The organism is Jatrophihabitans sp. (assembly GCA_036399055.1).
Lineage (GTDB): Bacteria > Actinomycetota > Actinomycetes > Mycobacteriales > Jatrophihabitantaceae > Jatrophihabitans_A.
On record DASWNX010000008.1, the window covers coordinates 1 to 57,671 of the forward strand.

47 protein-coding genes and 2 tRNA genes (1 of these 49 running past the window's edge) are annotated in these 57,671 nt (G+C 70.2%); 40 read left to right on the forward strand and 9 right to left on the reverse strand.

Going from position 1 to position 57,671, the window contains the following annotated elements; translation table 11 throughout:
- Nucleotides 1-137: 137 nt before the first annotated feature.
- Complete coding sequence (locus VGB75_02410) at nt 138-1,016, reverse strand: phosphatase PAP2 family protein (protein ID HEY0165872.1); 879 nt, start codon at nt 1,014-1,016, stop codon at nt 138-140.
- A 193-nt stretch (nt 1,017-1,209) separates the two neighbouring features.
- Here VGB75_02410 and VGB75_02415 point away from each other — a divergent pair, with 193 nt between their 5' ends.
- From VGB75_02415 to VGB75_02430, 4 genes are all read left to right on the forward strand, one after another.
- Entirely contained in the window at nt 1,210-2,118 is a 909-nt protein-coding gene (locus VGB75_02415; protein HEY0165873.1) for a PhzF family phenazine biosynthesis isomerase, read from the forward strand.
- Nucleotides 2,119-2,243: 125 nt separating this feature from the next.
- Nucleotides 2,244-3,008: a GAF and ANTAR domain-containing protein gene (locus VGB75_02420; protein HEY0165874.1), complete on the forward strand. Its 765-nt coding sequence runs from the start codon at nt 2,244-2,246 to the stop codon at nt 3,006-3,008.
- 94 nt (nt 3,009-3,102) lie between these two features.
- Nucleotides 3,103-3,819 carry a GAF domain-containing protein gene (locus VGB75_02425; protein ID HEY0165875.1) on the forward strand — a complete coding sequence of 239 codons (717 nt, stop codon included), beginning with the start codon at nt 3,103-3,105 and terminating at the stop codon, nt 3,817-3,819.
- Nucleotides 3,816-4,070 carry a hypothetical protein gene (locus tag VGB75_02430; GenBank protein HEY0165876.1) on the forward strand — a complete coding sequence of 85 codons (255 nt, stop codon included), beginning with the start codon at nt 3,816-3,818 and terminating at the stop codon, nt 4,068-4,070. Before VGB75_02425 ends, VGB75_02430 begins: the two co-directional genes overlap by 4 nt.
- A 67-nt stretch (nt 4,071-4,137) precedes the next feature.
- On the opposite strand, the gene VGB75_02435 is transcribed toward VGB75_02430, so the two are convergent.
- Nucleotides 4,138-4,208 (reverse strand) — tRNA-Gly (locus VGB75_02435).
- Between the two features lie 177 nt (nt 4,209-4,385).
- Between VGB75_02435 and VGB75_02440 the strand changes: the two genes are divergently transcribed.
- The 17 genes from VGB75_02440 to VGB75_02520 all read left to right on the forward strand — a co-directional run bounded on the left by VGB75_02440 (nt 4,386) and on the right by VGB75_02520 (nt 24,505).
- Nucleotides 4,386-4,459, forward strand: a tRNA-Pro gene (locus VGB75_02440).
- A gap of 80 nt (nt 4,460-4,539) precedes the next feature.
- Nucleotides 4,540-6,021 (forward strand): trigger factor, encoded by a 1,482-nt coding sequence (gene tig, locus VGB75_02445; GenBank protein ID HEY0165877.1) that lies wholly within the window; start codon nt 4,540-4,542, stop codon nt 6,019-6,021.
- A 265-nt stretch (nt 6,022-6,286) separates the two neighbouring features.
- Nucleotides 6,287-6,865 carry an ATP-dependent Clp protease proteolytic subunit gene (locus VGB75_02450; protein ID HEY0165878.1) on the forward strand — a complete coding sequence of 193 codons (579 nt, stop codon included), beginning with the start codon at nt 6,287-6,289 and terminating at the stop codon, nt 6,863-6,865.
- 13 nt (nt 6,866-6,878) lie between these two features.
- Nucleotides 6,879-7,559 (forward strand): ATP-dependent Clp protease proteolytic subunit, encoded by a 681-nt coding sequence (locus tag VGB75_02455; GenBank protein ID HEY0165879.1) that lies wholly within the window; start codon nt 6,879-6,881, stop codon nt 7,557-7,559.
- A 220-nt stretch (nt 7,560-7,779) separates the two neighbouring features.
- On the forward strand, nt 7,780-9,063 hold the full coding sequence (gene clpX / locus VGB75_02460; protein HEY0165880.1) for an ATP-dependent Clp protease ATP-binding subunit ClpX: 1,284 nt from the start codon (nt 7,780-7,782) through the stop codon (nt 9,061-9,063).
- Between the two features lie 257 nt (nt 9,064-9,320).
- Nucleotides 9,321-10,223: an RIO1 family regulatory kinase/ATPase gene (locus VGB75_02465; GenBank protein HEY0165881.1), complete on the forward strand. Its 903-nt coding sequence runs from the start codon at nt 9,321-9,323 to the stop codon at nt 10,221-10,223.
- A 79-nt stretch (nt 10,224-10,302) separates the two neighbouring features.
- Nucleotides 10,303-12,951 (forward strand): valine--tRNA ligase, encoded by a 2,649-nt coding sequence (locus tag VGB75_02470; GenBank protein HEY0165882.1) that lies wholly within the window; start codon nt 10,303-10,305, stop codon nt 12,949-12,951.
- The gene (locus VGB75_02475; protein HEY0165883.1) at nt 12,948-14,324 is read left to right on the forward strand and encodes a folylpolyglutamate synthase/dihydrofolate synthase family protein; all 1,377 of its coding nucleotides are present in this window, start codon (nt 12,948-12,950) and stop codon (nt 14,322-14,324) included. The genes VGB75_02470 and VGB75_02475 overlap by 4 nt, the downstream gene beginning before the upstream one ends.
- The gene (locus VGB75_02480) at nt 14,321-14,779 is read left to right on the forward strand and encodes a DUF4233 domain-containing protein (protein HEY0165884.1); all 459 of its coding nucleotides are present in this window, start codon (nt 14,321-14,323) and stop codon (nt 14,777-14,779) included. Before VGB75_02475 ends, VGB75_02480 begins: the two co-directional genes overlap by 4 nt.
- Before the next feature lie 56 nt (nt 14,780-14,835).
- The gene (gene ndk, locus VGB75_02485; GenBank protein HEY0165885.1) at nt 14,836-15,273 is read left to right on the forward strand and encodes a nucleoside-diphosphate kinase; all 438 of its coding nucleotides are present in this window, start codon (nt 14,836-14,838) and stop codon (nt 15,271-15,273) included.
- A gap of 239 nt (nt 15,274-15,512) precedes the next feature.
- On the forward strand, nt 15,513-16,562 hold the full coding sequence (locus VGB75_02490) for a rod shape-determining protein (protein HEY0165886.1): 1,050 nt from the start codon (nt 15,513-15,515) through the stop codon (nt 16,560-16,562).
- Nucleotides 16,563-16,646: 84 nt separating this feature from the next.
- Entirely contained in the window at nt 16,647-17,501 is an 855-nt protein-coding gene (mreC, locus tag VGB75_02495; protein ID HEY0165887.1) for a rod shape-determining protein MreC, read from the forward strand.
- Entirely contained in the window at nt 17,498-18,046 is a 549-nt protein-coding gene (locus VGB75_02500; protein HEY0165888.1) for a hypothetical protein, read from the forward strand. Before mreC ends, VGB75_02500 begins: the two co-directional genes overlap by 4 nt.
- A complete protein-coding gene (locus tag VGB75_02505) occupies nt 18,033-20,378 on the forward strand; it encodes a penicillin-binding transpeptidase domain-containing protein (protein HEY0165889.1) in 2,346 nt (781 codons plus the stop codon). Before VGB75_02500 ends, VGB75_02505 begins: the two co-directional genes overlap by 14 nt.
- Nucleotides 20,375-21,541, forward strand: coding sequence for an FtsW/RodA/SpoVE family cell cycle protein (locus tag VGB75_02510; protein HEY0165890.1), 1,167 nt, complete (start codon nt 20,375-20,377; stop codon nt 21,539-21,541). Before VGB75_02505 ends, VGB75_02510 begins: the two co-directional genes overlap by 4 nt.
- An 85-nt stretch (nt 21,542-21,626) precedes the next feature.
- Nucleotides 21,627-23,111, forward strand: coding sequence for a DUF1800 domain-containing protein (locus VGB75_02515; GenBank protein HEY0165891.1), 1,485 nt, complete (start codon nt 21,627-21,629; stop codon nt 23,109-23,111).
- The gene (locus tag VGB75_02520; protein HEY0165892.1) at nt 23,108-24,505 is read left to right on the forward strand and encodes a DUF1501 domain-containing protein; all 1,398 of its coding nucleotides are present in this window, start codon (nt 23,108-23,110) and stop codon (nt 24,503-24,505) included. Before VGB75_02515 ends, VGB75_02520 begins: the two co-directional genes overlap by 4 nt.
- Here the strand turns inward: VGB75_02520 and VGB75_02525 are convergent.
- Nucleotides 24,502-25,569 carry an EamA family transporter gene (locus VGB75_02525; protein HEY0165893.1) on the reverse strand — a complete coding sequence of 356 codons (1,068 nt, stop codon included), beginning with the start codon at nt 25,567-25,569 and terminating at the stop codon, nt 24,502-24,504. The two genes, VGB75_02520 and VGB75_02525, sit on opposite strands and share 4 nt — an antisense overlap.
- A gap of 140 nt (nt 25,570-25,709) precedes the next feature.
- Between VGB75_02525 and VGB75_02530 the strand changes: the two genes are divergently transcribed.
- From VGB75_02530 to nadD, 11 genes are all read left to right on the forward strand, one after another.
- The gene (locus VGB75_02530) at nt 25,710-26,243 is read left to right on the forward strand and encodes a CGNR zinc finger domain-containing protein (GenBank protein HEY0165894.1); all 534 of its coding nucleotides are present in this window, start codon (nt 25,710-25,712) and stop codon (nt 26,241-26,243) included.
- 143 nt (nt 26,244-26,386) lie between these two features.
- Nucleotides 26,387-28,411 carry a TIGR03960 family B12-binding radical SAM protein gene (locus VGB75_02535; GenBank protein HEY0165895.1) on the forward strand — a complete coding sequence of 675 codons (2,025 nt, stop codon included), beginning with the start codon at nt 26,387-26,389 and terminating at the stop codon, nt 28,409-28,411.
- A gap of 7 nt (nt 28,412-28,418) precedes the next feature.
- A complete protein-coding gene (locus VGB75_02540) occupies nt 28,419-29,189 on the forward strand; it encodes a TIGR03936 family radical SAM-associated protein (protein HEY0165896.1) in 771 nt (256 codons plus the stop codon).
- Between the two features lie 213 nt (nt 29,190-29,402).
- A complete protein-coding gene (locus VGB75_02545; protein ID HEY0165897.1) occupies nt 29,403-32,582 on the forward strand; it encodes an Rne/Rng family ribonuclease in 3,180 nt (1,059 codons plus the stop codon).
- A 181-nt stretch (nt 32,583-32,763) separates the two neighbouring features.
- On the forward strand, nt 32,764-33,081 hold the full coding sequence (gene rplU / locus VGB75_02550) for a 50S ribosomal protein L21 (GenBank protein HEY0165898.1): 318 nt from the start codon (nt 32,764-32,766) through the stop codon (nt 33,079-33,081).
- 4 nt (nt 33,082-33,085) lie between these two features.
- A complete protein-coding gene (gene rpmA / locus VGB75_02555; protein HEY0165899.1) occupies nt 33,086-33,343 on the forward strand; it encodes a 50S ribosomal protein L27 in 258 nt (85 codons plus the stop codon).
- 176 nt (nt 33,344-33,519) lie between these two features.
- The gene (obgE, locus tag VGB75_02560) at nt 33,520-34,983 is read left to right on the forward strand and encodes a GTPase ObgE (GenBank protein ID HEY0165900.1); all 1,464 of its coding nucleotides are present in this window, start codon (nt 33,520-33,522) and stop codon (nt 34,981-34,983) included.
- Nucleotides 34,984-35,017: 34 nt separating this feature from the next.
- Nucleotides 35,018-36,124, forward strand: coding sequence for a glutamate 5-kinase (proB, locus tag VGB75_02565; GenBank protein ID HEY0165901.1), 1,107 nt, complete (start codon nt 35,018-35,020; stop codon nt 36,122-36,124).
- 294 nt (nt 36,125-36,418) lie between these two features.
- A complete protein-coding gene (locus VGB75_02570) occupies nt 36,419-37,219 on the forward strand; it encodes a trypsin-like serine protease (GenBank protein HEY0165902.1) in 801 nt (266 codons plus the stop codon).
- A 160-nt stretch (nt 37,220-37,379) separates the two neighbouring features.
- Nucleotides 37,380-38,831, forward strand: coding sequence for a glutamate synthase subunit beta (locus tag VGB75_02575; protein HEY0165903.1), 1,452 nt, complete (start codon nt 37,380-37,382; stop codon nt 38,829-38,831).
- 119 nt (nt 38,832-38,950) lie between these two features.
- The gene (gene nadD, locus VGB75_02580) at nt 38,951-39,589 is read left to right on the forward strand and encodes a nicotinate-nucleotide adenylyltransferase (GenBank protein ID HEY0165904.1); all 639 of its coding nucleotides are present in this window, start codon (nt 38,951-38,953) and stop codon (nt 39,587-39,589) included.
- A 64-nt stretch (nt 39,590-39,653) separates the two neighbouring features.
- Here the strand turns inward: nadD and VGB75_02585 are convergent, their stop codons facing one another.
- Nucleotides 39,654-40,784: a GNAT family N-acetyltransferase gene (locus tag VGB75_02585; protein HEY0165905.1), complete on the reverse strand. Its 1,131-nt coding sequence runs from the start codon at nt 40,782-40,784 to the stop codon at nt 39,654-39,656.
- Nucleotides 40,785-40,849: 65 nt separating this feature from the next.
- Between VGB75_02585 and secA the strand changes: the two genes are divergently transcribed.
- On the forward strand, nt 40,850-43,657 hold the full coding sequence (gene secA, locus VGB75_02590; GenBank protein ID HEY0165906.1) for a preprotein translocase subunit SecA: 2,808 nt from the start codon (nt 40,850-40,852) through the stop codon (nt 43,655-43,657).
- 56 nt (nt 43,658-43,713) lie between these two features.
- On the opposite strand, the gene VGB75_02595 is transcribed toward secA, so the two are convergent.
- The 3 genes from VGB75_02595 to VGB75_02605 all read right to left on the reverse strand — a co-directional run bounded on the left by VGB75_02595 (nt 43,714) and on the right by VGB75_02605 (nt 46,793).
- Nucleotides 43,714-44,289, reverse strand: a complete 576-nt coding sequence (locus tag VGB75_02595; protein ID HEY0165907.1) for an Rv3235 family protein — start codon at nt 44,287-44,289, stop codon at nt 43,714-43,716.
- Entirely contained in the window at nt 44,286-45,035 is a 750-nt protein-coding gene (locus tag VGB75_02600; GenBank protein ID HEY0165908.1) for a hypothetical protein, read from the reverse strand. The genes VGB75_02595 and VGB75_02600 overlap by 4 nt, the downstream gene beginning before the upstream one ends.
- A 483-nt stretch (nt 45,036-45,518) precedes the next feature.
- The gene (locus VGB75_02605; GenBank protein HEY0165909.1) at nt 45,519-46,793 is read right to left on the reverse strand and encodes a glycosyl hydrolase family 28-related protein; all 1,275 of its coding nucleotides are present in this window, start codon (nt 46,791-46,793) and stop codon (nt 45,519-45,521) included.
- A 500-nt stretch (nt 46,794-47,293) separates the two neighbouring features.
- Between VGB75_02605 and VGB75_02610 the strand changes: the two genes are divergently transcribed.
- The gene (locus VGB75_02610; protein HEY0165910.1) at nt 47,294-47,824 is read left to right on the forward strand and encodes a DUF4396 domain-containing protein; all 531 of its coding nucleotides are present in this window, start codon (nt 47,294-47,296) and stop codon (nt 47,822-47,824) included.
- A gap of 143 nt (nt 47,825-47,967) precedes the next feature.
- Nucleotides 47,968-48,519, forward strand: a complete 552-nt coding sequence (locus VGB75_02615; GenBank protein ID HEY0165911.1) for a hypothetical protein — start codon at nt 47,968-47,970, stop codon at nt 48,517-48,519.
- An 82-nt stretch (nt 48,520-48,601) separates the two neighbouring features.
- Here VGB75_02615 and VGB75_02620 read toward each other — a convergent pair whose 3' ends face one another.
- Nucleotides 48,602-48,832 (reverse strand): helix-turn-helix domain-containing protein, encoded by a 231-nt coding sequence (locus tag VGB75_02620; protein ID HEY0165912.1) that lies wholly within the window; start codon nt 48,830-48,832, stop codon nt 48,602-48,604.
- 167 nt (nt 48,833-48,999) lie between these two features.
- Between VGB75_02620 and VGB75_02625 the strand changes: the two genes are divergently transcribed.
- The 5 genes from VGB75_02625 to VGB75_02645 all read left to right on the forward strand — a co-directional run bounded on the left by VGB75_02625 (nt 49,000) and on the right by VGB75_02645 (nt 54,183).
- Nucleotides 49,000-49,692: an SAF domain-containing protein gene (locus VGB75_02625; GenBank protein HEY0165913.1), complete on the forward strand. Its 693-nt coding sequence runs from the start codon at nt 49,000-49,002 to the stop codon at nt 49,690-49,692.
- Nucleotides 49,689-51,071, forward strand: coding sequence for a hypothetical protein (locus VGB75_02630; GenBank protein HEY0165914.1), 1,383 nt, complete (start codon nt 49,689-49,691; stop codon nt 51,069-51,071). The genes VGB75_02625 and VGB75_02630 overlap by 4 nt, the downstream gene beginning before the upstream one ends.
- Nucleotides 51,072-51,156: 85 nt before the next feature.
- A complete protein-coding gene (locus VGB75_02635) occupies nt 51,157-52,563 on the forward strand; it encodes a wax ester/triacylglycerol synthase family O-acyltransferase (protein HEY0165915.1) in 1,407 nt (468 codons plus the stop codon).
- A 124-nt stretch (nt 52,564-52,687) separates the two neighbouring features.
- A complete protein-coding gene (locus VGB75_02640; GenBank protein HEY0165916.1) occupies nt 52,688-53,686 on the forward strand; it encodes a patatin-like phospholipase family protein in 999 nt (332 codons plus the stop codon).
- Complete coding sequence (locus VGB75_02645; protein HEY0165917.1) at nt 53,683-54,183, forward strand: hypothetical protein; 501 nt, start codon at nt 53,683-53,685, stop codon at nt 54,181-54,183. The genes VGB75_02640 and VGB75_02645 overlap by 4 nt, the downstream gene beginning before the upstream one ends.
- Nucleotides 54,184-54,249: 66 nt before the next feature.
- On the opposite strand, the gene VGB75_02650 is transcribed toward VGB75_02645, so the two are convergent.
- Nucleotides 54,250-57,671: the 3' portion of an FtsK/SpoIIIE domain-containing protein gene (locus tag VGB75_02650; protein HEY0165918.1), read on the reverse strand. The gene runs 835 nt beyond the window's last position; the window shows 3,422 of its 4,257 coding nt (coding positions 836-4,257); its start codon lies off the right edge, out of view; the stop codon is at nt 54,250-54,252.

Sequence of the window (57,671 nt, forward strand, 5' to 3'; positions counted from 1 at the left end):
GCGTTAGCGTGGGACACGAAGGCCTCCGGTCAGTGAAGCGGTTCCTAGACAGCTCCACTTCACAACCGGAGGCCTTCCCTCGTCTCAACGACAGGCCGACGTCAGCTCAGACGGGACAACGTCCCTGGGCATCACACCTAGTGCTCGCGCCGGGCTGGGGCGAGTTCGCTGTCGCTGGATGAGAAAAAGGTCTTGAGCCGGACGAGGTTGGCCCGGCAGGGCTGGCCCGGGGGCCACTGGCCGGAGGAGTCATCGCCGCGACGGCGGGGGACGCGGTGCGCGATGGCCAGCGTCGCCAGCGCTATCAGCGCACCGGCCAACACGTCGACCAGGTAGTGGTTGCCGGTGAGCACGACCACCACCGCGGTGATCGCGGGATAGCACAGCCACAGCCGGCGCAGCGTCGTGTGAGAGACCAGCCGATAGGCCACCACCGCGCTCCAGACGGCCCAGGCCAGGTGCAGGGAGGGGAAGGCGCCGAACTGGTCGGCGGTCACCGGCCCACCGTGGGTGGGGCCGAAGCCGGCCTCGGCCACCGAGTCGACAAAGCCGAAGCCGGGCAGGAACCGCGGCGGCGCGACCGGGTAGAGCAGGAAGAAGATCAGGCCGAAGACGTTGGTCAGCACCAGCGCGTTGCGCGCTCGCCGGTAGCTGCCGGCTCGGCGCCACCAGCACCACACCAGCACTGCGAGGGTCACCGACAGGTGGGTGAACTGATACCAGTAGCTGGCTGCCAGTGACAACGCAGCCTGCTCGGTGGCCCACAGGTTCGCCGCCAGCTCGATGTCGATGCCCAGCCAGCGCTCGAGGTCGAGCAGCTGCCGGCCATGGCGCAGCGCGGCCACCTCACGGACCGCGGCATGACCGCGGACCATGTCATAGGCCCACAGCAGCAACAGCAGGACCAGCAGCTCACCGATGATCCGGGGCCGCCTGACCGATGCGACGCCGCCCTGGCCGGCCGGCGACGGGGAAGGGCTCGCAGTTGCCTGGATTAGGCCGCGGTGGGAGCTCATAGGCTATTCGAGCACGCGTGAGTCAGGTCCCGGGCCACCGACGCCTCCCTCGCTGTCTGGCGGCCGGTGTCAGGGCCGCCGCTCGCGCGGACGCGCCGGCGCCGCTGTGCAGCCCCGTTCGCCCGCCCGAGGATTCTCGCAGAGGCAGAGCTGAGAACGACAATCGCCGAGACCGCCCGGATAGGGTGCGGGGATGGGCGTGGCGGCTGAGGTGGCGGTGCTGCGGCTGAGCGCCTTCGCCCTGCGCGGCGAGGGTGGCAACCCGGCCGGTGTGGTGCTCGACGCCCGGGCGCTGAGCGAGCGCGACATGCTGGCCGTGGCCGCGGACGTCGGCTACTCCGAGACGGTGTTCGTGATGGACGGACCGCCGGTGGCTCAGCGGCGTCGCTACACCGTGCGGTACTTCTCCCCGCTGGCCGAGGTGCCGTTCTGCGGCCATGCCACGATCGCGCTGGGCGCGGCCCTGGGCAGTGAGCTGGGGGCCGGGGACCTGATGCTGGACACCGCTGCCGGCCCGGTGGCGTTGAGCACCGGACAACACTCCTCGGGGCAGTGGTGGACCCGGTTGACCAGCGTCGCAGCACGGCAACGGCCGCCTGCGCCGGCAGCGCTGCGCCAGGCCCTGGACTGCTTCGGCTGGTCGGCAGACGTGCTGGACCCAGGGCTGCCGCCGATGCTGTCCTACGCCGGGGCCTGGCACCTGATCCTGGGTCTGGCCGAGCGGGGCGCCCTGGACACCATGAGCTATGACTTCGCCGCCCTGCAGAGCCTGTGCGCCGAACAGGGCTGGACCACGGTCAACCTGGTGTTCCAGGTGAGCCCCTTCGAGCACCTGTCCCGCAACCCCTTCCCGGCCGGCGGCGTGGTCGAGGACCCGGCGACGGGCGCGGCGGCCGCGGCGTACGGCTCCTACCTGGCGGCGCTCGGCGTGGTCAGACCGCCGGTCCGCCTGCGCATCGAGCAGGGCGCGCAGATCGGGCGGCCCAGCGAGCTGATCGTCGACCTGCACGCCGGCCGGGCCTCGGTGGAGGTGACCGGGGCGGTCATCTCGATCGGCGAGCAGCGTCCAGCTCCTGGCGCTAGGCGCGCAGTGTCGCCCTGATATGGACGGCGGAGACACGCATGGCAGGCCTGAGGTGCGGTAGTTTCTTAAGCAAAGATCTGACAACGGTTCCCGCTGCGACTCCCGCGCCGGCCCAGTCGACGTGACCCGAGAGTGAGTTCGCAATGGTCCCTGAGAGCTCATCCTGGACGGCGCAGTCCACGGCCGAACTGGCTCAGCTGTTTTCTGACCTGGGTCAGGAACTGGCGTCCGAGCGGGGCCTGGAAGGCACCCTCAGGCTGATCACCGCTCGCAGCGTGAAGCTGCTGCCGGCAGCGCAGCACGCGGCGATCAGCCGTGGCCGGCACGGCCGGTTCGAGACCGTCGCGAGCACCGGTGAGCTGCCGCTGCTGGTCGATCAAATCCAGTACGACCTGAACAGCGGCCCGTGCGTCGACGCGGCCGTCCAGCAGAAGGTCTATCGCAGCGGCCAGCTGGCCACAGACCAGCGGTGGCCGGAGTTCGGTCGGCGGGCCGCGGCCGAGCACGGCGTCCACAGCATGCTCTCGGTGCGGTTGTTCCTGGAGGGTGACGATCTGGTGGCCGCGCTGAATCACTACTCGGCGCAGCCCGATGCCTTCGACTCCTCCGACGAGACGGTGGCCCTCATGCTGGCCACCCACGCCTCGACGGCGATGGCCAGCGCCCGGCTGCATGAGCAGGTGCACCACCTGGAGCGCGCCCTGCAGAGCAATCGCGGCATAGGCGTGGCCATCGGGGTGCTGATGAACCAGTACAAGCTCACCCAGAGCCAGGCCTTCGACCTGCTGCGGATGGCCAGCCAGCACGGGCACCGCAAGCTGGTCGACGTCGCGCTTGACGTCACCGAGACGGGTACACTTGAGCTACCGCCGTTGCCTGCCCGAGCAAATGCCCGGTCCTCAGGCTAACGGAGGAATGCCGGGCTAGCTTCGGTCGTGGCAGGGGCATCCGCAGCGTGGAGGTTGTTGCGATCAAGTACCGTTTTGGCTGTTTGGGGCCGCAGTGAACACTCAGGAGAAGTGGGTTCACCTGCTGCGTGCCGTGTCGCAGCCCGAGGTCTCCGACTCAGATGTCCTTCTCCGGCACGCGGTCGAGCTCGGCGCCGACGTCGCACCCGAGGCAGTCAGCTGCAGCATCACCGAAATCGCAGAAGGCGACAGCTACCGCACGCCGGTCTACTCCGATCAGCTCGCCTTGGACCTGGACCGGGCGCAATACGAGTCCGGGGACGGTCCGTGCATGGCCGCCGCCCGCGAGCACAGGCGCCAATACTTCGACGCGGCTCTGCATGGCCAACGGTTCCCCGGATTCGCCGAGGCGGCTGCCGAGCGGGGCGTGCTCAGCTCGATCTCGCTGCCGTTGAACTCGGTGGACCGATCCGCGGCCCTCAACCTCTACGCCACCTCGCGCTACGCCTTCGACGCCGAGCGGCCGCAGGCGGTCTCGGACCTGCTGGCACGGTGCGTGTCGGCTTTGTTGGCTCGTGGGGGCGCCGCCGGCCGGCCAGGCGAAGGACCCGTGCAGGACGACCGACTCCAGGCCGCGCAGGCCAGGGCCCGACTGATCGCCGACGCCGAGTCGGCTCTGATGACCAGCCGCTCGCTGAGCCGCGCCGATGCCCTGACCATGCTGATCCAGCGCTCACGGGCAGAGAGCCGCAGCATCTTCCAGATCGCTCGTGATGTGATCCGGCCGGGCACTTCGGAGCCGGCGCCGTGACGTCCACCGATTCCGGCATGAGCCTGCAGGACGGCATGCGGCTGTCGGGCATGAGCTACCGCGATCTGTGGCTGCGGCACATCTCGGTCAGCGGGACCCTCGGTGAGCTGGAACTCGAGGCCTACGTGCTGGGGCTGCTCGTGCCCGACGACTACCAGCACAACCTGATCGCCCAGGCGCTGAACGAGTTCTTCATAGACCTGGGCGAGGACTACCCGGTCGGCTACCGCGACATCGCCAGCGCCGAGTGACGAGCTGAGCGGACAGCTCGACGATCTCCAGAACCCGGCATAGCCACGTTGACGCCGGTGGCAGGGGAGCGGGTGACGGGAATCGAACCCGCACAATCAGTTTGGAAGACTGAGACTCTACCATTGAGCTACACCCGCAAGCTCGCAAGTCCTGGCCGGACTGGACCGTTCAGCGCGATCAGTCACAGCTCAGCTGACTCACGAGGTGCCTCGACAGCCTAGCGTGTGGCCGGACCCTGATTGAACACCCGTACACTGGCCGATCGGTACGTGTGTCATGCCAGGCGGCTCGGATTGCGGCTTGGTCACAAGTGCCGGGGTGTAGCGCAGCTTGGTAGCGCACTCGCTTTGGGAGCGAGGGGCCGCAGGTTCAAATCCTGTCACCCCGACGAGCTTGATCCGCACGTTGACGACCGGGCACCACCGCCCGGCACCGCTGAGTTATCTGCCGAGGAGCGAAGAGCACACCGTGAAGAGCAGCGTCGAAACCCTGAGCCCGACCCGCGTGAAGCTCGCGGTCGAAGTGCCTTTTGACGAGCTGAAGTCCAGCCTGGACGAGGCTTACAAGGCCATCGGCGCGCAGGTCCGGGTGCCTGGCTTCCGCCCTGGCAAGGTCCCGGCCCGGATCATCGACCAGCGAGTCGGGCGGGCGGCCGTGCTGGAGGAGGCCATCAACAAGGCGTTGCCCAAGGCTTACTCCGACGCGGTCCGCGAGACCGGCGTCAAGGCGCTGGGACAGCCCGAGATCGAGGTCACCACTCTGGAGGACAACGACCACCTGGCCTTCACCGCCGAGGTCGATGTGCGCCCTGAGATCTCCGTCGGCGCCTATGACGGCCTCGCGGTCACCGTGGCTGACGCCGCCGTCACCGATGAGGAGATCACCGAGCAGTTCGACGAGCTGCGGGCCCGGTTCGGCACCCTCAAGGGCGTCGAGCGCGAGGTGCGCGCCGGTGACTTCGTCTCCCTCGACCTGACCGCGACGGTTGACGGCGTCGAGGTCGAGGGCGGCTCAGCCCAGGGACTGTCCTACGAAGTCGGCTCGGGCAATCTGATCGATGGCCTGGACGAGGCGGTCATCGGCAAGTCCGCCGGCGACTCGGCGACCTTCTCCTCCACCCTGGCCTTCGGCGGGCATGCCGGTTCGGCCGCCGAGATCGCGGTCGTGGTCAACTCGGTCAAGGAGCGCGAGCTGCCCGAGGCTGATGACGACTTCGCCCAGCTGGCCTCGGAGTTCGACACCCTCGATGAGCTCAAGGCTGATCTGAGGTCCCGGCTGGACCGGGTGAAGGTGCTCAGCCAGGGGGCCGAGGCCCGTGACAAGGTGCTGGAACTGCTGGTGTCGCGAACCGAGGTCCCGCTGCCCGAGTCGGCAGTGCAGGCCGAGATCGACTGGCGCGAGCACGATGTGGTGCATCAACTCGGCCACGACGACGCGGCCTTCGAGCGCTACCTGGAGACCGAGGGCAAGACCAAGGAGGAGTTCACCGCCGAACTGCGCGACGTCGCCGAGAAGGCGGTGAAGACCCAGTTCATCCTTGACTCGATCGCTGACTCAGAGGCGGTGTCGGTCTCCGACGCGGAGCTGACCGAGTACATCGTGCGGCAGGCCCAGCGCTACAACATGGCGCCGCAGGAGTTCGCCGACCAGATCGTGCAGGCCGGCAACATCGCCGCGCTGGTGGCTGACGTGCGTCGCAACAAGGCGCTGGCCACCGTCCTGGAGTCGGCGAATGTGACCGACGCCTCCGGCAACCCCGTCGACCTGTCCATTCTGGCGACCCCGGAGGGCCAGGCCGACATCGACGAGCTTGAGGACGCCGCCGAGCAGATGGCCGCTGCCCAGGCAGCCGCCGGAGCCGCCGGTGAGGAGTCGGGGGCTGACGCGGACGCCACGGCCGGTGAGCAGCCGGGGGACGACGAGCCCGCCGGCCGGTCGGCGGGCCAGTAGCCCCACCACCGTCGCCGCGAGCGCGGCGCTGAGGCGCTCCGGCACGCCTGAGCGGCGTTTGATGCCCTGAGCGAACGCCGCCGCCCGTCGGCCCTGACTGTCGGTCCGGGCCATTAGGGTCGAGGCAGATTCACTTTTGACGGAAGGAACGCCAGTGAGCCCATTTGACGCCCAGCGCGGGCCGCGCGCCGGGTTCGACCGTTCCGGCGCCAGCGCTCGTCCGGAGCCGATCCGGATCATCGAGGCACGCAATGCCGGCGCTGGTATGAGTCTCAACGACTCGGTCTATGACCGTCTGCTGCGCGACCGGATCATCTTCCTCGGCCAGCAGGTGGACGACACCATCGCCAACCAGCTCTGCGCGCAGCTGCTGCTGCTCGCGGCCGAGGACTCCACCCGTGACATCAACCTCTACATCAACTCTCCGGGCGGCTCGGTCACAGCCGGCATGGCGATCTTCGACACCATGCAGTTCGTCGAGTGCGACGTGGCCACCTACGCGCTGGGCATGACCGCCTCGATGGGGCAGTTCCTGCTCTCGGCCGGCCAGCCCGGTAAGCGTTACGCGCTGCCGCACGCGCGGATCATGATGCACCAGCCCTCGGCAGGCATCGGGGGCACCGCCTCCGACATCGCCATCCAGGCCGAGCAGTACAGGCTCACCAAGGCCGAGATGGCCGGTCTGATCGCCGAGCACACCGGTCAGACCGTCGAGCAGATTCAGACCGACTCCGAGCGCGACCGCTGGTTCACCGCCCAGCAGGCTTTGGAGTACGGATTTGTAGACCACGTGGTCAGCCGGGTCGCTCAGATGAGCAACGGCTCCGCCCCCGCGCCGGCTTAGAAGGAGACCGATTATGAGCGAGCTTTTCACCCCCGGCAGCGCAGGCTGGGCCAGCCCGGCAGGGCAGAGCGCCGGTAACGGCCGGCTGCCCTCCAGCCGGTATGTGCTGCCGTCCTTCGTCGAGCGCACCAACTACGGGATGAAAGAGTCCAACCCGTACAACAAGCTGTTCGAGGAGCGCATCATCTTCCTCGGCGCGCCGATCGACGACGTGGTGGCCAATGACGTCATCGCCCAGCTGATCTGCCTGGAGTCCACCGACCCCGACCGCGACATCCTGATCTACATCAACTCTCCGGGCGGCTCGTTCACCGCGCTGACCGCCATCTACGACACGATGAGCTACGTCCGGCCCGAGATCCAGACCTACTGCATGGGTCAGGCAGCCTCGGCCGCCGCGGTCCTGCTCGCGGCCGGCACCAAGGGCAAGCGCTTCGCCCTCGAGCACTCCCGGGTGCTGATCCACCAGCCCTCAGGCGAGGGTCAGGGCCAGGTCACCGACCTCGAGATCCAGGCGAACGAGATCCTGCGGATGCGTGACCTGCTCGAGGTGATCCTGGCCAACCACACCGGCCAGACCGTCGAGCAGATCAAGCTCGACATCGAGCGCGACCGGATCCTGACAGCTCCGCAGGCCAAGGACTACGGCATCGTCGACGCCGTGATCACGACCCGCAAGCTCAGCAACGACTGAGCTCCTGGCCGGCCTGCGCCTGCCGATGTGGTTAGGCAGTCCCCGAAGCGGGGTCACGGCCGTAAACCGGCGCCGTGACCGTGGTGGCGCAGACGGGACACGCAGCTAAACCAGCGACTTCTAGGCCCGCACGGGGTAGCGTTTTACCAGGCGCTGCTCCGTGTGGACCAGCCGTTGGCCGTAAGTCCATAGGTAGCACCGGGCGTAAGGAGTACATCGGGTGGCGCGTGTAGGTGACGGTGGCGACCTGCTGAAGTGCTCTTTCTGCGGAAAGAGCCAGAAGCAGGTCAAGAAGCTGATCGCTGGACCCGGTGTGTACATCTGCGACGAGTGCATCGACCTCTGCAACGAGATCATCGAAGAGGAGCTGTCGGACAACACCGAGTTCAGCTTCGACGAGCTCCCCAAGCCCAGCGAGATCTGCGAGTTCCTCAACTCCTACGTGGTCGGCCAGGACCAGGCCAAGCGCACCTTGGCGGTGGCTGTCTACAACCACTACAAGCGCGTCCAGGCCGGCGGTGAGACCACCGGCAAGCGCTCGGAGTCCAACGTCGAGCTGGCCAAGTCCAACATCCTGCTGCTCGGCCCGACCGGCTCGGGCAAGACGCTGCTGGCCCAGACCCTGGCGCGGATGCTCAACGTCCCGTTCGCGATCGCCGACGCGACCGCGCTGACCGAGGCCGGCTACGTCGGCGAAGACGTCGAGAACATCCTGCTCAAGCTGATCCAAGCCGCCGACTACGACGTCAAGCGGGCCGAGACCGGGATCATCTACATCGACGAGGTCGACAAGATCGCCCGCAAGTCGGAGAACCCGTCGATCACCCGTGACGTCTCGGGCGAGGGCGTGCAGCAGGCGCTGCTCAAGATCCTGGAGGGCACCTCGGCCGCGGTCCCGCCGCAGGGCGGGCGCAAGCACCCCCACCAGGAGTTCATCCAGATCGACACCACCAACGTGCTGTTCATCGTGGGTGGCGCCTTCGCCGGTCTGGACAAGATCATCGAAGGCCGGGTGGGCAAGAAGGGCCTGGGCTTCGGCGCCGAGCTCAAGACCAAGTTCGAGATCGACACCCGGGACGGCTTCGCCGAGGTGATGCCCGAGGACCTGATGAAGTTCGGGCTGATCCCCGAGTTCATCGGACGGCTTCCGGTGATCACCACCGTCCGCCCCCTGGACCGGGCCGCCCTGATCGAGATCCTCACCGAGCCCAAGAACGCCCTGGTCAAGCAGTACGCCCGACTGTTCGAGCTGGACGGCGTCGAGCTTGAGTTCGCCGAGGACGCTCTGGAGGCCATCGCCGACCAAGCGGTCAAGCGGGGGACCGGCGCCCGGGGCCTGCGCGCGATCATGGAAGAGGTGCTGCTGTCGGTGATGTACGAGGTGCCCTCTCGCGAGGACGTCGCCAAGGTCGTCATCACCGCCGAGACCGTGCTTGAGCACGTCTACCCGACCCTGGTTCCCCGGGCCGAGATGCCGGCTCCGCCGCAGGAGAAGTCCGCCTGAGGCTGGCGTTGCCCGCCTTGCCGTCCGGCTCGTTCGGTTCCTCTGCGCGAGTCCGGCTAAAAATCAGTTGCTCGCCGCGCCCGGCTGCGTCATAGTCATGGCGTCATGCGGACGTCAGATCCGCTCGTTCTCGAATGAAGGAGGCGTCGAAATGTCTATCCCGGTCCTGGGGCTTTCCGCGTCCCCTGTCGTCTTCGAGGCATCCCGCTAGGCCACTGGCCTGCTCCGGCTGCCTCGCCTTTCGAGGAGCCACTTCGTTGTCGTCTGACCCCGCTCGTCTTCCAGTCATCGCCGCTGCGTCCACTCTCGCGCAGCCGGCCCCGCCCACCGCCAGCGCCGCCGCCCCACCCTTCGACTTCCAGCCCGTCGATGAGCCGGGTGAGGACCAGCGCTGGTCCACCTGGTCCTCGGTCGTCAAGGGCGCCCGCGGACCGCATCCCAGGCCGTCCTGGGTGATCACCTCCGATGCCGCCATCGACACCGAGCTCGGCGTGCTGAAAACCGGCAAAGAAGCCGATGTGTTCCTGATCGAGCGTGCCGTGCCGGGCAACGCCGATCAGGTCTCGTTGCTCGCGGCCAAGCGCTACCGCGACCGCGAGCACCGCACCTTCCATCGTGACGGGGGGTACCTGGAGGGCCGCACCGTGCGCCGCAGCCGCGACCAGCGAGCCATGCAGGCACGCAGCCGGTACGGGGTGCAGGTGCTTGCCGGGCAGTGGGCCCTGGCCGAGTTCCAGGCGCTGTGCCAGCTCTGGTCGCTCGGAGTGCCGGTGCCTTATCCGGTGCAGGTGGACGGCACCGAGATCCTGATGGAGTTCATCGGCAGTGGCCGGGTGGCCGCCCCTCGGCTGGCTCAGGTCAGGGCCACTCCCGCGGAGCTGGCCGGCTACTTCGCTCAGATCGCCGACGCGATGCGGGGGCTGGCGGCCAACGGGCAGGCGCACGGCGACCTGTCGGCCTACAACCTGCTCGTCGACGACGGCCGGGTGGTGCTGATCGACCTGCCGCAGGTGGTCGACGTGGTGTCCAATCCCAACGGGATGCAGTACCTGCAGCGGGACTGCCGCAACGTCTGCGCGTGGTTTGGCTCCCACGGTCTGCGCTGTGACCCGGAGGAGTTGTTCGGCGAGCTGGTCGGGCTGGCGTTCGCCCAGTTCTGAGGGGCGCCCGACCCCCTGGTCTGAGCAGAGGGCTGCCCGCAACGGCACTGGTCTTTCCCGGCATCCGTAGGATTCAAGGGTGACCGACACCGTGCCGCCGCCCGCCGGCCAGCAGATCCAGCCGTCCGGCGCCGAGCTGCCGAGCCAGTACGTCCCGGCCTCGGTGGAGGCGCCGCTGTACGAGCGCTGGGTGCAGCGCGGCTACTTCACCGCTGACGCCGGGTCCGACAAGCCGCCGTTCACCATCGTCATCCCGCCGCCGAACGTCACCGGCAGCCTGCATGTCGGGCATGCCTTCGAGCACACCCTGATGGACGCCCTCACCCGCCGAGCCCGGATGCAGGGCATGGAGACGCTGTGGTTGCCGGGCATGGACCACGCCAGCATCGCGGTGCACGCCCTGGTCGAACGGGCCCTGGCCGAGGAGGGGACCAGCCGCCGGGAACTGGGCCGCGACGCCTTCATCGAGCGGGTCTGGCGCTGGAAGGAGCAGCACGGCGGCGCGATCCTGGCCCAGATGCGACGGCTCGGCGACAGCGTCGACTGGTCCCGTGAGCGGTTCACCATGGACGAGGGCCTGTGCCGGGCCGTGACCACCATGTTCAAGCGGCTCTATGACGACGGCCTGATCTACCGCGCCGAGCGGCTGGTGAACTGGTCGCCGGTGCTGGGCTCGGTGCTGTCGGACGCCGAGGTGGACCACCGCGAGGTCCAGGGCGAGCTCGTGTCGATGACCTACGGCTCACTCGACGGCTCCGGGCCCTCGATCGTGGTGGCGACCACGCGGGTCGAGACCATGCTGGGCGACACCGCGGTGGCCGTGCACCCGGCCGACGAGCGCTACCGCCACTTGATCGGCGCCCTGATCGAGCTGCCGCTGACCGGCCGCATGATCCCGGTCATCGCCGACGAGCACGTCGATCCCGAGTTCGGCACCGGAGCGGTGAAGGTGACCCCGGCGCACGACCCGAATGACTTCGAGATCGGCCGGCGGCACGGGCTGGCGATGATCTCGGTCCTGGACGAGCAGGGCCGGATCGAGGCCACCGGCACCGAGTTCGACGGGATGGACCGCTTCGCCGCGCGGGTGGCGGTGCGGGAACGGCTGCGCGAGCAGGGCCGGATCGCCGCCGAGCGGCGGCCTTACCTGCACTCGGTGGGCCACTCCGAGCGCTCTGGTGAGCCGATCGAGCCGCGGCTGTCACTGCAGTGGTTCGTCAAGGTGGAGCCGCTGGCCAAGGCCGCCGGGGACGCGGTGCGCGACGGCCGGGTCCAGATCAGCCCGCCGGAGATGGCCGCCCGCTACTTCGGCTGGACCGACAACCTGCACGACTGGTGCATCAGCCGCCAGCTCTGGTGGGGGCATCGGATACCGGTCTGGTACGGCCCCGACGGCGAGGTGCGCTGCCTCGGCCCGGACGAGGCGCCACCGACCGGCCCGGGCTGGCGGCAGGACCCCGACGTGCTCGACACCTGGTTCTCCTCGGGCCTGTGGCCGTTCTCCACTCTGGGCTGGCCCGAGCGCACCGCCGATCTGGCCAAGTTCTATCCGACCACCGTGCTGGTCACCGGCTACGACATCTTGTTCTTCTGGGTGGTCCGGATGATGATGTTCGGCCTGTACGCCATGGAGGAGCACGGTCCGGAAGCAGCAGTCCCCTTCAAGACGATCATGCTGCACGGCATGGTCCGCGACCAGTTCGGCAAGAAGATGTCGAAGTCCAAGGGCAACTCGGTGGACCCGCTGGCCTGGATGGACGCCTACGGCACCGACGCGCTCCGGTTCACCTTCGCCTGGGGCGCCAACCCAGGGGCGGACGTGCCGGTGTCGGAGGACAACATCTCCGGCGCCCGCAACTTCTGCAACAAGCTGTGGAACGCCACCCGCTTCGCGCTGCTCAACGGCGCCACCACCGAGGGCGAGCTGCCGACCGGGCTCACCGGCGCCGACGCGTGGATCATCTCCCGGTTGAACCGGGTGATCGCCGAAGTGGACGGCTACTACGCCGACTACGAGTTCGCCAAGATCGCCGACCTGCTCTACCACTTCGCCTGGGACGAGGTGTGTGACTGGTACCTGGAACTGGCCAAGGTGTCCCTGGCCGACGAGGCCGGCGCCCCGGTGACCCGGCGGGTGCTCGGGGAGGTGCTCGACGGCCTGCTGCGGCTGCTGCACCCGCTGACGCCCTTCGTCACCGAGTCGCTGTGGACGGCGCTGACCGGCGGCGAGTCGCTCGTCATCGCCGCCTGGCCGCGCTGCCAGGACTCGAGGTTGGACAAGGCCGCCGAGGACGACGTCCTGCAGTTACAGGCCAGGGTGGTGCTGATCCGGCAGTTCCTGAGCGCGCAGGGCGTCAAGCCCTCGCTTCGGGTTCCGGCCCGGTTCTCCGGTGTCAGCCGGTACGAGCCGCAGATCCGCAGGCTGCTGCGGCTGGCCGAGCCGGCCGAGGGCTTCACGGCCACCGCGACGCTCGGGCTCTCCGACGGCGCCGTGGTCGAACTGGACCTGTCCACCGCGGTGGACGTCGTGGCCGAGCGGGCCAGGCTGAGCCGGGACCGGGGCGTGGCCAGCAAGGAGCTGGAGCAGACCGGCAAGAAGCTCGGCAACGACGCCTTCCTGGCCAACGCCAAACCCGCGGTGGTGGAGTCGGTCCGAGCTCGCAACGCCGCCGCGGCGGCTGACCTGGCACGCATCGACGAGGCGCTGACCCGGTTGCCGCAGTCATGACCGCTGCCGACTCGACCAGCAGGCAGCTCGACCGCCAACGCCGCCAGGACGTCGAGGCCCGCTTGCTGGCCCGCTGGGGCGAGTCCAAGATCGGGCCGTCCCGGCATCGGATCGACCGGCTGATGGACATCCTGGGCCAGCCCCAGCGCAGCTACCGGGCGATCCACCTGACCGGCACGAACGGCAAGACCTCGACGGCCCGGATGGTCGATGAGCTGCTGCGCGGGTTCGGCCTGCGCACCGGCCGCTACACCAGCCCGCACCTGTCCCACATGACCGAGCGGATCGTGCTCGACGGCGAGCCGGTCGCCGACGGGGTCTTCGCCGACGCCTACTCCGAGATCGAGCCGTATCTGGAGATGGTGGACGACGCCTCGGACGTGAAGATGACCTTTTTCGAGGCGGTCACCGGCCTGGCGCTGGCGATCTTCGCCGACGCCCCGGTCGACGTCGCGGTGGTCGAGGTGGGGCTGGGCGGCGCCTGGGACGCCACCAACGTCCTGGACGCCGGGGTCGCGGTGATCACCCCGATCGGGCTGGACCACACCGAGCTGCTGGGTGAGACGGTGGCCGAGATCGCGACCGAGAAGGCCGGCATCATCACCGCCGGCGCCTCGGCGATCCTGGCCGCGCAGCCCATCGAGGCGGCCGCCGAGCTGATCCGCCGGGCCACCGAGGTCGGCGCCGCGGTGGCCCGCGAGGGGTTGGAGTTCGGGGTGCTGGAGCGCCGGCTGGCGGTGGGTGGTCAGGTGATGCGGATCCAGGGCCTGGGCGGTGTCTATGACGAGGTCTTTCTGCCGCTGCACGGCGCCTACCAGGCCCAGAACGCCGCCTGCGCCCTGGCCGCGGTCGAGGCGTTCTTCGGCGCCGGCGCGGAGTCCGGGCCGCTCGATGCCGACATCGTGCGAGCCGCCTTCGCCGCGGTCCGCTCGCCGGGACGGTTGGAGGCGCTGCGCTCGGCGCCCACCGTCCTGGTCGACTCCAGCCATAACCCGGCCGGGATGCGTGCCACGGTCGAGGCGCTGGCCGAGAGCTTTGACTTCCGGCAGCTGATCGGGGTGGTCGCGATGCTGGAGGGCAAGGACGTCCGCAGCGCGCTGGAGATCCTGGAGCCGGTCTTGGACGAGGTGGTGATCGCCCAGAACTCCTCGAGCCGGGCGGTTCCCGCCGACGCGCTGGCGGCCGTCGCCGTCGACGTGTTCGGCGCTGACCGGGTTACCGTCGAGCCGCGCATGGACGATGCGATCGAGACCGCGGTGCGGTTGGCCGAGGATAATGCTGACGGAGTGCTGGCGGGAGCGGGAGTACTGGTGACTGGTTCGGTGGTGACCGCGGGCGAGGCCCGCATGTTGCTCGGCGAGGCCCGAGGATGAGCCGGCCCGAGGGCCAGGCCGCTGACCGGCAGGAGGATCCGATCGAGGCCGGTCAGCAGGAGGTCACGGACGCGGCGGCCGAGCACGAAGCCCAGCGGTTGCACAGGGCGAACCGGGCGACTCGCGGCGGGCTGGCGGCGTTGCTGTGCCTGGAGGCTTTCGTGGTGCTGCTGGTGCCGCGCGGCATCGCCCAGACCCCGGAAGGGGTGTCGACGACCAAGACGCTGCTGCTGGTCGGGCTGGCAGTGGTGCTGGTGGGCTGCGCGTTCCTGCTTGCCCGGCCGTGGGGAATCGCTCTGGGCTCGGTCCTGCAGCTCGTCCTGGCCTCCACCATCCTGCTCATCCCGGCGCTGGCTGTGGTGGTGGTGATCTTCCTGCTGCTGTGGCTCTACCTCTTGCGCACCAGGCGAATCTGGCTGGGAACACGACGCGGTTGGCGGATGCTGGTCTCCTGACGGGGCGTTGCTGAGTCTGCTGATGGGGCGTTCCTGAAGGGCGATAGGCTGGCGCGGTGACTGACGCAGCCGTGGAGCGAACCCTGATCCTGGTCAAGCCGGACGGGGTGGCCCGCAACCTGACCGGCGTGATCCTGGCCCGGATAGAGGCCAAGGGCTACCGGATCGTGGCGTTGCGGCAGCGCTTGGCCGATGCGGAGTTGCTGGCCCAGCACTACGCCGAGCACGTGGGAAAGCCGTTCTACCAGCCGCTGGTGGAGTTCATGTCCTCCGGTCCGGTGGTGGCGGTGGTGGCCGAGGGCCAGCGGGTCATCGAGGGCTTCCGGTCGCTGGCCGGCGCCACCGATCCGAGCGTGGCGGCGCCGGGCACCATCCGCGGTGACCTCGGCCGGGACTGGGGCTCGAAGGTGCAGCAGAACCTGGTGCACGGCTCGGACTCACCCGTTTCCGCCGAGCGCGAGGTCGCGCTCTGGTTCGGCGACAGCCTCAGCTGAGAAAGCCCTTAGTTTCTCGCCTGTTCTGCGTTCTAGGCGCCGCGCGCCGGCGTCTGTGGGGCGCGATCAGCCGCGCCGGCCCAGACGCCGCCCGGGCGATCTGCGGTATGACCGTTTTCCATTGTCTGCACGGGCGAGTCGCAACGGCCGATAGCCGAGCCGCGCCCCTACGATCGGGACGTTCATTCACATCAGTAACACCGGTTTCATCCGGCGGCGCACCATAAACGAGGGTTCCCATGGCATTCACCCCGATGTCGCTGCTGGGCGGCGACCTGCTCGGCGGTGACCTCGCAGTAGACCTGGGAACCGCGAACACCCTTGTCTACGCACGCGGTCGCGGCATCATGCTCAACGAGCCGTCGGTGGTGGCGATCGACACCACCACCAGGGCGGTGGTCGCCGTCGGCGCCGAAGCCAAGCGGATGATCGGCCGGACACCGGGTCACATCCGAGCCGTGCGGCCGCTGCAGGACGGCGTGATCGCCGACTACGACATCACCGCCGAGATGCTGCGTTACTTCGTCCGCAAGGTGATCGGCCGGCGGGCCTTCGCCGGACCCCGGGTCGTGGTGTGCGTCCCTAGCGGGATCACCTCGGTGGAGCAGCGGGCGGTCAGCGAGTCTGCCTACGCGGCCGGCGCCCGGCGGGTGCACATCATCTCCGAGCCGATGGCCGCCGCGATCGGCGCCGGCCTGCCCGTCAGCCAGGCGTCCGGCTCGATGGTGATCGACATCGGCGGCGGCACCACCGAGGTCGCCATCATCGCCCTCGCCGGAATCGTGTCCAGCACCAGCCTCCGAGTGGCCGGCGACGCCCTCGACCGGGCGATCGTCGATCACATCCGCTCGGAGTTCTCCATGCTGATCGGCGAGCGGACCGCCGAGGAGCTCAAGATCTCGATCGGCTCGGCCTTTCCGATAGCCGGCCCGGTGCGAGCCGAGATCCGCGGCCGGGACGTGGCGACCGGCCTGCCGCGCAACGTCGCGGTGTCGGCGGAGGAGTTGCGCCACGCCATGAGCGCGCCGATCAACCGGATAGTGGCGGCCGTCCGGGCCACCCTGGACCGTTGCCCGCCGGAACTGGCCGGGGACCTGGTCACCCGTGGCATCGTGCTGACCGGCGGCGGCGCGCTGCTGCGTGGCCTGGATGCCCGGCTCCAGCACGAGATAGGCATTCCGGTGCTGGTCGCCGACCGGCCCCTGGACTCGGTGGTGCTCGGCACCGCCACCGTCGTCGAGCAGTTCGAGACGCTGCACAAGGTCGTCGTCGCCGGACACCGCCGTTGAGCGCGCCGCTGTCGACAAGCGCCGCGGTTCACCGGTGCCGACGCGTTGAGCGGCTGAGCCGGCAGGGTTAGAGGGCGATAGGTCATGCGCAGGCTCACCCGACGCCAGCAACTGTCTGCCGTGCTGCTCACGGTGCTCGCCTTGCTGTTCATCAGCTTCGACTTCGCAGGCGGCTCGCTGAGCGGCGCCAGGGGCGGGACCACCGGCGCCCTCGGCTCGCTCTACCGGGGCACCGACGCGGTGCTCGGTCCCGTCCGGCGCTTTGTGCAGGGCGTGCCCAACGTCGGCGGCAACCGCCGTGAGATAGCGCAGCTCAAGCAGCGCAACGCCCAGCTGCAGCGGCAGCTGGCGGCTACGGCCGCCGACGAGGCCACCGCCAGGCAGCTGCGAGTCCTGCGACTGCAGGCCGACACCGCCGACTGGCGGCTGATGCCGGCCCGGGTGATCGCCACCGGGCCGGGCGCGGGTTTCCAGTGGAGTGTCACGGTCGACGTCGGCAGCCGCGAGCACGTGCAGGCCGGTCAGACGGTGACCGACGGCCTGGGCCTGGTCGGCCGGGTGGTGGCGGTGCACAGCACCACCTCGGTGGTCCTGCTGGCCGCGGACCCGACGTCCGGGGTGGGAGTGCGCGACGTCCGCTCCGGAGCGCTGCTGCTGGCCACCGGCGCCGGCAGCGGCACGCTCAGCGCCCGCGCCCTGGAGGACCGGGTGGACGTCCGGGTCGGGGACCGATTGGTCACCGGGCCGGCCGGCAAGACCACCTACGCCTCCGGCGTCGAGGTCGGCGTGGTGACCTCGGTGACCACCGGCGCCGACGGCGCGGTGTCGGCACGGGTGCGCCCGGCCGCCGGCCAGTCCGGCCTTGATCTGGTCGGCATCATCCTGCAGGAGCCTCGGGGCGTCGCGCGTCAGGCGCTGGAACCGGGCAGCGACCGGTGACCGGGTCGCGGATCGCCTCGGCGGTCGCCGGGGTGATCACCGCGCTGCTGCTGCAAGCCAGCCTGCTGGGCCCGCTGACCTTTCCGGTGCCGGTCTCGCTGCCGGCGCTGCTGGTGATCGTGGTCGGCATCTACGCCGGACCCGGCATAGGAATGGCGCTCGGGTTCGCCACCGGCCTGCTGGCCGACCTGGGCTCAGATCACCCGGCCGGCGTCCAGGCGCTGTGCTGGCTGGCGGCCGGGCTCGTCGCCGGGATGCTGGGCGGCCTGGCCACCCAGCGTGGCTATGGCACCCGTGGGGTGGCCGCGTTGGCCGCCCTGCTGGGCGCTGCCACCTCCGGCGTGGTGGGGCTGGTGCTGGCCATCCTCGGCTCGCACGCCGCGACCGCGGTGCTGGCGCTGACCTACCTGATCCCGGTCGGGCTGACCGATGCGCTGCTGGGCCTGCTGGTGGCGCCGCTGGTGCGCAGTCTGCTGCTCGCGCAGGGGATCCGCTCGCCCCGCCCGACGGCACGGTTGATCGGCAACGCCGATGCGCTCGGCTGACCCGCGACTGGGCTCGCACCGCGCCCGGCTGTCGGTGCTGCGGCTGCTGATCGTCTCGCTGCTGCTCACCCTGCTGGCCCGGCTGGCCTTCGTGCAGTTGCTGGACCCGAACAAGCCACTGCAGTCGGCCGCCCTCACCCACCTCGGCGCGATCGTGGTGCCGGCTCCGCGCGGTGAGATCCTCGATTCCCGGGGCCGGGTGCTGGTCGGCAACCGCAACACCCATGTGCTGACGGTGGACCGCTCGGCGCTGGATCAGCAGGACGACCACGGCGCCGCGGTGCTGGCCCGGCTGGCCCCAGTGCTCTCGACCACCGCCGCGGACCTGCGGCGGGCCATCACCCCGTGCGGCGTGCGGGTTCCGGCGCCGTGCTGGACCGGCCAGCCCTACCAACCGGTCCCGGTGGCGACCGGGGTGGATCCCTCGGTGGTGCTGGCGGTGTCCGAGCACGCCGAGAAGTTCCCCGGCGTCAAGGTCAGCACCCAGACCGTCCTGCACTATCCCGGCGGCAGCCTGGCCGCGCACCTGCTCGGCTACACCGGCGCTGTCGGGCCCTCGGACCAGAAGGCGAACAAGGCGCTGGTCGACGCCGACACGATCGGGCGCAGCGGGCTGGAGGAGTCCTATGACTCCGTGCTGCGCGGCGTCAATGGCGAGCAGCGGGTGCGGCTGGACCCGCGCGGCGAGGCGGTCAGCCAGGGCGCCACGATCGCCGCCCGGCCCGGCGACACCCTGGTGACCAGTCTGGACGCCGACGTGCAGGCCCTGGCCGAGAAGTCGCTGGCCGAGCAGATCGCCGCCTCGCGCGCCAAGGGAAATGCGGCGCCCTCGGGCGCGCTGGTGGTGATGGACCCGCACACGGGCCGGGTGATCGCCGCCGCCAGCTACCCGAGCTATGACCCCGCCGCGTTCGTCGGTGGGATCTCGGTCGCCGACTACGCCAAGCTGACCGCGCCGACGGCCGGTGACCCGCTGGTCGGGCGTGCCATCGCCGGGGCGTACGCCCCTGGTTCGACGTTCAAGCTGATCAGCGCCGCCGACAACGTCAGCACCGGCGCGGTCACCCTGGACGGCCAGTACCCGTGCCCGGGCTCGTTGGACGTCGACGGGCGCACCAAGACCAACTTCGAGTCTCATGCCTACGGCCTGATCGACCTCAGATTCGCGCTGCAGGTCTCCTGTGACACCTACTTCTACGCCCCGGCGGTCGCCGAGTGGCAGGCCGACCAGGCCCGGGTCGAGCGGGGTGAGAAGCCGCTGGAGCAGCTGCAGGCGATGGCCCGGGCGTTCGGGGTGGCGCACGCGCCGGGCATCGACCTGCCTGCCGACGAGCAGGCCAGCGGCTCGATCGGCAGCCGAGCCAGCCGGTTGGCCAGCTGGCAGGCCCACAAGGCCGACTACTGCGCCGCGGCCGAGAAGGGTTATCCGGACGTGGCCAACCCCGCTGACCGCGCCTACCTCACCCAGCTCGCGTCGGAGAACTGCACCGACGGCTGGCGGTTCTTCGCCGGCAACAACGCCGACACCTCGATCGGCCAGGGCGACACCTCCATGTCGCCGCTGCAGCTGGCGGCGGCGTACTCGGCGATGCTCAACGGCGGCAAGCTGTTCGCCCCGACGCTGGGCTGGGGCGTGGTCGACGCCGCCGGCAAGACCGTCCGCACCATCACCCCCAAGGTGATCCGCAAGGTGCCGGTCGACAAGCAGGTGCTGAGCTTCATCGCTGACTCGCTGCACTTCGAGGACAGCCACTCGGTGTCCGGGGCGCTGGCCTTCGACGGCTCCCCGATCAAGACCCTGATCGGGGCCAAGACCGGCACCGCCGAGGTGTACGGAAAGCAGGACACCTCGTGGATGGCGTCATGGGGCCCGATGCAGCCCGGCGCCCCGTCCAGCGACGCCAGGTTCGTGGTGATCGGCATGGTCGAGCAGGCCGGCACCGGTGGCTCGGTGGCAGGGCCGATGGTCCGCAAGGTCTATGAGGGACTGCTGGGCGCGTACTCCCCGCCGGTCCTGCCCGGGGGCGCGCCGGCCGGCAAGCTGCCGAAGGTGACGGTCCGGACGCCGGTGGCCCGCTCGGCGCCGGGCCTGCCGGTCATCGGCGGCACCGGCGGCGCCTCGGCAACGGCGACTGCCTCGGCGACGCCGACTGCCTCGGCAACGCCGACCGCCTCGGCCACTGCCTCAGCGACTCCGGCCGGGAGCAGCGTGCCGGCAGCCAGCTCGCCGGCCCGGCCGGCCGGGACGCCGAGCACCTCGGCGCCGCCTGGCCCGCTGCCCACGCCGAGCAGCTCGAGCACCGTCTCAGCGCGCCGGACCGACAGCCGATGACCGGGCTGGTGGTGCCGGCCCGGTGGCCGCTGCGGGCGATGGCCGATTCTCGCCGGCTGCGCTCCTATGACTTCGTGCTGTTGGCCGCCGCCCTGCTGCTGTGCCTGATCGGCGCGTTGCTGGTCTGGTCGGCCACCCGCACCCGCTTGCAGCTGGCCGGCGCCAATCCGCAGACCTACCTGGCCAAGCATCTGCTCAACACCGCCCTGGGCGTGGTGCTGCTGTTCTGCGCGGCGCGGGTGGACTCGCGAGTGCTGCGGCTGATCGGCCCGCTGCTCTACCTGGCCAGCATCATCGGCCTGCTGGCGGTCTTCGTGATCGGCTCCACCATCAACGGCGCCCACGCCTGGATCGTGCTGGGCGGCGGCTTCGAGGTGCAACCGGCCGAGTTCGCCAAGCTGGGCGTGGTCGCGGCGCTGGCGGTGCTGTTCGGCCAGAGCGCCGCCCGGCGGCCGCCTGACGTCCCGCCGAGCATCAGCGAGCTGGCGATGGGGTTGGGGCTGCTTGCCCTGCCGCTGGCGCTGATCATGCTGCAGCCGGACCTCGGCTCGGCCCTGGTGCTGGTGGCAGCCGGCTTCGGGGTGCTGGTCGCGGCCGGCGTCCGGCTCCGCTGGTTGAGCGCGCTGCTGGTGGCAGGAGTGCTGGCGGCGGTGCTGGCCATCCAGACCGGCGTGCTGGCCGACTACCAGCTGGCCAGGTTCGCCGCCTTCACCCATCCGGGCCATGACCCCCAGGGCGTGGCCTACAACATCAACCAGGCGCACATCGCGATCGCGCACGGCGGGCTGTTCGGCCAGGGGCTGTTCCAGGGCGCGCAGACCCGCGGCGCCTTCGTGCCCGAGCAGCAGACCGACTTCGTCTACTCGGTGGCCGGCGAGGAGTTGGGCTTCGCCGGCTCGGCGCTGATCATCGGGCTGTTCGCAGTGCTGCTCTGGCGCGGCCTGCGGATCGCGATGGCGGCGGTCGGCAGCGCCCGGCTGGTGGCCGCCGGGATCGTCTGCTGGCTCGGCTTCCAGGCGTTTCAGAACATGGGCATGAACCTCGGGCTCACCCCGGTGACCGGGCTGCCGCTGCCGTTCGTCTCCTACGGGGGCTCGTCGATGTTCGCCCAGGCTCTGGCGCTCGGGCTGCTCCAGGCCATCCACCGGCGATCGGCGTCCTGACTACTTTTTCCGTTTCGCTATCTCACGACAGCTTCACATGATTCACTCTCTGTAAGATTGCTGTTACGGAGAGTGAGACAAGTCGGTGGCTACCACGTTCTGGCCGAACATCGCGGCCGCGCTGCGGAACACACCCCGCACCAGCCGCGCGCCGCTGGTCTGGGACCCGGCGTCGTTGTTGATGTCCCGCTTCGGCTTCGGCATCGAGAGCAAGACCCGCGCGGACCTGGTCCGCTACGGCCTGGACGGCTGGTGGCAGTACCAGGTGGCCTTCAGCCGGGGCGCCGGCGCGGGCTACGCCGGGCATGCCGGGGTCGCCGCGCAGGGACCGTTGCTGTCCAAGAGCCCCGCCGAGGTCCGGGCCTGGCTCAAGGGCAACGGAAACGAGTACGGCTGGGAGGCGATGGACCAGCTGACCCGGGTGACCCTGGGCCTGCAGGCGTGGAGCCGGGGCCAGGTGTATGAGACCGTCGCCGACTTCTTCGCCAACCACCTCAACGTGGCCAACCACAGTGACGGCGTCTGGAGCAGCCGGCACACCATGGACCGCGACGTGATCCGCCGCCATGCCCTGGGCAGCTACGCCGGCATGCTGCTCGCCTCGGCCCGCAACCCCGCGATGCTGAAGTACCTGAGCCTGGCCTCGTCCACCAAGAAGGCGGTCAACGAGAACTACGGCCGTGAGCTGCTGGAACTGCACACCGTGGGCATCGGCGCCGGCTACACCGAGGCCGACGTGCAGAACTCCGCCCGGATCCTGACCGGCCGGTCGGTGGATGACGACTACAACTACCTCTACAAGCCCGAGCGGCACTGGGTCGGCCCGATCAAGGTGCTGGGCTTCAGCCATCCCAACGACTCGGCCGACGGCGGCGAGGCGGCCGGCGAGGCCTTCCTGCGCTACCTGGCCTACCACCCGGCGACCGCCCAGCGGCTGGCCCAGAAATTGTGCGTCCACTACGTCTCGGACAACCCGTCGCCGACCCTGGTCGCCGAGCTGGCCAGGATCTACCTGCGGACCGGCACCCAGATCGCGCCGATGCTGGCGGCGATCCTGCGCTCGACCGAGTTCTGGGCCAGCCGCGGCGCCAAGGTGCGCCGGCCCGCCGAGAACCTGATCGCGACCGTCCGGGCCCTGGGCGTGGGGCCGGGAGACCTGAGCAAGTCGCTGGAGAGCCTGCACTGGATGAGCTCTTCGGTCGGCCAGGTGCCGCTGGACTGGGCCGCGCCCAACGGCTATCCGGACGTGGCCAGCGCCTGGCGCTCCTCCGGCTCGTTGCTGAACCTGTGGTCCTATCACCGCGGCCTGGCCCAGAGCTGGTACGGCGGCTTCGCCGCGTTCGACCCCGTCTCGCTGTATGGCGCGGTCAAGCCCAGGACCAGCGGCGAGGCCATCACCCAGCTGTGCGGGCGGCTCACCGGCAGCCGGTTCCCGGCCGCCCACGCGCAGGCGCTGCAGACCTTTCTGGAGGAGCCGGCGAGCACCCCGCTCGCGGACTCCCGGTTGCGGTGGCACCTGCCGCACCTGATCCCGTTGATCCTCGACGCGCCCCAGCACGCGCTGCGATGAGCGCGAGCCCCGTCGCCCCACCCGAAGACGCCGGGTCCACCACCGGCGCGACCTTCAGCCCCCGAGAGGACGTCATGATCGAGCCCGAGCCGCCCGGCGCCGAGCGACTGCTGGTGCGCAAGGCTGAGCAGGTCAGCGCCGAGTTGGCCGCCCAGGACGCCGGCTGGGAGCGCGGCTGGACCCGGCGCAGCTTCCTGGCCGGCGCCGGCATGGTCGGCGTCGCCGCCCTGGGCAGTCAGCTGGTCACCACCAAGGCCGCCTACGCCGCGTCCGGGCTCAGCAACGGAAACACCCTGGTCACGATCTTCCTGCGCGGCGCCGCCGACGGGCTGCGGATCCTGGTTCCGGCCTCGTCAGAGCTCGGGGTGGACTACCTGCGCACCGTGCGCGCCAACCTGGTGCCGGCCGCGACGAGCATGTCCGCGCTGCCGGGCGCCCCCGGCTGGGGGCTGAACGCCGCGCTCAACCCGCTGCTGCCGTTCTGGAACTCCGGCGAGCTGGCCTTCGTTCCGGCCGTGTCGGCCGCCGGGATCACCCGCAGCCACTTCCAGGCCCAGCAGTGCCTGGAGCGGGGCTCGGACACCGCGACCACCGGCTGGCTGGACCGGGCCCTGCAGCAACTGGGCCCGGGCACCACCTTCCGAGCGGTCACCCAGGGCTCGGCGCTGCCGGCCGCGCTGACCGGCAACCAGCGCAAGCTGGTGATGAGCTCGTTGAAGAACTTCAGCTTCCCGGGCTGGAGCGGCGTCGCGCCCCAGAGCGAGGCGGCCATCCGGACCCTCTACCGGGGCCTGCCCGGCCCGCTGGGCGAGGACGTCCCCACCACCCTGGCGGCGCTGCAGACCGCGGCTGCCGCGCGCGCCAAGGCCGGGGCGCAGAACGGGGCGGTCTATCCCAATGGGAACTTCTCCAAGGCCCTGGCCGACCTGGCCACGCTGTTGCGCGCCGAGGTGGGCATGCAGGTCGCCACCGTCGACGTCGGAGGCTGGGACACCCACACCGACGAGGCCAACCAGCTCGACCGCCACCTGACCTCGGCGGCCAACTCGCTGGCGGCCTTTCTCACCGACCTCGGCCCGGTCCGGCGCAAGCGGGTCACCGTGGTGGTGGTGACCGAGTTCGGCCGGCGGGTGCAGATGAACGCCAACGGCGGCACCGACCACGGCCACGGCAGCCTGGTGTGGCTGCTCGGCGGCGGCCTGGCCGGCGCCTCGGTGTACGGCAAGTGGACGCCGTTGTCGGCCTCGACGCTGGACGGCGGCGACGTTCCGGCCCTCAACGCCGCCTTCGACGTGCTCGGCGAGGTGGCGCAGAAGCGGCTCGGGGTCGGGTCGGTCACCGGGTTGTTCCCCGGTCACCAGTTCACGCCGCTGAACCTGGTCCGGGTCGGCTAGCCGCGCTCGGGCTCGGCGGCGGCGACCAGCGGGCGGACCAGGCTGGCCTCCGCTCCGGCGGATGCGTTCGACTCGATCGTGCTCGGCTCGGCTGTGCTCGACTCGATCGTGCTCGGCTCGGCTGTGCTCGGCTCGGCTGTGCTCGACTCGGCTGTGCGCAGTTCGTCCCACTGCACCAGGGCGACCCCGGCGATGATGAACACGCCGCCGACGATCTGCGGCAGGCCCGGCAACTGGCCGAGCAGCAGCCAGGCGAACAGCACCGCGAACAGCACCTCGCTCAAGCCCAGGAATGAGGCGAGCTTCGCGCCGAGCGCGCGAGCGGCCTTGATGCCTGCGGCGTAGGCGAAGACCGCTGCCACCAGTGAGATCCCGAGAACGGGCACCAACCAGCTCGTCCGGTGGTGCAGCAACTGCACGTCGGCGGTGTTGGCGTGGATCGGCAGCACCCCGAGGACTCCGATCGCCACCAGGCACAGGCTGGCGACCGCCATGCCGGCCCAGGCCATCGCGATGGGCGGCAGCGCGGTGTCGGCCCGCGCTGACACCACGAAGTACACCGCCAGCCCGACCGCCGCGCCGAGTCCCCACAGCACTCCGATCGGATCGAGGCGATGGCTGCCGGTCACATCCAGCACCAGGGCCAGCCCGACCATCGCGGCGGCGGCGCCGGCCACTGTCAGCCGCCGCGGGCGGTGCCCGTGCCGTAGCCAGAGCCAGCCGACGACCAGCAGGATGCCGAGATACTCCAGCAGCAGGGCGACCCCCACGGACAGGCGTGCCACGGCGTTGAAGTAGCACAGCTGCCCGACCGCGATGGCTATCACGCCGTAACCGGTGATGCTGCGCCCCTCCCGCGCGAGCACGCCGAACCGGCCCCGAAGCACGATCAGGGCCGGAATGCTCAGCACGGCCGCGGCGACCAGCAGGCGTGCGGTCACCGCCGCCGCGGGCGACCAGCCGGAGCCGATCAGAGCGGTGGCGAAGGCGCCGGAGGTGCCGAAGGCGGCAGCAGACAGCAGCGCGGTGCCGAGGCCAGCGCGCTGCCGGGTTGCGATCTGCATGGAACGTGTCCGTTCGTTCACGACGGGAGGGCGGCTCGGCGGGCTGACGCGCGCCTGCCCCTGTCAGGCTTGTCTGTAATGAGCAATCGGGATTATGCTCATTACCTGCGACGCTAGTCGAGCAGCCGTAAGGAGTCAACATGGTTTTAGCCCATGACACAGAGCGGGCGCTGGCGGCTGCCGCGGGACTGGTGAACACCGGGCGGGGTGGGCAGGACGAGCTCACCTCCCTTGAGGAGCTGGAGGAGCTGGTCCGCCTCTGGCAGTGGTCGGGCCCCCGCGCCGGCGACGCGGCGGAGCTGGCCGCGGTGCGAGAGCTGCGACCGACCCTGGCCCGCTTCTGGTCGGGCGACAAGGACGCCGTGGTGGACATCGTCAACCAGGTGCTGCGTGAGCGCCACGCGCTGCCGCAGCTGGTCAAGCACGATCAGTGGGACTACCACGTGCATGCCACCGCTCCAGAGGCGCCGCTGGCCGACCGGATGGCCGTCGAGGCCGCGATGGCGATGGCCGACGTGATCCGGATCGACGAGCTCAGCCGGCTGCGGATCTGCGGCGGCGATGACTGCGAGGACGTCTACGTCGACCTGTCCAAGAACCGTTCCCGCCGGTTCTGCGGGGCCGCCTGCGGCAATCGCGCCAACGTGGCCGCCTATCGGGCCCGTCGACGCTGAGCCGGCCACGGACGTCGCGCCGCCCGGAGTGGCTGCAAATCCCGGCTGAGCCGCGCCGGCTCGTCCGCCCGGCGGGTGCGAGGACCGGCCGAGTAGGCCGACGTGGGGCGTGAGGCCCACCGGCCCCCGTAGCATCAGTGGCCGTGAGCATCAACGCCGATTCCCTCTTCGATCGACTCGAGCCTCTGCTGACCCAGGTGAGCAAGCCGATTCAGTACGTCGGCGGCGAGCTGAACGCCCGCACCAAGGACTGGGACGCCGCCAGCGTCCGGTGGGCGTTGATGTACCCCGACGCCTACGAGGTCGGCCTTCCCAACCAGGGCGTGCAGATCTTGTACGAGGTGCTCAACGAGCGGGCCGACGCGCTGGCCGAGCGGACCTACGCGGTCTGGCCGGATTTAGAGAGATTGCTGAAGCTGCACGGGTTACCCCAGTTCACCGTCGACGGGCACCGCCCGGTCGGCGCCTTCGACGTGCTGGGCATCTCGTTCTCCACCGAGCTCGGCTACACCAACATGCTGACCGCGCTGGACCTGGCCGGCATCCCGCTGCACGCCGCTGACCGAGACGACAGCCACCCGATCGTGCTCGCCGGCGGGCACGCCGCGTTCAACCCCGAGCCGATCGCGCAGTTCATCGACGCGGCGGTGCTCGGCGACGGCGAGCAGGTGGTCGGGGCCATCACCGACGTGATCGCAGCCTTCAAGGCCGAGGGGTCACCCGGCGGCCGGGACGAGCTGCTGACCCGGCTGGCCGAGACCGGCGGGGTGTACGTCCCGCGCTTCTACGACGTCGGCTACTTCCCCGCCGACGGCGCTCCGAATGCCGGCCAGCTGGCCTGGGTGCGGCCCAACCGCGACCGCGTCCCGGACCGGGTGAGCAAGCACACCGTGATGGACCTGGACGCCTGGCCCTATCCCAAGACGCCGCTGGTGCCCATGGCCGAGTCGGTGCACGAGCGGATGTCGGTGGAGATCTTCCGCGGCTGCACCCGTGGTTGCCGGTTCTGCCAGGCGGGCATGATCACCCGCCCCGTCCGGGAGCGCTCGGTCCAGGGGATCGGCCAGATGGTCGAGGCGGGCCTGAACGCCACCGGCTTCGAAGAGGTCGGCCTGCTCTCGCTGTCCAGCGCCGACCACTCCGAGATCGGGCCGCTGGCCAAGCAACTGGCCGATCGCTACGCCGACTCGAAGGTCTCGCTGTCTCTGCCCTCCACCCGGGTCGACGCCTTCAACATCGACCTGGCGAACGAGTTCTCGCGCAACGGCCGGCGCTCGGGGTTGACCTTCGCCCCTGAGGGCGGGTCCGAGCGGCTGCGCCGGGTGATCAACAAGATGGTCAGCCAGCAGGATCTGATCAACACCGTCACCGCCGCCTACTCCCAGGGCTGGCGCCAGGTGAAGCTCTACTTCATGTGCGGGCTGCCGACCGAGACCGACGAGGACGTCCTGGAGATCGCCACCATGGCCCAGGACGTCATCCGGGCCGGCCGGCAGGCCACTGGCTCGCGCGACATCAAGGCCACCGTCTCCATCGGCGGCTTCGTGCCCAAGCCGCACACCCCGTTCCAGTGGGCCGCGCAGGCCGCGCCCGAGGTCATCGACGAGCGGCTGCGCAAGCTGCGCGCGGCGATCAACTCCGACCGCTCGCTGGGCCGCAACATCGGCATGCGCTATCACGACGGGCAGCCCTCGTTGATCGAGGGACTGCTCTCGCGCGGAGACCGCCGGGTCGGCGCGGTCATCGAGCAGGTCTGGCGTGACGGGGCGCGATTCGACGGCTGGAGCGAGCACTTCTCCTACGCCCGCTGGATCGCCGCGGCCGACGCGGCGCTGTCACCGGTCGGCGTGTCGATCGAGTTCTTCACCACCCGGGAGCGCTTCGCCGACGAGGTGCTGCCCTGGGACCACCTGGACTCCGGCCTGGACAAGCAATGGCTGTGGGACGACTGGCAGGACGCGCTGACCGGCTACGAGCAGGACGACTGCCGGTGGACGCCCTGCTTCGACTGCGGTGTCTGCCCCACCATGGGCACCGACATCCAGATCGGGCCCACCGGCAAGACGTTGCTGCCGCTGGTCGCCAAGACCCCGCTGCTGGCCCGGTCGGCGGATCCGGCGCCGCCGGTCACGCCGTCGCCGGCCGTCTCCTCGCCGGTCCGAGGCTGAGCCCGCAGTGGCGCGCAGGCTTCCCGAAGGCCCGGCGCACGTCGCGCCGGTGCAGCGAATCCGGCTGCAGTACGCCAAGCGAGGGCGGCTGAGATTCTGCTCGCACCGGGACTTCGCCCGTGCCTTCGAGCGCTCGCTGCGCCGGGCCGAGGTCCCGATGGCCTACTCGGCCGGCTTCCACCCGCACCCCAAGATCAGCTACGTCGGAGCGGCGCCGACCGGCGTGGGCTCAGAGGCGGAGTACCTGGAGATCGCGCTGGCCCGGCGCTGTGAGCCCGAGGACGTCCGGGCGGCGCTGGACGCGGTGTTGCCCGACGGCCTGGACATCCTGCGCGCGGTCGACGTCGAAGACTGCCGTCCCGGGTCGCTGGCCGAGCACATGCAGGCATCGGTCTGGCAGCTGGAGCTGGCAGCTGATCCGGCGGTGGCCGCCGCCGCGGTGGCGGACCTGCTGGCGAGGGAGTCGGTGCTGGTGGACCGGCTGACCAAGGACGGCCTGCGCAGCCTGGATGCCCGGGCGCCGATCGTAGCCGCCGAGGTGTCGGCGGAGCCCGAAAATGACACCCGTGCGATACTGAGGGTGGTCGTCCGTCAGGTCACCCCGACGGTTCGTCCCGACGATGTGCTCACCGCTTTGCGGGCCGTCGCCGGTTTCGCCCCGTCGCAGCCCCCTCGGGCCACCCGGCTGGCGCAGGGACCGGTCGATGACGCGGGACTGGTGACAGATCCGTTGTGCAGTACCGAGCTGTCGGCCAGCCGAGCAGCTAACGAGCACTGAAAGGCCGTCAGCGATCTGTTGACGGGTTGGACAAACGTTCTGTCCGCACCTGCGGGCAGGGGTGGCACGAGCCGCTCGTTCGCTCCCGCGAACGAGTGAGAAGAAGACTTTGCGTTCCGCTTGCGGGTGGGACGCCATACCGCCACTGCGCGGCCGAAATACGGCGACAGCCGCACTTTTCGGCCCCGGTGGTGAGACAGGAGCGCCCGAGCGATGCTCGACAACACGCCCATCGACAACACCCCGACCGAGGATCAGACCGGCGAACCGGCCGCAGCCAAGAAGGCCCCGCGCAAGGCCCCCGCCAAGCGCGCTCCACGCAAGACCGCCGCCAAGAAGGCGGCGCCGGCTGCGGCCGACCCCACCAGCCCCAGCGAGGCAGCCGCCGGAGCCGACCCCGTCCTGGCTCCTGCCGCAGGACCGGCGGCAGGCGATCCGACGAGCGCCGCCCCGCAGGAGGCCACCCCGCAGCAGGCTGACGTGGCGCCGGCCGAGGCCGTGGCGCCGAAGAAGGCCACCCGGGCCCGCAAGGCGCCGGCCAAGAAAGCCACCGGTCGAGCGGCTGCGGCTGCGCCGGACAGCACCACCTCGCCTGACAGCTCGGCTGCGCCGGACAGCACCACTGCGCCGGACAGCACCACTGCGCCGGACAGCGCGGCTGCGCCGTCGGCTGCCGGTCCGGCGGCAAGCGCAGCGGCGCCCGCCGATCCGGCGGTGACCGAGTCAGCCGCGGCCCAGCCGGCCGCCGGACCGCCCAAGAGGACTCCCCGCAAGCGGGTCAGCAAGGCCGCCGCCGCGGCTCAGGCGGCAGCAGAGCAGGAGCCGGTGGACTCCACGGCCGAGGTCCCGGCGCCCGAGGCGTTGCCGGCTGCGCCGGCTCTGGCCGCCCCGGCGGTGCTGTTCCAGCCGCCCGCCGAAGCGGCGGCGCCTCGCCGTCGACGGGGCGGCAAGCGGGCCCAGGCCGAGCCGGAGGTCGCACCCGAGCCGGAGTCCGACACCGACCCCGACGCGCTGCTCGACGAGGTGCCGGAGTACTCCGACGTCGACGCTGATCTCGAACCCGAAGATGTCGACGTCGACACCGACGAGCCCACCGGCGAGGCCGATGACGAGGCCGGCGACGGCTCGCGTCGCCGCCGGCGGCGTGGTCGGCGCGGTCGCGGCAGCCGGTCCGGCGATGTCGCCTCCGAGGCCAGCGGCGAGGCCGAGACGCCCGTCGAGGACGAGGACGAGGACGAGCCGGAGGCCGACCACGCTGACGAGGTCGCCGAGGCGGCTCTGTCAGCCAGCGCCCGCCGCCGGCGCCGGCGCCGGCGCTCCAGTGGCGCCGACGGCGCCGAGGGCGTCGTGTCCGAGGACGACCCGCCCAACACCGTGGTGCACGTGCGCGACAGCCGTTCTGCCGGCGCCGGGCGCGAGAACAAGGGCGGCGCAGCCGATGACGACGGCGTGCGCGGGGTCAAGGGCTCGACCAGGCTCGAAGCCAAGCGTCAGCGCCGCCGTGACAACCGCGACACCGGCCGGCGCCGCGCGCCCATCCTGACCGAGGCCGAGTTCCTGGCCCGCCGTGAAGCGGTGGACCGGGTGATGGCAGTGCGCCAGTCCGGTGACCGGACCCAGATCGCCGTCCTTGAGGACGACATCCTGGTGGAGCACTACGTGACCCGAGCCAGCGCCAGCAGCGCGGTCGGCAACGTCTACCTCGGCCGGGTGCAGAACGTGCTGCCGTCGATGGAGGCCGCCTTCGTCGACATCGGCCGCGGTCGCAACGGCGTGCTCTACGCCGGCGAGGTCAACTGGGACGTCGCCGGGCTGGAAGGCAAGTCCCGCTCGATCGAGAACGCGCTCAACGCCGGTGACATGGTGCTGGTGCAGGTGACCAAGGACCCGATCGGCCACAAGGGCGCCCGGCTGACCAGCCAGATCTCACTGCCCGGGCGGTTCGTGGTCTACGTCCCCGGCGGCGGCATGACCGGCATCAGCCGCAAGCTTCCCGATGTCGAGCGCAGCCGGCTCAAGGCGATCCTGAAGAAGGTGGTGCCCGACGAGGCCGGTGTGATCGTCCGCACCGCGGCTGAAGGCGCCTCCGAGCAGGATCTGATCAGTGACGTTGAGCGGCTGAAGAACGAGTGGGAGTCGATCACCGCCAAGTCGGCCAAGGCCAGGCAGTCCTCCGAAGGGCCGTCCCTGCTGCACGGCGAGCCCGACCTGGCGATCCGAGTGGTCCGTGACATCTTCAACGACGACTTCAAGAAGCTGGTGGTCGCCGGGGCCGAGACCCACCGCACCATCAGCGACTACGTCGGCGACATCGCCCCCGAGCTGGCCGACCGGATCTCCCGGCACACGGGCGAGTCCGACCTGTTCCGCGAGCTGCGGGTGGACGAGCAGCTGGCCAAGGCCCTGGACCGCAAGGTGTGGCTGCCCTCGGGCGGCTCGTTGGTGATCGACCGCACCGAGGCGATGACCGTGGTGGACGTCAACACCGGCAAGTACACCGGCTCCGGCGGCAACCTGGAGCAGACCGTCACCCGCAACAACCTCGAAGCGGCCGAGGAGATCGTTCGGCAGCTGCGGCTGCGTGACATCGGCGGCATCGTGGTGATCGACTTCATCGACATGGTGCTGGAGAGCAACCGCGACCTGGTGCTGCGCCGGCTCACCGAGTGCCTGGGACGCGACCGCACCAAGCACCAGGTCGCCGAGGTGACCTCGCTGGGTCTGGTGCAGATGACCCGCAAGCGGGTCGGCGAGGGGTTGCTGGAGGCCTTCAGCGAGCCCTGCTCGGTGTGCAACGGCCGGGGACTGGTCGTGCACATGGACGCCGTGGACCGAAAGGCCGGTGGGTCAAACGGCTCCGGCGCACAAGCGTCGACGCCTGCTCCCTCGACCGAAGAGGACCGGCCCAGCCGGGGCCGCCGCAGCCGCAAGGCTGTCAAGGCCGAGCAGCCGGCGCCGCCGCAGCCCGATCCCGCCGAACTCGCCGCCGAGGCCGAGAAGCGTCGGGCGGCGGCCAGCGCGGTGGCCGCGATCGCGGCGGCCACCAACCACCACGACGACGCTGCCGGCGCCCGGGCGGTTGACGGCGAGCCGGCTCAGCGGGCCGGCCGGCGCGCCCAGTCCTCGACCAGCGAGCCGGCCTCTGCGGTGACCGAGCCGCAGGCCGCGCCGACCGAGCAGGCTCACCAGCCGGCCCCGGCCGCCGCGCCTGGTCGGTCCCGGACCGGCAGGGCGGTGCGGGAACCAAGCGTCGAGCAGCCTGACACCGCATCGTCGGCGTCAGAACCAAGCGCCCAGCAGTCCGACACCGCACCACCGGCGCGTCCGCGTCGGCGGCGGGCAGCGAGCCGGCCCGCCGGCCCGCCGGTGCCGGTCAGCGTCAGCGAGGGGTAGCCGCTTTGCCTGTGGGGCCGCCGTAGGCGTAATCTGTACAACGGCCCACAGCTTGGCGGTGGGCCCTTCTGGTGTGACGCCGTCCCTGAGGCGGCTGACCAAGCACCCGCAGGCACAGCAAAGCTGGAAACCCTAGACAAGCCCGAGACTTCGATAGCTGTTCGACAGGAGTGAATTCGCGATGTACGCCATCGTCAAGACCGGCGGCAAGCAGTACCGGGTCGCCGTAGGTGACGTCGTGACGGTCGAGAAGCTGGACCTGGCCCCTGGGGCCAGCGTCGCGCTTCCCGCGATCCTGCTGGTCGACGGCGAGGACGTGACCACCGACGCGACCGAGCTGGCCGCCGTCTCGGTCACCGGAGAGATCCTCGGCCAGGTCAAGGGCCCGAAGATCAAGATCCACAAGTTCAAGAACAAGACCGGCTACCACAAGCGCATCGGCCACCGCCAGAAGCTGTCGCAGGTCAAGGTCACCGGTATCGAGAGCGGAAAGAAGTAGAGCCATGGCACACAAGAAGGGCGCATCCAGCTCCCGCAACGGCCGCGATTCCCACGCCCAGCGACTGGGGGTCAAGCGCTTCGGCGGCCAGCTCGTCAGCGCCGGTGAGATCCTCGTCCGCCAGCGCGGCACCAAGTTCCACCCCGGCGACCTCGTCGGACGCGGTGGTGACGACACCCTGTTCGCCCTCGCCGCGGGCAACGTGCTCTTCGGCAGCCGTCGCGGCCGCAAGACCGTCAACATCGTGCCGGTCGAGATGTAGCCTCCAAGTTCAGTCGTCTCACCGCTGGAGCGGGCACCGGGATTCCGGCGCCCGCTCTTGGCGTTACAGCCGGTGAAGCGTTACAGCCGGTGAACCAGTTCCGTCAGCACCAGCCCAGTCAGAGGCCCGATCACAGGCGCCTCGGTCGTTGAGAGTCGTCAAGAGAAGAGAGCACCGTGGTTAATTTCGTAGACCGGGTGGTGCTGCACGTCACCGCGGGAAACGGCGGGCATGGCTGCGCCTCGGTGCACCGGGAGAAGTTCAAGCCACTCGGCGGGCCGGACGGTGGCAACGGCGGCCGGGGTGGTGACGTCGTGCTGGTGGTGGACCCGCAGGCGCACACCCTGCTCGACTTTCACCACCACCCGCACCAAAAGGCCGGCAACGGCCGGCCCGGCGCCGGAAAGCACCGCAGCGGCGCCGACGGCGAGGACCTGGTGCTCGCGGTGCCCAACGGCACCGTCGTGCACGCCGCCGATGGCAGCGTGCTGGCCGACCTGACCGGTGCGGGCAACCGCTATGTGGTGGCCCGCGGCGGCCGGGCCGGGCTGGGCAACGCCGCGCTGGCCTCGACGCGGCGCAAGGCGCCCGGCTTCGCCCTGCTCGGTGAGCCGGGGGAGGCCTTCGACGTCGTCCTGGAGCTGAAGTCGATGGCCGAGGTCGGCCTGGTCGGCTTTCCCTCGGCCGGCAAGTCCTCGCTGATCGCGGCGGTCTCCGCGGCCCGGCCCAAGATCGCTGACTACCCGTTCACCACCCTGGTGCCCAACCTCGGGGTGGTCAGCGCCGGTGACACCACCTTCACCATCGCCGACGTGCCCGGCCTGATCCCCGGCGCCGCCCAGGGCAAGGGCCTGGGGCTGGACTTCTTGCGCCATGTCGAGCGGTGCGCGGTGCTGCTGCACGTGCTGGACTGCGCGACGCTGGACCCTGGCCGGGACCCGATCAGCGACCTGGAGGCGATCGAGGAGGAGCTGGCGCAGTACGAGTCCAGCCTCGGCGACCTGCTGGACCGGCCCCGGCTGGTGGCGCTGAACAAGGTCGACGTCCCGGAGGCCCGCGAGCTGGCCGAGTTCGTCACCGAGGAGCTGACCGGACGGGGATACCGGGTCTTTCCGATCTCCGCGGTGTCACATGCCGGCCTGCGGGAGCTGACCTTCGCGCTGGCCGGGCTGGTCGAGCAGTTCCGCGCCGACCAGGACGCCATCGCGCCGGCCCGAATCGTGCTCAGCCCGAAGGCGGTCGATGACTCCGGCTTCACCGTCGAGCCGGATCCCGACGAGGCCGGCGCGTTCATCGTGCGAGGCAGCAAGCCCGAGCGGTGGGTCCGCCAGACCCAGTTCGACAACGACGAGGCGGTCGGGTACCTGGCCGACCGGCTGGCCCGGCTCGGCGTCGAGGATCAGCTGGCCAAGCTCGGCGCGATGCCGGGGGCCAGCGTGACGATCCTGGACTACGTCTTCGACTTCCAGCCCACCGCGGGGATGGCCGACGAGGACTACTCACCGACCCGCCGCGGGACCGACGACCGGTTGGACAACGACGCCCGTCCCAACGCCGATGACCGGCTGGCGGCCAAGAAGTCCCGCCGCCAGCATCTGAGCGACGAGGACCTGCTGCTCGAGCGAGCGGTCTCGGAGTAGCCATGGACGGCGGGACTTCGATGAGCGGCGCGCGATGAGCAAGGCGCCGGACGGCAGGGCCGCGATCGCCGCCGCGGCACTCACTGTGGTCAAGGTCGGCTCGTCCTCGCTGACCTACCGCGGCCGGTTGCGCGACAGCCGGCTGAGCGCCCTGGTCGAGGCTTTGGCCGCCCGGCGGGCCGCCGGTCAGCAGGTGGTGCTGGTCTCCTCCGGGGCGATCGCGGCGGGCCTGGCGCCGTTGGGGCTGACCACCCGCCCGCGTGACCTGGCCACCCAGCAGGCCGCCGCCAGCGTCGGGCAGCTGCTGCTGGCCGAGCGCTACGCCGCAGCCTTCGCCCGGCACGGCCTGACCGTCGGCCAGGTGCTGCTGACGGCTGAGGACCTGCACCGGCGCAGCTCGTACCGCAACGCGGTGCGCACCCTGGAGCGGCTGCTGGCACTCGGGGTGATCCCGATCGTGAACGAGAACGACACCGTGGCCACGCATGAGATCCGCTTCGGCGACAACGACCGGCTCGCGGCGCTGGTCGCGCACCTGGTGCGCGCGGACGCCTTGGTGCTGCTGTCCGACATCGACGGCCTCTACACCGCTGACCCCCGCAAGCCCGGCGCGGTGCTGGTCCCGGAGGTCACCGGGCCCGCGGAGCTGGCCACGGTGCGGATCGGCGGCGCCGGGTCCGGTGTCGGCACCGGCGGCATGTCCACCAAGATCGAGGCGGCGCTGATCGCAGGCGGGGCCGGCGTGGAGGTGCTGCTGTCGCACGCCAATGCCGTCGATGACGCGCTCGCCGGGCGCGGCGGCACCTATTTCGCGCCGCTCGGGCATCGCACCGCCTCACGACTGCTGTGGCTGCGCCATGCCACCACCCCGCGTGGCCGGCTGCTGCTGGACGCCGGCGCCGTGACCGCGGTGGTGCGCAACCGGGCGTCCTTGCTGCTGGCCGGCATCACCTCGGTGACCGGCGACTTCGCGGCCGGTGACGCGGTGGAGCTGGCTGATCCGACCGGCACGGTGGTGGCCCGCGGGCTGGTGGCCTTCGAGAGCGAGGAGCTGCCCGAGCTGCTCGGCAAGTCCACTCGGGACCTGCCCGCGGACCTGCGCCGTGAGGTCGTCCACCGTGACGACCTGATCGTCCTGTAGGCATCGAGCACGGACCGAGCCGGCAGCCGCCGGCCGGCGCGCGGCTGCCAGCGGCGCATGCGAAATCGATGTTGTATTCCAGCGGGCTGGCCGATCCGGCTCTGGACACGGCCGATGGCCGGTGTTGCAATGAATCACCAGTGCTTTGCCAACGATTCACCCAGCCCCTAACCCCGGGGCTAAGGCAACGTTCCCAGGTCATCACAACGAAGCGCAGAAGGGCATTCCATGGCATCTCGCTTGAGGCTTCTCCTTGGCCTCCTCCTAGTCATCCTCGGTCTCACCGCCACCTCCATGGCCCCGGCGTCGGCGATCACCGGCGGCGAGCCGGATGGCAACCGCCACCCCAACGTCGGGCTGATCCTGTTCTACAGCGAGGACGGCCGGTTCCGCTGCACGGCGACGCTGGTCACTCCCACCGTCCTGCTCACCGCCGGGCACTGCACTGAAGGCACCGTGGGCAAGACCCTGGTGGACTTCCGCTCGGTGGTCGCCTACCAGCCGCCGACCGGCTACCCGGTGGCAGCCAACCCCGACACCGGCTACACCCAGGCTGAGATCGAGGCCGCCGGCTTCCTCTCCGGCACCGCCTACACCCACCCGGACTACTCCGGCTTCACCGACCTGAACAACTGGAACGACGTCGGCGTGATCGTGCTCGACCGGCCGGTGACCACCATCGAGCCGGCCACCCTGGCCCCGCTGAACTACCTCGACGCCTACGCCCAGCCTCGGCTGAACCAGACCATCTTCACCTCGGTCGGCTACGGCACCGAGGTGCGCAAGCCGGCCTCGGGACCGCAGAAGCCCATCCCGGAGTCCTACCCGCTGATCCGGCGGGTCGCCTACCAGCCCGGGCAGAAGCTGACCAACCAGATCCTGCAGCTCAACGGCAACATGAACGACACCCGCGGGACCGGCGGCACCTGCTTCGGTGACTCCGGCGGCCCGACGTTCCTCAACGACTACGTCGTGGCGGTCACCAGCTACACCTACACCCAGAACTGCCGCTACCTCGGCGGTTACTCGCGGGTGGACATCGAGGTCGTCCAGGACTGGCTGGCCACCTTCGGGGTGTTCCCGGCAGAGGGCTGACCTCACTGATCCGCTAGCCCGGTCGACAGCCGGGGCCGGTCGCACATCGCGGCCGGCCCCGGCTTCGCCGTCCGGTGGGCGCCTGCGGTCGGGTCACGTATCCTTCTCACGGGCCGGCGCTGTCCCGCATGCACTCGAACTTCACAAGACAGGCTGGCGCATGGGCGACATCACCGGATTTCTCAAGCACGGGCGCGAACTGCCACGCCGCCGGCCGGTTGCGGTCCGCATCTCCGACTGGCACGAGGTCTACGAGCCGGCCGACGACGCGGTCACCCGAACCCAAGCCGGCCGCTGCATGGACTGCGGCATCCCGTTCTGCCACAACGGCTGCCCGCTGGGGAACCTGATTCCCGAGTGGAACGACCTGGTGTACCGCGACCGCTGGCACGAGGCCATCGACCGGCTGCACGCCACCAACAACTTCCCCGAGTTCACCGGACGGCTGTGCCCGGCGCCGTGTGAGGCGTCCTGCGTGCTGGGCATCAGCCAGGACCCGGTGACCATCGAGCAGGTCGAGAAAGAGATCATCGAGCGGGCCTGGGACAACGGCTGGGTGCGGCCGCTGCCGGCCAGCCGGCCGACCGGCAAGCGGGTGGCGGTGGTGGGCTCAGGCCCGGCCGGGCTGGCCGCCGCCCAGCAGCTGACCCGGGCCGGTCACCAGGTCAGCGTGCTCGAACGCGCCGACCGGATCGGCGGGCTGCTGCGCTACGGCATTCCTGAGTTCAAGATGGAGAAGCGGGTGATCGACCGGCGGATCGAGCAGATGCGGGCCGAGGGCACCGAGTTCCGGACCGGGGTCGACGTCGGAGTGGACATCTCCGTCGAGCAGTTGCGCGCCGGCTATGACGCGGTGCTGCTGGCCGGCGGGGCCACCGCCTGGCGCGACCTGCCGGTCCCGGGCCGTGAGTTGACCGGGGTCTACCAGGCGATGGAGTTCCTGCCGCTGGCCAACCGCGTCCAGCAAGGCGATTACGACACCGCGCCGGTCTCGGCAGCCGGCAAGCGCGTCGTGATCATCGGCGGCGGTGACACCGGCGCCGACTGCCTGGGCACCGCGCACCGGCAGGGCGCGGCCTCGGTGCACCAGTTCGAGATCATGGCCCGGCCGCCCGCGGCCCGGCCCGAGACCACCCCCTGGCCCACCTGGCCCCTGATGCTGCGGACCGCCTCAGCGCACGAAGAGGGCGGCGAGCGGGTCTTCGCGGTGAACACCGAGTGCTTCCTCGGCGACGAGCAGGGCAATGTGCGGGCGCTGCGGGCTCATCAGGTCGAGCTGGTGGACGGACGGTTCGAGAAGACGCCGGGCAGCGAGTTCGACCTGGAATGCGAGCTGGTGCTGCTGGCGATGGGCTTTCTCGGCCCGGAGCGCCACGAGCTGCTGGACGGCCTGGGCGTCGAGCTGACCGAGCGCGGCAACGTGGCCCGCGACGCCGAGTTCGCCACCAACGTGGAGGGTGTGTTCGTGGCCGGTGACATGGGCCGCGGCCAGAGCCTGATCGTGTGGGCGATCGCCGAGGGCCGCTCGGCCGCCGCGGGGGTGGACCGGTGGCTGACCGGGGAGTCGACGTTGCCGGCGCCGATCACCCCGAGCACCGCCGCCCAGCGCTGACCTGCCGCCGTCCGGCGCTGACCTGCCGCCGCCGAGCCCGCCGCTGATCTGGGCGGACACCAGGCTCGCAGTGCTGCGCTGGCCGCCGCCGGTCGGGCCGGCCCCATAGGATGCCCGCCATGACTGCTCAGTCCGACACCGAGAGCTGGCCTGCGGTTCTGACAGCCGAGGGACGGCCGCGCCGGGTCGGCATCATGGGCGGCACCTTCGACCCGATCCACCACGGACACCTGGTGGCGGCCAGCGAGGTCGCCGACCTGTTCGACCTCGACGAGGTGGTCTTCGTCCCCACCGGCCAGCCGTGGCAGAAGGTCGAGCGGGAGGTGAGCCCGGCCGAGCATCGCTACCTGATGACGGTGGTGGCCACCGCGTCCAACCCGAATTTCTGGGTGAGCCGGGTGGACATCGACCGCCCCGGCCTGACCTACACCGTCGACACGGTGGGCGACATCTCGGCCATCCGCCCCGGGGCCGAGCTGTTCTTCATCACCGGGGCGGACGCGCTGCAGGCGATCCTGTCCTGGAAGAAGGCCGACGAGCTGTTTCAGATGTGCCACCTGGTGGGCGTCACCAGACCCGGCTACCACCTGTCCGGGGACCACCTGCCACCGGACATCGTCACCTTGCTGGACGTGCCGGCGATGGCGATCTCGTCCTCGGCGGTCCGGCAACGGGTGCAGGCCGGACGGCCGGTCTGGTACCTGGTGCCTGACGGCGTCGTGCAGTACATCGCCAAGCACCAGCTGTACCGGCGCTGAGCGGGGACTGCGGACTGAAGCCGAGCGCCAGGACAGCGGCGCGGTCAGCCGCGGGCGTCCTCGCTCAGCCGGCAGGGCGGACCAGCCCGAAGCCGATCTCGTCGCTGTGACTGCCGTCGGGGTTGGGCAGCCTGCAGCCCATCCGCCCCTCTTCGGTGAATCCGGCGGACAGCGCCGCGCGGGCCGAGGCCACGTTGGCAGCCTTGCAGCCAAGCTCCAGCCGGACGGTCGGGGTCGTGCTGAACGCCCAGTCGGCCAGCAGCCGTAGCGCCCGGGCGGTGAAGCCACGCCCCCGGAACTCCGGAAGCACCCCGTACCCGAGAGCCACCACGTTCGGCGGCCCGGGCCGTCGCAGGCCGAGCACGCCGGCGCCCGCGCCGCTGGCGGCCTCGCAGATCAGCAGCAAGTTCTGGCTGCTCACCAACCGGTCGAGCGGGGCGCGGGCGGCCATGGCGCGCGCGCCGGCCTCGGGCATCGGCTTGTCGTATAACGCCCACTGCCGGGCGGCCTCGTTGTTGGCCTCGGCCAGCAGCACCGGCCAGTCGTCGGGGCCGCCCGGGCGCAGGGTGATCACGCCGTCGCTGAGCGGCTCGAGCTTGGGCCAGGACGGCTCGACCGGCTTGTCCGGGTCGCCGGCCGTCCGGGCGAAGACGGCGCCGTCGCGCAGCCCGTCGCCGCCTAGCCCGCCGCTGCGCAGGCTGGCCCGGCTGACCCCCTCGAAGGCGAAGCCGGCCCGCAGCGCCACCACGGCCGAGGCGGCGTTGGGCACCTCGCACCGGATCTGGATCCGCGCCAAGCCGTTGGCCAGCCCGAAACGGGTCAACGTCCGGGTGGCCTCGGTGGCGTAGCCCCGCCCCCAGTCGGCGGCGGCGATCCAGTAGCCGATCTCGGCGCTGGAGTCCGCGCCCACCGGCAGTTGCAGGGTGGCGCTGCCGACCAGCCGGCCACTGGCGTTCTCGGCGATCGCGCAGTCCAGCCGGGAGCCGGCCGCCCGCCCGGCTCGGGCATGTCCGGTGACGAAGGCGTGGGCGTCGGAGTCGGTGTAGGGCCAGGGCAGCGCCAGGTGCTGGTGCATCCGCTCGTCGGCCATCACCGCCCGGACCGCGGCGGCGTCTTCGGGTTGCCAGGGTCGCAGCGTCAGCCGCCCGGAGTGCAGCACCAGCCCGTCGAGCTCGACTCCGCTCCACCCGGCCATGGCGCCAGTTTGCCAGATCGGACCATTCGAATTTTCCGTCTAGCGAGGCCAAGTACCATGTGAGCGTGGTTCTCAACAAATTGCTGCGCGCGGGCGAAGGCAAGATCGTCCGGCGGCTGACGTCCATCGCTGATCATATCGACACCCTCGAAGGGGACTACGTCGATCTAACCGACGCTGAGCTACGCGCGTTGACCGATCAGTTCAGGGCTCGCTACGGCGAGGGGGAGACCCTCGACGAGTTGCTGCCCGAGGCGTTCGCGGTGGTCCGCGAGGCCGCCCGCCGCACCCTGGGCCAGTTCCACTACAAGGTTCAGCTGATGGGCGGCGCCGCGTTGCACCTGGGCAACATCGCCGAGATGAAGACCGGTGAGGGCAAGACGCTGGTCTCCACCCTGCCTGCTTATCTCAACGCGCTCTCCGGCGACGGCGTGCACGTGGTGACCACCAATGATTACCTCGCCTCCCGCGATGCCGACTGGATGGGCCGGGTGCACCGCTTCCTCGGGCTCTCGGTCGGCAAGATCCTGTCGAACATGACCCCGGAGGACCGCCGGGCCAGCTACGCCTGCGACATCACCTACGGGACCAACAACGAGTTCGGCTTCGACTACCTGCGCGACAACATGGCCTGGTCCCTGGATGACCTGGTGCAGCGCGGCCACAACTTCGCGGTGGTGGACGAGGTCGACTCGATCCTCATCGACGAGGCCCGGACGCCGCTGATCATCTCCGGCCCGGCCGATGAGAACCAGCGCTGGTACCCCGAGTTCGCGCGGCTGGCCCCCCGGATGAAGAAGGACGAGCACTACGAGGTCGAAGAGGGCAAGCGGACCATCGCGGTCACCGAGGCCGGCGTCGAGTTCGTCGAGGACCAGCTGGGCATCGACAACCTCTACGAGGCAGCCAACACGCCGCTGGTGGGCTACCTCAACAACGCCCTGAAGGCCAAGGAGCTCTACAAGCGCGACCGCGACTACATCGTCCGCGAGGGCGAGGTGCTGATCGTCGACGAGTTCACCGGACGGGTGCTGGCCGGCCGGCGCTACAACGAGGGCATGCACCAGGCCATCGAGGCCAAGGAAGGCGTGCAGATCCAGCAGGAGAACCAGACGCTGGCGACCATCACGCTGCAGAACTACTTCCGGCTGTACTCCAAGCTCTCCGGCATGACCGGCACCGCCCAGACCGAAGCGGCCGAGCTGCACCAGATCTACAAGCTGGGCGTGGTGCCGATTCCCACCAACCGGCCGATGATCCGCAGGGACGACACCGACCTCATCTACAAGACCGAGGACGCCAAGTTCGCCGCGGTGGTAGATGACATCGCCGAACGGCACGAGAAGGGCCAACCGGTCCTGGTCGGCACCGCGAGCGTGGCCAAGTCCGAGATCCTGGCGAACCTGCTGTTGCGCCGCGGCGTTCCGCACGAGGTGCTCAACGCCAAGCAGCACGATCGTGAAGCCGCGATCGTGGCGATGGCCGGGCGCAAGGGGGCGGTCACCGTCGCCACCAACATGGCCGGGCGTGGCACCGACATCATGCTCGGCGGCAACCCGGAGTTCGCCGCCGACAGCGAGCTGCGAGAGCTGGGGCTCAGCCCTGCCGAGACTCCGGAGGAGTACGAGGCGGCCTGGCCGGCGGCGCTGGCCAAGGCGATGGAGCGCAACGCCCGCGAGCACGACGACGTCGTCGAACTCGGCGGGCTCTACGTCCTGGGCACCGAGCGGCATGAGTCCCGCCGAATCGACAACCAGCTGCGCGGCCGGTCGGGCCGGCAGGGCGACCCGGGGCTGTCCCGGTTCTACCTCTCGCTGGGCGATGACCTGATGGTGCGCTTCAACGGCGACCGGATCGCCACCATCATGAACTTCCTTCGCCTTCCCGAAGACACCCCGATCGAGAACAAGCAGGTCTCCAAGGCCATCCAGTCCGCTCAGACCCAGGTCGAGCAGCAGAACTTCGAGATCCGCAAGAACGTCCTCAAGTACGACGAGGTGATGAACAAGCAGCGCACGGTGATCTATGACGAGCGCCGGCAGGTGCTCTCAGGAGCCGATCTGACTGATCAGATCCGGCCGATGATCACCTCGGTGGTGACCTCATATGTCATGGGCGCGACCTCGTCGGGCTATCCGGAGGAGTGGGACCTCGAGCAGCTGTGGGTCGCGCTGAAGACGCTGTACCCGATCTCCCTGACTCCGGACGAGGCGATCAAGACCGCCGGCGGCGAGCGCAACGACCTGACCCGGGAGTTCCTGGTCGAGGAGATCGTCGCCGACGCCCAGGCCGCCTACGACCAGCGCGAGGCCGAGCTCGGCGCCGAGGTCACCCGTGAGCTCGAGCGGCGGGTGCTGCTGTCGGTGCTGGACCGCAAGTGGCGTGAGCACCTGTACGAGATGGACTACCTGCAGGAAGGCATCGGCCTGCGGGCGATGGCCCAGCGAGACCCCCTGGTGGAATACCAGAAGGAGGGTTTCGACATGTTCCGGGCCATGATGGACGCGATCCAGGAAGAGTCCGTCGGGTTCCTGTTCAACCTCGAGGTGCAGGTCGAGAGCGAGTCGCCGCCGGCCGAGGAGCCGGTGGCCGCCAGCCAGGCGCCGGCCGAACTCGACGCCGAACGGGTGCTGACCGCCTTGGCGACCCAGCCGGAGGCAGAGGATCACCCGCAGATCTCAGCCAAGGGACTGGGCCGGCCCCGCGCCGAGACTGCCCCGCTGACCTACAGCGCTCCGGCGTTGGGGTCAGAGACCCCCGAGGTGCGCACCGAAGGCGGCGCTCAGCCCGCGGCCGGCAACCGGGCCGGGGCGGCCAAGCAGCGGCGTGCCAACCCCAACAAGGGAAGCCGGGGCAACAAGCGCAAGCGTTGAGCCGCGCCGAGCGGCGGAGGAACACCCCCGTTTAAGCCTTCCTTCCGCCGCCCGGCTCAGCCGATCTGCAGGCGGACGCACCGCCATCGGCCGTCCAATCCCTCCAGGCGCAATGCCAGCGCCCGGAAGCGGTCGCCCACCCGCAGCACCGCGGCCACCTCGGCCACCCCGTCCGCGGGCTCGCTGATGTGCACCGAGTGCAGCGTGGCCGGCCGATGCGCGCTGCCCAGCCGGCTGATCCGTCCGGCGTCGCGGGCCAGGCCGGCCTGCACCGTCGGACTGGTGTGGTGGCGCAGCTGGGACGCCGAGCGGCGACCGGTGGCGGTCTCGATGACACCGATCACCAGCCGCCTGGCGAAGGCAGCCGGCTCGGGCAGCTCGTGACGGCCGGTGGGCCTGACCGCGAACGGGTCCGGCGCGGCCCGCAGCCGCATCGCCGACGGCGCGTTCGGGCCCATGGCGTCGAAGGGCAGCGGTTGATCCAGCGGCCCGACCAGGCTCAGGCGCCGTGCGGCCAGCTCGTCGTCGAAGGGCGGTTCGCGGCGCGGCGCGGGACGCGCTTGGAATCGGCGCGCGATCGCTGGCCCGCTGCCCTCTCGGCCGGACTGGACCGGCGCCGCCGACATCGTCATGCGCCCGCGCCCTGGGACGCCTGGCGCGGCGCGAGCAGCTCGACGCCCGGTCGGAGCAGGTTGGGATTGGCGCCGATCAGCTTCCGGTTCGCGGCGTGCCAGCGAGGCCATTCGGCCTGAATCCGGGCCGCCGACGAGCCCGGGCCCAGCCGGTGAGCGGCGATCGACCACAGTGAGTCGCCCGGACGCACTAGCACGCGGTCCTCAGTGCCACGCGATCGAGGCCGGACCGGCTCCGGCGCGGCGGGAGTGAGCCGGTCACCTGACGCCGGGTCGGCAGGTTTGGCAGGGCCGCCGGGGTCGGTGGGGTCGGCGGGGTCGGTGGAGCCAGCGGGGTCGGTGGAGCCAGCGGGGTCGGTGGGCCACCCGAGCGCCGGCATGGATGGCGGCGCGGTGGGCTTGCCGCTCTGCGGCTGACCCGGCCGGTCCATCGGCAGGCCCAAGGCGGTCGCGGGGCCGGTCGGACCTGCCGGGGCGCCGATCGGCGCAGGGGCGCTGCCTGCGACCGGCTGGGCGAAGGCGACAGCCGGGCTGATCAGGATCGACGTGCCGGCTGCTGCCCCGACGACTCGCCGCAGCACCGCAGGCGTCACCCGCTCAGCCACCGCGAGAGCGAGTAGGCCGACACGCCCTGGCGCCAGGGCCACTGCTGTGACGCTCAGGGCGAATGCGGCCCAGAGCGCGACCAGCCACAGCAGTGAGCCGGCGAGGGCTGCGGCGGCAGTGTCCGGCCCCACCTCAGCCACCCACGCGTGAGGAGAACGAAGGCCCTCTCTCAAGCGAGCAGGTTGACCCGCGCACCCGAGGAGCACCGATCCGATGCCCAGCAGGGTGACGCACATCGCGCCCCGCCGTACGTTAACCATGCGCTTCCCTTCGTTTGCATCCATTTACATGGATACGCGATGGGAAGAGGTTGGTCAAAGGGGTGTGGATAACCGGGCAGCCTGTGAGGGCCTCTCGTGGTCGCGATCCGCGGGCCGGACGAGCTTGGGCAGCACACCGCACCGCCGGCGGAGCGCAGCTCACCAGGGCAGCCCCAGGGCGGCGACCCTGCATTGCCTCACCGGTCGCGCCATCGGTGAAGTGCTCGGCGTGGCGTTGGCCACCTGGTGGGGGTGGGGCGACCGGTCATCGATCGCGCTGGCGGTCGTGCGCGCCTTGCGCCACCGCCGGTGGCGCCGGACGATGGCACGCCGATCCTGTGGTGCGTGTTCAGGACGGCGTGTTCAGGAAGGCAGGTAATTCGCGTCGATCCGCACGTAGGGCGAGGTCGTCACCAGAGCCAAGTTGCTGCCACTCGTTTGTTGAACCGAGACGGAGAAGGTCTGAGAACCGTTGAACACCGCGGAACCGGAGAGCTTCAAAGTCCGTAGGCCGGCCGCGCCGTCAATCTCGGCGATGTCGATGACATTGCCTGCCGCGCTGAGGCGCGCTAGACGCCGGCCTGTGGCATTAGCGACGAAGGTGATGGTGGCGGTGATGAGCCAGCGGCCAGGTCGGGGCTTGAACAGCCCAGTGGCCGGGTCGTAATCGCACCTGCGCATCACCGGTGTTCCCCAGGCAGTCACTGCGGTGCTTGTCGTCGTGGGTATCGACTGTGCGACCACGCCGGTAGCGGACGCGTAGCCGCCTATCCCGTCCCGGACGCTGCCGGTGATCATCGTGCCCTCGAACACCTCGATGACCTTGAGCGCGTCGTATCCGCCATCGATGCTCGCGCCATTCGAGCCAGCTCGCCAGAGAACCTTCGGTGGGTAGGCCACGGGTCGTTCCCAGCGGCATTTGCTGTAGGTGTTGTTGAACCCTGCGTCGTCAACAAGGTAGAAGCAGACGCCGTTGTCCTCGATTGAGGTGTTCAGAAAGGTGTTGGAGTTGGGTGGGCCCGCAGGGCCGCTAGCCGCAGCCGCCATCCAGATCTGACGAGCGTTCGGGTCGAGCTCGACTGCTCCCTTCACGCCGACTGCGTGTTGCATGCGTCCGCCGAGGAAGAGGTTCTGGTTCACCCACCCAGTTCCTTCAGGCTGCAACTTCACCTGATTGTGATTGCACCACAGCGTGCCCACATTGATCGTGTTGTATGCGAATCCGCCGTTGTGGCCCGATGCGAGAAATCCCGTCTCAAAATCCTGCGTGAGAGGCAGATCAATCACGCAGTTGTTGAGGTTGACGGCTTTGACACCTACCGACGATCCATCCCAGCCCGTGGTTCGGGCTGCGTTTATGACACGTGGAACGCTGAACACCTTGCGCGCGACCGTCCCGTCCGGGGATCCAAGTGCAACGGCTGTGCCGACACCGTGGTACTGGAGGGTGGATTGACCTCCATCCACCTGACACATGAACGTCACGGTGCCGGTGGTGCGGTAGGCGCCTGCAGGGATGAAGAGCGTGGCGTTTTCGTCGACAGCGAGCGCCGCCGCCGCCGCGTCGTTGAGGGCGCTGGTGTCGTCGGTCAGCCCGTCGCCTACTGCGCCGTAGTCCTTGGCATTGATTGCGTACATCGCGTGTCCCTTGGTTGTGGCTTCCGGAGTCGCTGGACAGCCCGTGTCCTGATGAGAACCGCGCTCCATCCCGGGCTTGGCCAGCGTGGGTCAGCCTGACGCATCTGACCCACAGTCGCTCGCGCGCACGCAATGTGCGTGCGTCGTCGTTGGGGAGCCGCTTGCAAACGCGTTTGTCGGTGATCACGACCTTCGGAGGACAGCGGTACTTCGCTCTCGCGTTCGACGGTGGCGTGGCCGTACTGGCCGGCAATCAGGAGGTGCCCGGGAGTCGGCCAGCGACAGCATGTGTGGGTCAACCGGGCCAGCCCGTATGGGTCTCGTGGTCGCCAGTCCCCGTCGTGGCAGCGGGCTAAGATACCCCCTAGGGGTATTTGACAAGCGCGAGGATGGCGGCGTATACCTGTCAACGGGCGCGGTCCAGACATCGCGACAAGCGCCCGGCTTGACCTGGCCCGCGCGGGACTGGGTCGAGACTTCTACGTCAAGTGGAGAGGCAGATGATCGACAACACGGAGCACGGCCATCACCAGAGGGCCGTTTCGGTGACTCCGCCAGAGCCTGGGCAGCACACCGCACCCGCTAGCGCAGGGCAGCTCACCAGGGTGGCGATCTCGGCGACCCTGCATTGCCTCACCGGTTGCGCCATCGGTGAAGTGCTCGGCATGGCGTTGGCGACCTGGTGGGGGTGGGGCGACGGGTCATCGATCGCGCTGGCGGTCGTGCTCGCGTTCGCCTTCGGTTACGGGCTGACGATCAGCGCCCTGCTGCGTGCGGGGCTGTCACCGCGTCAGGCGGTCGGCGTCGCGTTTGCCGCCGACACCCTCTCCATTCTGACGATGGAGGTCATCGACAACGCCGTGATGCTCACGGTGCCCGGCGCGATGGAGGCCGGGCTGGCCAGCCTGCTGTTCTGGGGCAGCCTGGCGGCGTCGCTGGCGGTGGCGTTCGTGGTGACGGTCCCGGTGAACCGGGCCCTCATCGCCCGGGGCAAGGGTCACGCGGTGGTGCACGCCTTGCACCACCACTGACCCGCTGGCCGTCGCGACCGAACGACCGGCCGGCCGTCGCGTACGACCGGCCGGCTGTCGCGCCGAGCCGGGGTAGGGGCACAATTCGGCGCGCTTGGCTGTCACACGCGGCGCCGCTGGCCGCCTACTGGAGGGATGAGCGCATGCGCTGGGATGACCTGTTCGCCGACCTCGAAGCGCAGAACCAGGCGTTACTGCTGGCTGAGCGCGATGCCGAGGTCGCGGAGCTGACCCGGCTTGAGACCTCCCGACTTCGACTGGCGGGCCGGTTACGACCCGCGTTGGGCGCAGCGGTCCGGATCCGCTGCCAGGGTGGGTTGTCACTGGCTGGGCGGCTCAGCGCGGTCGGCGCGGGCTGGCTGCTGCTCGACGAGGGAGCCGGCCGCGAGGCCTTGCTGGCCGTCGCGGCGATCACGTCGGTGGCCGGCCTGGGGCGACTGTCGGGCGCGCCCGGCTCGGCGCTGGACGAAGGCCTGGGTATCGGGCACGCACTGCGGGGCGTGGCCCGGGACAGGTCGGTGCTGCGGGCCTGCCTGACCGATTCCACCGTGCTGGACGGCACGTTGGACCGGGTCGGGTCCGATTTCGTCGACTTCGCCGTGCACGCCGCCGGTGAGCCGCGGCGGCGTGAGGACGTGCGTGAGGTGCTGGTGCTGCCGATCAGCGCGCTGGCCGCGCTGCGGCGCGACAGCTGAGTTGGCCGCGCTGGCCGCGTTGCGGCGCGACCACTGAGCTGTCAGGCAGAGGCGCGCCCCGCTGCCGCGGTTGGCGCGCCGGTCAGTCCGCGGTCGAGTCGATGAAGGGGTGCTCGGCCACGAACTGCTTGGTCTGGTCGTACATGCGTGAGATGTAGGACTCCAACTGCTCGCGCTCGACTCGCCACTGACCGCGGCCGCCGATCTTGATAGCCGCGAGGTCGCCCGAACGGACCAAGGCATAGGTCTGCGAGGCCGAGATATTGAGCACCTCAGCAACGTCGCTAAGGGTCAGAAACCGGGTTTGCGTCATCGTTGGCATCAGCTCCCTCGTGCGTCGTCCAAGCCGACGATATCGAAGGCAAACCCGTCGGCCCGCAAGCCAGTGTGGCATCTACGGACCGGCTGGCGGTCAGATTGTCCACAGGATTCACCTGGTCACGCCGATGTCCCGCCCTCGCTCATGCAAGATGTAGCGCTATGACCGATACGTCACTGCCACCTTCCGATCCAGCGTCACCGGTGCCCCGCCGGCTCACCAGGCCACGCTGGCTGGACGCTCGGCTCGTCGGTGGCATCGTGCTGGTGCTGGTCGCGGTGTTGCTCGGCGCGGCGGTGGTGTCCTCAGCAGACCGGCGCCAACCGGTCTGGTCGCTGAGTCACGACATCGCGGCCGGCACGGTGCTGACCGGAGCCGACCTCCGCCCGGTCCGGGTGCAGCTCGGCGCCTCCGCGTCCCGGTATCTGGCCGCCGACGTCGCGGTCGCCGGACGCACTGTGCGCCGCTCGTTGCGTGCTGGTGAGCTGCTGGCAGCGGCCGAGGTGACCGCTCCCGAGGAAGGCGTCACGGTGAGCATCCCGATGCAGCCGGAGAACGCGCCGGAGATCAGCCGCGGTGACCGGATCACCTTGTGGCTCAGCACCAAGACCTGTCGCGGGATGGTCCTGCTCAGCGGCGTGGCGGTGCAGAGCGTCGACGAGGTGATCGGTTCAGCCTTCGGCTCGCGGACCGGCTCGCTGCTGGTGGTCCGGGTCTCGGCCGCGGACGCCAAGCGGGTCGTGTCGTCGCTGGACCTGGAAGGCGCGGTGTTGCGGGCCGGCGTGTTGTCGGCTGCCGAGCAACCTGAGCCGCAGGCGGAGACGCTGGACAGTTGCGTGGGCGACGCCCGGTGACCATCGCGGTGGCCAGCGCTGCTGACGGCGCTCCGTGGGAAGCGGCTCTGCTCGCCGAATTGGGTCGAGGCCGTGGCGAGGAGGGCATCACGGTGGTCCGGCGGTGCGTCGACCTCGTGGAACTGCTGGCAGTGGCAGGCTCGGGTCAGGCCGCCGCCGCTCTGGTCGACGCGCAATTGCGGCGGCTGGACGCCGACGCCGTCGACCGGTTGGTGGCAGGCACGGTGGCGGTGGTGGGGGTCACCGCGCCAGGCGCCGAGGCCGATATCGAGCGGTTGCAGGACGCCGGCATCAGATTCTTCGTGCCCTCCGATGCCGCCGCCGCCGTGTTCGCGGCGGTCATCGCGGCCGCGGTCGCTGACCGGTCGGCGCCGCGCCAGTCCGACAACGACTTCTCAGACCCGGCGTTCGCGACCGGCTCCGTCGGCGAAGATTCCCAGCGCACATCGTCCGGCCCGGTTTCGTCCGGCCCGGCTTCGTCGGGTCCGGCTTCGGCCCCGCCCGCGGGCGGGGCTGCCCCGGCCGCGGGAGCCCTGGCTGACCCGACGTCCCGGCCGGGCAGGGTGATCGCGGTCTGGGGGCCCACCGGCGCTCCGGGTCGTAGCACGACGGCCGTCACGCTGGCCGATGAGCTGGCCCGGCTTGCTCAACGTTCGTTGCTGATCGACGCCGATGTCTATGGCGGCGTCGCTGCTGCGATGTTCGGCCTGCTCGATGAGTCTCCCGGTCTGGTGGCCGCGTGCAGGCAAGCCCAGTCCCGCCGATTGGACGTCCAGGGGCTGGCGGGGTTGTGCTGGCAGGTCAGCGCCGGGCTGCGGGTGTTGACCGGGATCTCCCGGGCCGACCGCTGGCCCGAGCTGCGCAGCCCAGCGCTGCGCAGCGTGTTGACAGTGGCCAGGGCACTGGCCGAGTACACGGTGGTCGACGTCGGTTTCGCCTTGGAGACCGATGAAGAGTTGAGCTTCGACTCCCTTGCCCCACGGCGTAACGGGGCGACGCTGGCGGTCCTGGAGGAGGCGGATCTGATCCTGGCGGTCGGCTCGGCGGATCCGATCGGCATCCAGCGGCTGGTCCGCGGCCTGGGGGAGCTGCGGGCTGCCGCCATCGACACTCCGGTCTGGATCGTGCTCAACCGAGTGCGCCGCAGCGCGGTCCCGGGCAACCTGGAGGCCGAGCTCAACACGGCGTTGCAGCGCTTCGTGGGGCAGAGCTGGGCGGCACTGCTGCCCTATGACCTGGCCGGCCTGGACCAGGCGGTGATCGCGGGTCAGACGCTGGCCGAGGCGGCGCCTGCCAGCCTGCTGCGGTTAGCGGTCGCCGAACTCGCCCAGACCCTCTGCGGCGCCGCGGCGCCACGGCGGAGAAGGCGTCGCAAGTAGCGTGTACCTGCGGGCTTGCCGGGCTCACCGTCCGCCGGGCCGCGACACTGACATCTGGCGCTGGCCAGTGAAGGAGCTCTCGCGCATGGCAGACAGGCTGAACCCGCTCGACGTGTCCTTCCTCTACCTGGAAGGGCGCACGACCCCGATGCACGTGGGCGGCCTGGCGGTGTTCGAGCCGCCGTCCGAGGGCTTTGACTACGACACCTTCGTGAGCCTGATCGAGCGCCGGATATCCCTGGTGCCCCGCTACCGGCAGAAGGTCAGAGGGGTCCCAGGCCATCTGGCGAACCCGGTCTGGGTGGATGACGGTGCCTTCGACCTCGGCTATCACGTCCGGCGATCGGCGCTGCCGCGGCCGGGCTCGGACGAGCAGCTGCGAGAGCTCGTCGCCCGGGTGCAGTCGCGAGCGCTGGACCGCAACCGTCCGCTGTGGGAGATGTATCTGGTCGAGGGGCTGGCCGGCGGACGCTTCGCCATGATCCAGAAGACCCACCACGCGATGGTCGACGGCATCGAGGCGGTGGACATCGGTCAGGTGATCTTGGACACCACGCCGGTGCCACGCGAGATTCCCGAAGACCTGTGGATGCCTCGTCCGGAGCCGGGTTCGGCCGACCTGGTCATCGGCGCGGTGGCCGACCTTATCCGGCGTCCCACGGCGGTGGCCGACACCGTGCGGATCGGCATGGCAGACGCCCGCAACGTGGCCTCGCAGGTCTCGGCTGCGGTCACCGGCGTGCTGTCGGCCGCCCGGGTCGTGGCACGGCCTGCGCCGGTCTCCGCGCTCAACAGCGTGATCGGCTCGCAACGCCGCTTTGCCGTGGCCAGGACGGAGCTTGAGGACTACCGCAAGGTGCGCAAGCACCGAGGTGGCACGGTCAACGACGTGGTGTTGGCGACCGTGACCGGCGCCATCAGGGGATGGATGCTGTCGCGCGGGGAACCTGTGACGCCCTCGACGACGGTCCGGGCTATGGTGCCGGTCAGCATCCGCGGCGACGAGGATTCCGAGCAGGCCGGCAACCGGGTCTCCTCCTATCTGGTCGACCTGCCGGTCGGTGAGCCCAATCCGATGATCCGGTTGAGCCAGGTCGGCTATGCGATGAAGGCCCACAAGGAGTCTGGCCAGTCGGTGGGCGCCGAAGCGCTGGCGGCGCTGTCGGGCTTCGCGCCGCCGACCTTGCACGCCCTCGGCGCCCGGGCAGCCGCCAGCTTCACCCGGCGGTTGTTCAACGTGGTGGTCACCAACGTGCCCGGACCGCAGTTTCCGCTGTACGCCTCTGGAGCGAGGATGTTGGAGATGTTCCCGGTCATACCGTTGGCCGCCGGACAGGCCGTCTCCATCGGCTTGACCTCCTATGACGGCGGTGTGTTCTTCGGCCTCAACGCCGATCGGGACGCGATGCACGACGTCGAGGTGCTCGGCTCCTTGATCGAGGAGTCGCTGGCTGAGCTGGTCGCCGCGTCCAGCGGCGCGCGCCGCCGCTGAGACGCTGCGGTCAGGGCGACCCCGCTGGCTTCTCGAGCAGGCTACGCATAAACCCAGGAGGTATGACATACCTTTCCTAAGACAGGCTTGACTCATCGCCGACCTCTCGGGAAGGACCAGACACGTGGCCGACAAGCCCAAGCCGGTCCGCCGGGCGTTCGTCTTCGGCGGCGGTGGCGTGCTCGGGTTCGCCTGGATGGCGGGAACGCTGACCGCCCTCCAACACGAGTGGGGAATCGAACCGGCCCCGGATGACCTGCTGGTCGGCACCTCGGCGGGCGCGGTCGTGTCCGGGCTGCTCGGCTGTGGTCTGGACATCGACAGGATCCGCCGGCATCAGATCGGTATGCCGTTGCCGCAGGACCCGCCGATCCAATGGAATTACGACTCCGACACCGGTGGCAGCCGACCGCCTCGCCCGGTGTGGTGGCCGGGCTCGCCACGCCTGGTGTGGGACGGCATCCGGCGGCCGGCCAGCGTCTCGCCGGTGCTGGCGCTGTCGGGCCTGCTGCCGAAAGGACGTGCCAGCCTGCTGCCCATCCACCGGATGCTCGACAACGTGGTCGCCGAAACCCTTGGGCCCGAGAACTGGCCGCAACGGACCTGGATCATCGCCGTCGATTACTCCACCGGGCGTCGGACGGTGTTCGGCCACGATGACGAACCAGCCGTCGGGCTCGCCGACGCGGTCTGCGCCTCGTGCGCGATACCGGCCTGGTACACGCCGATGCAGATCAACTCGCGCGCCTACATCGATGGCGGGGCCGCGTCCAACGCCTCGGTCGACCTGCTTGCCGGTCAGGACCTGGATGAGGTGTACGTGCTGGCGCCGATGGCAGCCGTGGAGCCGGACAGCCCGCGCTCGCCGGTGGCAAGGATCGAACGGCGGGTGCGGAGCTCGATCACCCGAGGCATCAACCACGACATCGCCGTCCTGAGGCAGGCGGGCACTCAGGTCACGCTGCTCACTCCCGGACCGGAGGATCTGACAGTCATGGGCGCCAATCTGATGAACCCGCGCCGCCGGACGGTTGTGCTGCACACCGCGATGCGGACGTCGGCCAGGCACCTTCGTGACCAGCGACGTCGGCACGGCACGGTCCAGAGAGCGGGCACCGCATGAGGGTCTACCTGCCGGCCACCTCGACGGCGTTGGCCGGCCTGAGCAGTTCCGGCGTGCTGGGTCCCGCGCCGTTGACAGGCTTCGCCGTGACCGCGGGCCTGCGTGAGCACTACCTCGATGATGACATCGAGGCTTTGGAGTACGCCGCTTCCGCGGAGGCTGCCAGGGCAGCGCTGCGGCTGATCGCGTCAGACCCGGCAGCCGCCAAACGCCGACTCGTGATCTCAGCGGACGTCCCCGACGCCTCGGTCTCGGTACGTGACGACCTGGACCGAGGGGTAGTGCGCGTAGCTGTGGAGATCCCGCTGGCCTGGTGCGCCTCGGTGCATGCCGATGACGCCGAGGCCGAGGCGACGGTGGCCGCTGCCGCCGAGCAGATCGACGCCGCGGACCTGGGTGACCCGGCGGCTGAAGAGACGGTCGACGACGCCGAGGGCTTCGAGCTCTCCTGGTACGCGACACAGGAGATCGGGGACCTGCTGTCCGAGCTGGGCTAGCCGCGGGCACCTCACCGCGGTTGGCGAGCCGCCCTTCGTCCTGCTCGTCATCTGCCGTCCCGCACGTCATATCGCGACCTGCATGGCCAGGCCGTCGGGCGCCGAGGCGCGAGTCGCGTCGGTGACCAGCAGGCCGCGTCCGGGCATCGATGCCAGAGGCGGCCCACCGATGCGGACTCCGAGCAGTTCCCCGTCAGCAGGGCTCGGTTGCAGCAGCAGCCCGGTTCGACGGCGGCGCACGGCTGCGGCCGGTCCACGAAAGCTCATCGCGAGCTCTTCCGAGCGCGTCGCCGCGATCACGGCGGCGTGGTGGCTGGTCGCCAGCTCGGTCAAGAAGGCTCCGCTGGCGGTGTCGGTGAACTGCTCCGCGTCATCGATCAACACCAGCTGCCCGGTGAAGGCAGCGCAGGCGCCATCGACACCGGGCGCCGACGAGTCCGGCGCGAGGACGTCCAGGCCCTGCCGGCTCGCCCAAGCCGCCAGCGGTGATCGAGGCGGGGCGGCGACCAGCATGGCCAACCCAGCAGCCAGCCCCTGTCGAGCGATCACGACGGCGGTGGTGCTGCGACCACTCAGGGGCGGGCCGGCGATCAGGAATCTGGCGTGTGTGACGAACAGCTCTGCCCAGACGGGGGATGCCTCATCGCCGCCGACTCCGAGAAGGCAGTCGCCGGGTCGCCCGGTCAGCTCCTCGGCGTCCCGGCCGAGGTTGTGATCACCCTCGGCGGCGCCGCGCGGTTGGCGGGCTGCCAGATCGGCCTGACGCACCGATGCCGGCAGGCTCCTGATTCTGATCGTGGGTCCCGGCGCGGTCATCGAGTCGGCGCCAGCCCCGCTCAGCTGCTGCACGGCGGCGTGTTGCGCTCCCGGACCGGTGTCGGCGGTGAGTAGCGCCAGTTGGACCTCTAAGCCGTCGTCGGCACTCACCGCGCGTCCAGGGCCGAACCGAGCCGGAAGGCTGGACGGTCTCAATCCGACGCTTGCGTAGTCACCGCGGTCGATGAGACCCAGCAACAACTTGCGGCTCAGCGCCGGAGCGATCCGCAACCCCAGCATCGCTCGGTCGCCGGCGATGAGCACCGTGATGCCGACAGCGGCTCCATCGCGTGAGAGCCGGAGCAGCGCCTCCACCGAACGGCCGGCGTCGTAGTCGTCACTGAGCGCGGTGAAGCCCTCCCAGCCGTCGAGGGCGAGCACGATCACCGGCAGCGGTGTGCCGCTCAGATGAGCCTCCGCCAGAGTGCTCACGCCCAGATCCGCCAGCAGGCGTTGCCTGGCGGCGAGCTCCTCGACCAGTCGGGCGCTCAGCCGCGCCACCGCCCTTGGATCATCACGGCTGACCACCGCGCCGCAATGCGGCAGCCGCGCGAAATGACCGAAGCTCTGACCGGAGCAGTCCAGCACGTATAGGTGAAGCTGCGCCGCGTCCAGTTGTTCACAGGCTTGCCCCAGAATGGTGCGCAGCGCACTGGTGCGCCCTGATCTCGGACTGCCGATGAACCCGATCGAGCCGCCCGTGAGCAGGTCATGAGAGGCCGCGAACTGCCGCTGCCGGCCGGGATCGTCGACCAGCCCGAATCGGACTCCGAAGCCAGCCGCTGGGTCGCGACCGAGGTCAGCGGTCCTCAGACGAGAGGGGAGCGGCGGCAGCCATGGGCGTTCGGGCAGCGGGCGCTTCAGCTCGCTGACTGCCTCGAGCATCGCCGCCTGCAGCAAGGAGTGCTCGTCGTCGGCGTCGGTGATGACGGGGGCGGGCTCGCTCGCCCGGTTCCACGCGTCCAACGAGGTGATCGTGATGGCTTGGGCCCCGACAGGGCGTCGTCCGACTCGGGCAGTCTGAAACTCGACCAGGCCGTCAGCGAGTTGGGCGAAGCCCCGACCGGGCTGGTTCTTGGAGATGCGGTGTGCGGCATCGCTGCCTATCACGTCGTGGGACTCCGCCGCGTCGGTGACCCGAAGTGCGATGCGCAGCGAGACGTTGGCTTTGATCTGAGGAGAGACCACGCCAGCCGGCCGCTGAGTGGCCAGCACCAGGTGCAGTCCCAGGGACCGGCCGCGTTGCGCGATGCCGATAAGGCCGGAGAGGAAGTCGGGCAGTTCTTCGGCCAGGTAGGCGAATTCATCCACCACCATGACCAGCCTGGCCAGCCTGTGACGTTCGTGAGATGCCGATCGCCGGTAGTCGTCGAATTCGGCCACGCCGGCCTGGGCGAACGCGATTTCGCGGCGGCGGATCTCGGCCTGCAGAGAGGTCAGCGCCCGACTGGTGAGATGACCGTCGAGGTCTGTCACCAGCCCGAGTGTGTGTGGAAAGGCCGCGCACTCGGCGAAGGCGGAGCCGCCCTTATAGTCGATCAAGACGAAGGCCACATCGTCTGGCGCATGCCGCCTCGCCAAGCCCGTCACCAGGCTGCGCAACAGCTCCGACTTGCCGGATCCGGTGGAACCGGCGATGAGCGCGTGCGGCCCGTCCCGGAGGAGATTCAGCTCGACCGGTCCGGTGGCGGCCATTCCGATCGGCGTCGCGACCGGCGTCGGAGTCGCCCACTGCCGCGACAACGACTCCGCGGTGACGTCCGCCCCCTCTAACAGGTCCGCCAACCAGACCTCGGTGGGCAACTCCGCGACGTCGGTGGAGTCGGCGTCCTGCAGCGGGGCCAGCGAGCGTGCCAGCTGCTCCGCCCACCGCGCCGACACCCGGTCGGTGGCTGCCCGCAGTGCTTGTCGGCCAGGCTGGCAGAGCTCCAGCGTCGAACCGGTCTCGGACGTGAGCACCGCTGTGGAGTGGCATGAGGGCGGCAACAACCGGGACTCCTGGTCGATGCAGACAGCGGTCACTCCGACCGTCGGACCCTGTTCGAGCACCAGCTGGAGGCCGTCGAGGCCGGCCAGCGCGCTTGCCCGGTCCAGGAGCACGACGATCCGCGGGCCCGACCAGTTGCCACCGGCGCGTTCGGTCCGCCGGTCGGCGATCACGGAGAGCAGGTCCCTCAGCAGCAGGCGGTGCCCGTCCGGCTCGGTCGTGACCGCCTTGACCGTCGCGCCCGCCCATCTGAGCCACCGCCAGTCGGCGATCTCGCCGTCCAGCAGCGCGACCACCGCAAGGTCGCGCGGCGAGTGCAACGCCAGCAATTGCCCTATCACCCACCGTCCGGAGCCTCGCGCCAATGACAACGGACCCGCCAGCCCGAGCGGGCCGTCGAGGAGTGAGACGGTGGCCGGCATCCCCTCGATCACCTCAGCCGGCAGCGCGCGCCCTGACCGGGTCGCCGTGGTGTCAGCGGCTTGGTCGGCGATGCCCAGGCGAACAGTGAGGAAGCAGGACCCGCTCGGCCGGCGCTCCCACAAACGACAGTCGGGAACGGTCGCGGCCTGCAGCACGGCGGCCGCGTCGATGAAGTCCCGGTGGCGTCTGGCTTTCTCCGCCGCCAGCCGAGCCTCAAGTCGTTCCCGCGCGAACGCCTCGGCCCGGGCGTGCGCCTTGCCGG

Bases quoted from the DNA above. Each gene is read 5' to 3' on its own strand.
- VGB75_02410 (HEY0165872.1), bottom strand. From the start codon at position 1,016: ATGAGCTCCCACCGCGGCCTAATCCAGGCAACTGCGAGCCCTTCCCCG.
- VGB75_02415 (HEY0165873.1), top strand. From the start codon at position 1,210: ATGGGCGTGGCGGCTGAGGTGGCGGTGCTGCGGCTGAGCGCCTTCGCC.
- VGB75_02420 (HEY0165874.1), top strand. From the start codon at position 2,244: ATGGTCCCTGAGAGCTCATCCTGGACGGCGCAGTCCACGGCCGAACTG.
- VGB75_02450 (HEY0165878.1), top strand. From the start codon at position 6,287: ATGAGTCTCAACGACTCGGTCTATGACCGTCTGCTGCGCGACCGGATC.
- VGB75_02455 (HEY0165879.1), top strand. From the start codon at position 6,879: ATGAGCGAGCTTTTCACCCCCGGCAGCGCAGGCTGGGCCAGCCCGGCA.
- VGB75_02475 (HEY0165883.1), top strand. From the start codon at position 12,948: ATGACCGCTGCCGACTCGACCAGCAGGCAGCTCGACCGCCAACGCCGC.
- VGB75_02480 (HEY0165884.1), top strand. From the start codon at position 14,321: ATGAGCCGGCCCGAGGGCCAGGCCGCTGACCGGCAGGAGGATCCGATC.
- VGB75_02490 (HEY0165886.1), top strand. From the start codon at position 15,513: ATGGCATTCACCCCGATGTCGCTGCTGGGCGGCGACCTGCTCGGCGGT.
- mreC (HEY0165887.1), top strand. From the start codon at position 16,647: ATGCGCAGGCTCACCCGACGCCAGCAACTGTCTGCCGTGCTGCTCACG.
- VGB75_02505 (HEY0165889.1), top strand. From the start codon at position 18,033: ATGCGCTCGGCTGACCCGCGACTGGGCTCGCACCGCGCCCGGCTGTCG.
- VGB75_02510 (HEY0165890.1), top strand. From the start codon at position 20,375: ATGACCGGGCTGGTGGTGCCGGCCCGGTGGCCGCTGCGGGCGATGGCC.
- VGB75_02520 (HEY0165892.1), top strand. From the start codon at position 23,108: ATGAGCGCGAGCCCCGTCGCCCCACCCGAAGACGCCGGGTCCACCACC.
- VGB75_02525 (HEY0165893.1), bottom strand. From the start codon at position 25,569: ATGCAGATCGCAACCCGGCAGCGCGCTGGCCTCGGCACCGCGCTGCTG.
- VGB75_02530 (HEY0165894.1), top strand. From the start codon at position 25,710: ATGGTTTTAGCCCATGACACAGAGCGGGCGCTGGCGGCTGCCGCGGGA.
- VGB75_02545 (HEY0165897.1), top strand. From the start codon at position 29,403: ATGCTCGACAACACGCCCATCGACAACACCCCGACCGAGGATCAGACC.
- rplU (HEY0165898.1), top strand. From the start codon at position 32,764: ATGTACGCCATCGTCAAGACCGGCGGCAAGCAGTACCGGGTCGCCGTA.
- rpmA (HEY0165899.1), top strand. From the start codon at position 33,086: ATGGCACACAAGAAGGGCGCATCCAGCTCCCGCAACGGCCGCGATTCC.
- proB (HEY0165901.1), top strand. From the start codon at position 35,018: ATGAGCAAGGCGCCGGACGGCAGGGCCGCGATCGCCGCCGCGGCACTC.
- VGB75_02570 (HEY0165902.1), top strand. From the start codon at position 36,419: ATGGCCCCGGCGTCGGCGATCACCGGCGGCGAGCCGGATGGCAACCGC.
- VGB75_02575 (HEY0165903.1), top strand. From the start codon at position 37,380: ATGGGCGACATCACCGGATTTCTCAAGCACGGGCGCGAACTGCCACGC.
- nadD (HEY0165904.1), top strand. From the start codon at position 38,951: ATGACTGCTCAGTCCGACACCGAGAGCTGGCCTGCGGTTCTGACAGCC.
- VGB75_02585 (HEY0165905.1), bottom strand. From the start codon at position 40,784: ATGGCCGGGTGGAGCGGAGTCGAGCTCGACGGGCTGGTGCTGCACTCC.
- VGB75_02595 (HEY0165907.1), bottom strand. From the start codon at position 44,289: ATGACGATGTCGGCGGCGCCGGTCCAGTCCGGCCGAGAGGGCAGCGGG.
- VGB75_02605 (HEY0165909.1), bottom strand. From the start codon at position 46,793: ATGTACGCAATCAATGCCAAGGACTACGGCGCAGTAGGCGACGGGCTG.
- VGB75_02610 (HEY0165910.1), top strand. From the start codon at position 47,294: ATGATCGACAACACGGAGCACGGCCATCACCAGAGGGCCGTTTCGGTG.
- VGB75_02615 (HEY0165911.1), top strand. From the start codon at position 47,968: ATGCGCTGGGATGACCTGTTCGCCGACCTCGAAGCGCAGAACCAGGCG.
- VGB75_02620 (HEY0165912.1), bottom strand. From the start codon at position 48,832: ATGACGCAAACCCGGTTTCTGACCCTTAGCGACGTTGCTGAGGTGCTC.
- VGB75_02625 (HEY0165913.1), top strand. From the start codon at position 49,000: ATGACCGATACGTCACTGCCACCTTCCGATCCAGCGTCACCGGTGCCC.
- VGB75_02635 (HEY0165915.1), top strand. From the start codon at position 51,157: ATGGCAGACAGGCTGAACCCGCTCGACGTGTCCTTCCTCTACCTGGAA.
- VGB75_02645 (HEY0165917.1), top strand. From the start codon at position 53,683: ATGAGGGTCTACCTGCCGGCCACCTCGACGGCGTTGGCCGGCCTGAGC.